Genomic DNA, 44632 nt, shown 5'->3' with positions numbered 1-44632 from the left:
CGGGAAGCGACCGCAACCACCTGGTCCCGTTGTCAGCCTGTCGGCGCGCAACCCGAAGCAACCCGCAGCCCACCTGAGGGAGGGCGGTCGGGCTGGGGGGGGTTTCGAGACAGGCGCCAGAGCGCCTTCCTCAACCACCGGCGGGCCAAGGTTTCGTACTTCCCAACCACCGGCGGGCCGGGAGGCGACCGCGCCCAGCGCCCACCCGCCCCGTTGGACAAATTCATGAATATGTCTCACGATGGCGGCGTGACCTATCAACCCGGTACCGCCGAGACGTGGCGGAGCCCATGGCAGATGTACGCCGATCTCCGCGACCACGACCCCGTCCACCACGTGTCGCGGCCGAGCCGCCCGGACGGTGACTACTACGTGCTCAGCCGGCACGCCGACGTGCTCGCGGCCGCTGTCGACACCGCGACGTTCTCCTCGGCGCAGGGGCTCACCGTCGAGTACGACGAGCTCGACACGATCGGCCTCGCCGACAACCGCCCGATGGTGATGCTGGACCCGCCCGACCACACCGCCTTCCGCAAGCTCGTCGCGCGGGGCTTCACGCCTCGCCAGGTGACGACCGTCGAGCCGCAGGTGCGGGCGTTCGTGGTCGACCGGCTCGAGCGGCTGCGCGACGCGGGTGAGGGCGACATCGTCGAGGCGCTCTTCAAGCCGCTGCCGAGCATGGTCGTCGCCCACTACCTCGGCGTGCCCGAGGACGGCCGTGAGCGGTTCGACGACTGGACCCACGCGATCGTGTCGGCGAGCTCGGCCGGAGAGATCGGCGCCGCCACCCAGGCGATCACGGAGATGATGGGCTACTTCGCCGAGCTCCTCGAGCGGCGCCGCACCGAGCCCGGCGACGACACCGTCTCGCAGCTCGTGGCGGCCGGCGTCGGTGACGACGACGCCGGGATCCTCTCGATCCTCGCCTACGTCTTCACGGTCGTCACCGGCGGCAACGACACCACCACGGGCATGCTCGGCGGCGCGGTCCAGCTGCTCGAGACCGACCGCGACCAACGCCGGCTCCTGGTCGACGACCCGACGCTCGTGAAGGACGCGATCGAGGAGTTCCTGCGGCTGACCTCGCCGGTGCAGGGCCTGGCCCGCACGGCCACCCGCGACGTCGAGATCGAGGGGGTCACCATCCCCGCCGGCCGTCGGGCGCTCCTGCTCTACGCCGCCGCCAACCGCGACCCGCGCCGCTACGGACCGGACGCCGAGGAGCTCGACGTACGCCGCAGGCCCGGCCAGATCCTGACCTTCGGCCAGGGCAGCCACCACTGCATCGGCGCCGCGGCCGCCCGGATGCAGGCGCGGGTCGCCCTCGAGGAGCTGCTCACCCGCTGCCCCGACTTCACGGTCGACCTCGACGCGGTCCAGTGGGCGCCGGGCTCCTACGTGCGGCGACCGACAACGGTGCCGTTCCGGGTGGCCGGATGACGCCCGAGCGGATCCTCGACGCCGCCGCCGCGCTCTTCGTCGAGCGCGGGGTCAACGCCGTGGGCATGGGCGAGATCGCCCGGGCGGCCGGGTGCTCGCGGGCCACCCTCTACCGCTACTTCGCCGACCGGCACGAGCTCCACGTCGCCTTCGTGCACCGCGAGACCCGGCGCATCGGTGCGTTGGTGGCCGCCGAGACCGACAACCTGCCGGACGCGGTGCTCGCCGCCGTCCGGCACGTCCGCGAAGCACCCGAGCTGCTCGCCTGGTTCGGCGCCGCCGACGCCGGCACCACCGCCGCGCTCGCCCAGTCGAGCGAGGTGATCGAGGCGCTCGGCCTGTCGGCCGCCGGTGACGACCTCGCCGCGCGCTGGCTGGTCCGGGTGATCGTCTCGCTGCTGATCGTGCCCGGTCGGGACGCGGCCGAGGAGCGCGCGATGGTCGAGACGTATGTCGTGCCGGGGCTGCCCGACCGGCGATAGGGCAGGGTGGGCCCATGTACTTCGTGGGCCTCGACCTGGCGTGGGGCAACCGGCAGCCCACCGGCATCGCGGTGCTCGACGACGCCGGTCGTCTCGTGCACATCTCCGCTGTGCGCACCGACGACGAGATCGCCGAGGCGCTGAGCCCCTACGTCGAGCGCGAGTGCCTGGTCGCCATCGACGCGCCCCTGGTGGTCAAGAACGCCACCGGCAACCGGCCCGCCGAGGCCGCGCTCAACAGGGACTTCGCCCGCTTCGACGCCGGCGCGCACCCCTCCAACACCGGCAAGCCCGAGCTCAAGGAGCCGCGCGGCGCGAAGCTCGCGGCCCGGCTCGGCCTGGACATGAACCCCCGCTCCGGCCGCGGCCGTCGGGCGATCGAGGTCTACCCCCACCCCGCGACGGTCGCGCTCTTCCGGCTCGGTCGCACGCTCAAGTACAAGAACAAGCCCGGCCGCTCCTTCGACCGGCTGCGCGGCGAGCTCCTCGTGCTGATGGGCCTGCTCGAGGGGCTGGCCGCGGCACCCACGCCGATGCTGCTCGACCACCCGACCTGGCGCGCGCTGGTGGCGCAGGTCGAGACCGCGACCCGCAAGAGCGAGCTCCGGGTGGTCGAGGACCAGGTCGACGCCGTCATCTGCGCGTACGTCGCGCTCTTCGCGACCCGCGAGCCCGACCACGTGACGACGTACGGCGACCTCGCGAACGGCTACATCGTCACGCCCACCCTCCCCGAGGGGCACGCACCCACCCCGCGCGAGCGTCGGCCGGCCCCCGACCCGGTGCGCACCGCGGTCGAGGAGTACGCCGCCCGCCAGCCCGCACTGGTCGAGGCCGGCGACCAGTACGTCGCCCTGATCACCTCGATCCTCGACGAGGCCGGGATCAACTACCTGACCGTCGGCGGCCGCACCAAGAGCGTCGCGTCGTTCGCGACCAAGGCCGCGCGGGCGGTCGACGGCGAGCTCGTCTACCCCGGCCCGCTGCGCGACATCACCGACCAGATCGGTGTCCGGGTCATCACCTACGTGCACAGCGACGTGTCCGCGGTCGCCGACCTGCTCGGCACCCAACTTCGGGTCATCGACGACCGCGACCTCGGCCAGGAGACCGCCAGCGAGGGACGGTTCGGCTACGCGAGCCGCCACCTGCTGGTCTCGTTCGAGAACGGCCAGCCGGCGTTCGAGTCGCTGCGGGGCCTCACCGCCCAGGTGCAGGTGCGCACGGTCCTCCAGCACGCGTGGGCGGAGTTCGAGCACGACATCCGCTACAAGGGCACCGTGCCCGAGGAGCACGCCCGCGACTTCGACCGGCGCTTCACGCTCGCGGCCGGGCTGCTCGAGCTCGCCGACCAGGAGTTCACCACGATCCGCGACCGGCTCCGCGGCGCCTCCGTCGACGACGAGGAGACCGACGACGACGCGATCACCCCGCGCGAGCTCGCGGCGTACCTCGCCGGCCAGTTCGACGACGCCGAGTGGTCGCGCGCCGACCACTACGCCTGGATCGCCGGGCTGCTGCCCGAGCTCGGCATCACCACGCTGGCCGAGCTCGGGGAGGTCCTCGCCCGCGTCGACGAGGACGCGCTGACCGCCCGGATGGACTACCGCTACCCGCCCGGCGCCGTACGCCGGCTCGACGACGCGCTGCTCGCCGCCTTCGGTGAGCGGTACGTCGAACTTCCGGGCAACGAGCACCGCCGCCCGCTGCTCCGGACGCGCCTGGAGAAGATGCGGGACCAGCCCGGCCCCCGCCCGTCGACCTAGGGGACGTCGAGCGCGGCCGGCACCTCGGGGTCGGCCTGACTCGCAGCCGGCGGCGTCACCCTGCGCGCAGCTTCTCCAGCAGCGGACCCGCCGCCTCGTCGAGGAAGCGCTGCTGGCCCTCGTCGCCGATCTGCACGATCGCGACGTCGGTGAAGCCGGCCTTCGCGAACTCGCCGACCGCCTCGACGATCTTGTCCAGGTCGGGCCCGCACGGGATCGAGTCCGCGACGTCCTCCGGCCGCACGAACTGCGTGGCCCCGGCGAAGCCGGCCGGCGTCGGCAGGTCGGCGTTCACGCTCCAGCCGCCGGCGAACCAGCGGAACTGCTCGTGCGCCTTCTTGATCGCGGTGTCCTCGTCGGGGTCCCAGCAGATCGGGATCTGGCCGATGGCCCGTGCCGTGCCCGGGATCTGCGGGGCGCCCTTCACGGCGTTCCACTTCTCGACGAGCGACGGGTCGGGCTCGACGCCGATCAGGTGGTCGCCGAGCGGTGCCAGCTCCTCGATCGCGCGGTCACCCGCGACCGCCAGGCCGATCTCCACACCCTCGTCCGGGACGTCCCAGACCCGGGCCGAGTCGACCTGGAAGTACTCGCCACGGTGGTCCACGAGCTCGCCGCTGTGCAGCGACCGGATGATCTCGACGGCCTCCCGCAGCATGGCCTGGCGGTCCTGGATCGCCGGCCAGCCCTCGCCGACGACGTGCTCGTTGAGGTTCTCGCCGCTGCCGAGCCCGAGGGTGAAGCGACCCTCGGCGAGGATCTGCAGCGTCGCGGCCTTCTGGGCCACGACGGCCGGGTGGTAGCGCATCGTCGGGCAGGTCACGTAGGTCATCAGCCCGACCCGCGACGTCGCCTGCGCCACCGCACCCAGCACGGTCCAGGCGTACGGCGCGTGGCCCTGCTCGGTCAGCCACGGGGAGTAGTGGTCGCTCATCACCTCGAAGTCGAAGCCGACCCGCTCGGCGGCGACGGCGTACGACACCAGCTCGCGGGGTCCGCTCTGCTCGGTCATCAGGGTGTAGCCGAAGTTCGTCATGCCCGGCCGGTACCCACTTGCCCGGTCGCTAACGTCGACGTATGACTCCCGCACAGCTCCTCATCGACGCCTTCGGACGCATCGAGCAGACGGGCCGCGCCGCCGTCGAGGACCTCGACGACGACCAGCTGGCGCACCGCGCGACGGCGGACGCGAACCCGATCGCCTGGCTGGTCTGGCACCTGGCCCGGGTGCAGGACGACCACGTCGCCGACGTGGCCGGTCTCGAGCAGGTGTGGACGGCCCAGGGGTACGCCGACCGCTTCGGCCTGCCCTTCGAGGACTCCGCCACCGGCTACGGGCAGACCTCCGAGGAGGTCGGCCAGGTGCGGGCGAGCGCCGACCTGCTCGCCGACTACCTCTCCGCCGTGACCGCCCAGACGGTGTCCTACCTGCAGACGGTCGCGGACGGCGACCTCGACCGGGTCGTCGACGAGCGCTGGGACCCGCCGGTCACCCTCGCCGTACGCCTCGTGAGCGTGGTCAGCGACGACCTGCAGCACGCGGGCCAGGCGGCCTACGGGCGGGGCCTGCTCGGCGCCTAGGAACGAGAGGCGGCCGACGGTACGACGCAGCTCGCGGTCACCGGAGCGCCCTCGCAGCACGGGCGGATGTGCCCGCAGCGGTCGCACCGCGAGTGCGACGTCTCCCAGCGCATCGTGCTGCCGCAGTTGTCGCACTCCATGGCGTCCATGGGCCGGATCCTGCCACGCAGCGGCTACGCCGAGGTGGAGGCTCGCTTCGCGTCGTCGAGCAGCGCGCGCAGGCCGGCGGCGTCGACCGCGGCGCCGTACGCCGGCTGGTCGCGGTCGAAGCGCCAGCCCTCGGCGAGGGCTCCGACGTCGACGACGTCGTACCCGATCTCGTCGGCGAGCCGGGCCACGGTCGCCTTGGCCGTCTCGTCGTCACCCGCCATCGGCAGCGCCCGGCGAGCGGGTGTGCCGGCCGGGACTCCCTGGGTGGCGAGGTGGCCGGCCTGGATGGCGTTGAAGAGCTTGACGACGTGCGACTCGGGCAGGTGCTCCTGCAGCACCTCGCTCGGGGTGGTCTGCCCGTCGTCGATCGCGGCGACGTGCCCGTCACGCTCGAAGTAGTAGTTGTTCGTGTCGATGACGACCTTGCCGGCCAGCGGGGTCACGGGGACCTGGTCGACGGCGAGGAACGGCACCGACACGACCACGACCTCCCCGGCCTCCGCCGCCTCGGCCGCGGTCGCGGCCCGGGCGTGGTCGCCGATCTCGGCGACCTCGTCCGCGAGCGTCTCCGGCCCGCGCGAGTTGCTGATGACGACGTCGTAGCCCGCGTCCGCGAAGAGTTTCGCGAGGGTCCCGCCGATGTTGCCGCTGCCGATGAAGCCGATGGTGGTCATGGAGGCCGAACGGCGCCGACGACCCGCTTGTTCCTGCCGGGCCAGCTCAGCGCCGACCGGCGAGGCGCTGCCGACCGCGGACGGCGGCAGGCTCATGGGTAGGTTTTCGCCGACTTCATCCTTGCGGCGAAAGGTCGGTTGTGAGAGTAGCGGCAGTGCAGATGGAGCCCGTGCTGGGCGACGTGGCGGAGAACCTGCGCCGGGCCGAGGTGCTCGCGGACGAGGCCGGGGCATCGGGGGCTGACTGGATCGTCCTGCCCGAGTTCTTCTCGACCGGGATGGGCTTCACCGAGCGCATGGCACAGGCGTCCCTGCCGGTGGAGGGGCCGGCGCTGGACCTGCTGCGGCGCCTCGCGCGGCGACACAGCGCCACGGTGGGCGGCTCCTTCATCTGTCGCGATGCCGACGGGCACAACCGCAACGCCTTCTTCCTCGTGGGACCTCGAGGCGACGTGCTGGGGCGGCACGACAAGGACCTCCCGACGATGTGGGAGAACTGCTTCTACGTCGGAGGTCACGACGACGGCGTGATCGAGGCCGGCGAGCTCACCGCGGGCGCCGCGGTCTGCTGGGAGTTCATGCGCACGCAGACGGCGCACCGGCTCCGCGGAAAGGTCGACCTGGTCGTCGGGGGCTCCGCCTGGTGGAGCATCCCGGCCTGGCGCCCGCGGTGGCTGACGCGGCGGATGGAGGAGGACAACGCGCGTACGGCGGCCGGTGTGGCGGCGGCGATGGCGCGGGTGGTCGGCGCCCCGGTCGTACACGCGGCCCACACGGGAGGCCTCGAGTGCGGTCTTCCGTGGAGCCCGCTGACCTACCGCGGCTGGCTCCAAGGTGGTGCCGTGATCTGTGACGCCGCGGGAGCCGTGGTGGCCCGCCGGGACCGCCGCGAGGGTCCGGGCGTGGTCGTGGCCGACATCGAGCCCGGTCGCCGGACGCCGGTCGACGACATCCCCGCAGGGTTCTGGTTCCACGACCGCGGGGCGCTGTCGTCGTTCACGTGGTTCTACCAGCGCCACCACGGGAAGCGCTGGTACCGGCGCCACACCCTGGGGCGGCCGCCTGCGCAGCTGGAGCGGGTGTGACCTGGGCCACCCCGGGTTGACCCGGCCTCGGTTTACAAACAGACTCCTTCTGTAAAGCGAACGGCGACCGGCGCCGCTGCGTGGAGGAGGAGCACCGATGACGGCACCGACCATCGCCCGCAACCCCGAGGCGACGCAGCCGGTCCTGGGTCTGCCGGACCCGGGCGAGACGGTGCCCCGGCTGGCCTGGCCGACCGTCCTGCTCTTCGTCGGCACGCTGGGTCTCTTCGCCTTCGAGGCCTGGGCCGTCCTCGCGGCGCAGTGGTCGCCGTGGCGGACCGTCCCGATCGGTGCCGCGGTCACCTTCTTGATGTTCTCGGTCCTGCACGAGGCCACCCACCACGCGATCAGCACCGACACCCGCCTCAACAACGCGTTCGGACACCTCGCGCAGCCGTTCGTCGCGGCGTACGCGACGTTCCCGCTCATGCAGTTCATCCACATCGAGCACCACCGCAACACCAACGAGCCCAAGGCCAGCGACCCGGACGCCTGGACCAGCGAGGGGCCGTGGTGGCAGCTGCCGTTCCGGTGGGCCACGATCGACGTCTGGTACGTGGCCTTCTACGTGCGGCGCCTGCGCGAGCGTCCGCGGGCCGAGGTCGTCGTCACGCTCGGCACGTTCCTGTCCGTCGCGGCCGTCTTCGGCGCGGTCGCCGCGACCGGACACCTGTACGAGCTGGTCGTCCTGTACCTCGTCCCGCAGCGGATCGGCCTCACGATCCTGGCGTGGTGGTTCGACTACCTGCCGCACCACGGGCTGACGGCGACCCAGCGCGAGGACAAGTACCGCGCCACCCGCGTGCGGGTGGGTGGTGAAGCGTGGCTGACGCCGCTGTTCGTCTACCAGAACTACCACCTGGTGCATCACCTGCACCCGAGCGTGCCGTTCTATCGCTACGTGCGTGCCTGGCGGCGCAACGAGACCGCCTACCTCGACCGCGACGCGGCGATCTCGACCTGGTTCGGCCGGTCGCTGACGGCGGAGGAGTACCGCACCTGGCGCCGCCTCACCGACCGGCTCTCCGGGCCCGCCCTCTCGGGCCGACGGGCGGCCTTCCATCCCCTGCGCGTCACGTCGGTGGAGCGCATGACGGAGGACAGCGTCGTCCTCTCCTTCGCGGTGCCCGAGGACCTGGCCCCGGACTACCGGTACACCGCCGGCCAGCACGTGACGCTCCGCGCGGTCATCGACGGCCAGGACGTGCGCCGCAGCTACTCCCTGTGTGCGCCTGCTACCACCGGCGAGCTGCGCGTGGCCGTCAAGCGGGTCGAGGGCGGAGTCTTCTCCAGCTATCTCAACGGCGAGCTGCGGTCCGGCGACATCCTGGACGTGATGACGCCGACCGGACGGTTCGGGATCCCGCTCGATGCGGGCGCGAAGCACGCTTACGTCGGCGTGGCCGCCGGCTCCGGCATCACGCCGCTCGTCTCCATCATCGCGACCGCTCTCGAGGTGGAGCAGGCGAGCACCTTCGACCTCGTCTACGGCAACCGGGCGGCGGCCAGCACGATGTTCCGGCGTGAGCTGGACGCCCTGGTGACCGAGTTCGACGGTCGGCTCCGGGTCCATCACGTCGTGTCGCGGGAGGACGCCGCGCTGACCGGACGCATCGACCGGGCGCTGGTCGCCCGGCTGGTGGGCGACCGGGTCGCGTCGGTGGACGCCTGGCTGCTGTGCGGGCCCCAGGCGATGGTCGAGGACGTCACCGACGGCCTCCTCCAGGCAGGCGTGGCCGAGGACCGGGTGCACTCCGAGCTCTTCCACACCGCGGCCGAGCCCGTCGAGGCTCACGACGGCGACCTGGCCAGCCTGGTCAGCCGGGTCAGCGTGGCGCTCGACGGCGCCGAGACGACCTTCGAGCTCGCCGCAGCGGGGGCGACCGTCCTCGACGCCGCGCTCGCGGCCGGCGTCGACGCGCCGTACGCGTGTGCCGGTGGCGCCTGCGGGACCTGTCGGGCCAAGGTCATGCTCGGCACGGCCGCGATGGACCAGAACCACGCCCTGGACGCCGCCGAGGTCGACGAGGGCTACGTGCTGACCTGCCAGGCGCACCCGACGAGCGAGGAGCTGCGCGTCGACTACGACGCCTGACCCGCGCGCCCCGCCGGGCTCTCATGGTTCGCGGACCCGCGCAGACCCGGCCGGTCGTGGCTTCCTCGTCGGCCATCGTGCTGCCGTGCCTAGTCTGGGGGAGTGCCCGACCCCGCCGAGATCGATGACCGGATCGACCGCGCGAGCGCGCGACCGTTCGGGCGGCGCTTCCACCTGCGCGGGCGCGAGCGGACCACGGCTGGGCTGCGCGGTCCGCAGACGATGCGGGCTCACGCCGCGGAGATCATCGCCGAGCGGCTGGCGCCGGCCGAGCCGCGCAACGACGGCCGGCAGACCCCCTACCGCAACCACCCGGTCTTCGTGGCCCAACACGCCACCGCGACCTGCTGCCGCAGCTGCCTGGAGACGTGGCACGGCATCGCGAAGGGGCACCTGCTCGACCGCGGCGAGCGGGCCTACGTGGTCGAGGTGATCGGGCGCTGGATCGACCGCGAGCTGGCGACCTCCATCGAGGGTCGGGACCCCGAGAGCTCCACCGCACGCCGACCGTGAAGGGCGCGGCGGACTCGCCTGCAACAGCGCGCGACGGCTGAGCACGGGCCGCACGTGATCGACAATGGTGCGGTGCGGATCCGGAGAGTGGGCGTGGCGGTGCGGTGCTGGTCGCTCCTGTGCGTGGCGACGCTGGTCGTGACCGGAGTGCCGGCGACGGCGGCGGAGCGGGCAGTTGACAGCCCCCGTACGTGGCACGTGGGACCGGACCGGCGACTGGCCACCCCGAGCGCGGCGGCGGCGGTGGCCCGCGACGGGGACACGGTGCTGATCGACCCTGGCACCTACGTCGGGGACGTCGCCACCTGGACCCAGGACGACCTCACCCTGCGGGGCGTCGGTGGGCGACCGCACCTCCAGGCGGACGGGAGCAGCGCCCAGGGGAAGGCGATCTGGGTGATCGCGGGTGATCGCACGACCGTCGACCGGCTCGAGTTCAGCGGCGCGACGGTGCCCGACCAGAACGGCGCCGGCATCCGCCAGGAGGGTGCCGGGCTGACGGTGACCAGGAGCTCGTTCCACGACAACCAGAACGGCATCCTCACCGGAGCCGATCCCGGAAGCGACATCGTGATCGCGCGCTCCCGGTTCTTCCGCAACGGCACCGGAGACGGTCAGACCCACAACCTCTACATCGGCGCCGTGCGCTCGCTGACCGTCACCGGCAGCTACCTGTGGGGGGCCGACACCGGCCACGAGCTCAAGTCCCGGGCCGCGACGAACACGATCACCGGCAACCGGATCACCGACGGCGACGCCACCGCCAGCTACTCCGTCGACCTGCCCAACGGGGGCAGGTCGCCGATCGCAGGCAACGTCATCATCCAGGGGCCGAACTCGGAGAACTCGGCCCTGGTCTCCTACGGCGCCGAGGGGTTCCCCGACGCCGGCTCCCGCGTGCTGTGGGTGGTCAACAACACCTTCGTCAACCGTCGTGCCACCGGCACCTTCGTCCAGCTCGCCGAGCGGAGCCGCGCCAACCTCCGGAACAACCTGCTGGTCGGTCCAGGGGTGGTGACCAACCTCGGCGCCGTCTCGGCGCAAGCCAACCGTCGGGTCGGGTCGAAGGGCTTCGCGGACCCGGCGGCCGACGACTTCAGCCTCCGAGCAACCTCTCCCGCGATCGATCGGGGCGTCCGAGTCCCCGAGCGGTGGCGGCCACGATGGGAGTACGCCCACCCGACCAACCGGATACGCCGACCGAGCGTCGGACGAGTTGACCTCGGGGCCTACGAGCGGCGTTCGCCCCGGGAAGCGCGGTTCGGGTACAGCGACGCCCTCGCCCGAGCGTGTCCCGTTCGCACGAGGACCCGCCCGCACGTCGGCATGGTGCACGTGATCTGCCAGCACATTTAGAGCAGCGCTTGTGGCTGCCTCCCCGCTCAGCCGCCTCCAGCGCAACCGTCGCTCGGATCTTCCCGCGAGACGACCGCGCAATCATCAGCAGCAGCGGGACTGGGGGTGCGCCTCGCGATGGTCTGCGCGGCGACGCTCGAACTCGCGTCGGCTCATCGGGTCGGCGCCCTGCTCGCGGCACACGGCGAGGTACTCGTCCCACTTGGCCTCGCCCGTGGCCTGCCGGAGGTACCAGCGCAGACCGCGTCCAGCACGGAGAACCGCGGCCCTCACTGCCGGTCACCGCTTCCCATGGCGCCGACCCTGTTGCGGCTGGCCTCCCACTCGCGGACCGCCTTCTTCTCCTCCTTGGTGGCGAAGAAGTCCGCGGGCGCGACGATGTCCGACGGCGTCGCCGGCACCTCGGTCGTGGGCAGACCGCCGGCGCGGATGGCCTTGACCCAGATGACGATCGCGTTGACGACGACGATGATCACCAGGATCGCGAAGATCGACTGCAGGGTGCCGTTGACCGTGGAGTTGGTGACGATGGTCCGCATCTGGTCCATGTCGGCCGCGGGGGCCAGGACCGTGTCGTTGTTGATCGCTGCTTGATAGACCGACCGCTGCTCGAAGTAGCCGATCTTCGGGTTGTCCGAGAACACCTTCTGGTAGCTCGCGGTCATGGTGGTGATGAGGTCCCACACCAGCCCGACCCCGGGCACCCACGCCCACTTCACCTTGCCGTGCTTGATCAGCAGGGTGACGCAGAGAGTGAGCGCGATCGCGGCGAGCAGCTGGTTGGCGATGCCGAACAACGGGAAGAGCTGGTTGATGCCGCCGAGCGGGTCGGTGACGCCGACGTACAGCATGTAGCCCCACAGGCCGACGACGATCGCGCTGGCGGACCAGGAGGCGGGCTTCCAGGAGAGGTCGGCGTACTTGGGCCAGACGTTGCCGATGGTGTCCTGCAGCATGAACCGGCCGACGCGGGTGCCGGCGTCGACGGCGGTGAGGATGAAGAGCGCCTCGAACATGATCGCGAAGTGGTACCAGAAGGCGGCCAGCCCGCCTCCGAAGGCCGTGGTGAAGATCGACGACATACCGAGGGCGAGGGTCGGTGCGCCCCCGGTTCGGGAGATCAGCGTCGCTTCGTCGACCGACTGGGCGGCGGCGGTCAGGGTGTCGGGGTTGATGTGGAAGCCGATCGTCTTCACGAACTCAGCAGCGGTTGCGGCCTCGCCGCCGGTGGCTCCCAGCGGGGAGTTGATCGCGAAGTAGAGGCCGGGGTCGATGACCGAGGCCGCGATGAGTGCGCTGATGGCCACGAAGGATTCCATCAGCATGCCGCCGTAGCCGATCATCCGGACGTGGCTCTCCTTGGCGACCATCTTCGGCGTGGTGCCGGAGGCGATCAGGGCGTGGAAGCCGGAGAGCGCGCCGCAGGCGATGGTGATGAAGACGAAGGGGAACAGCTTGCCGGCGAAGACCGGGCCGGTGCCGTCGATGGCGAAGTCCGTGACCGCCTCGTTCTGCAGGACCGGCGCGGCGACCAGCAGGCCGACGGCCAGCAGGACGATGACGCCGATCTTCATGAACGTCGACAGGTAGTCGCGGGGCGTGAGCAGCATCCACACGGGCAGGATCGAGGCCACGAACCCGTAGACCACGAGCCCGAGGGTGAGCTGCTCCGGCGAGAGGGTCAGAGCGCTCTCGAGGCCCATCTGCTCGACGTAGCCGCCGCCGATGATCGCGAGCAGCAGCAGCCCGACGCCGATCGCGGTCACCTCCGCCACCCGACCTGGTCGGAAGTGCCGCAGGTAGAAGCCCATGAACAGCGCGATCGGGATGGTGAGCCCGATCGAGAAGACGCCCCAGGGGGACTCGGCCAGCGCGTTGACCACGACCAGGGCCAGGACTGCGAGGATGATGATCATGATCGCGAAGACCGCGATCAGGGCTGCGATGCCACCGACCATGCCGATCTCCTCGCGCACCATCTGGCCCAGGCTCTTGCCGTCGCGGCGCATGGAGAAGAACAGCACCACCATGTCCTGGACGGCACCGGCGAAGATGACGCCGACAATGATCCAGATCGTGCCGGGCAGGTAGCCCATCTGCGCCGCCAGGACCGGTCCGACGAGCGGTCCGGCACCGGCGATGGCGGCGAAGTGGTGGCCGAAGAGCACCCGGCGGTCGGTGACGTCGAAGTCCTTGCCGTCCTGCAGTCGCTCCGCGGGGGTGGCCCGGGTGTCGTCGACCTGGAGCACGCGGTAGGCGATGAAGCGCGCGTAGAAGCGGTAGGCGATGGCGTACGACGACAGCGCGGCGAACAGGATCCACAGCGCGGAGACCTCTTCACCACGGGAGAGGGCCAGCACGCTCCAGCAGACGGCGCCGACAACGGCGACCACCCCCCAGATCGCCATCGATTTCGGACTCATCCGCGGCTTGCCGCCGGGGGTGCTGGTGCGTTCGGACATGGTCGTCGACATGCGGGCTCCTCGAGCGTCCTGCAGGCCCGGCAGGCCCTGCACTGGATCAGTATCCGCCCACAGCCACCTCACACCACCCCGATCCGCCTCCCACCCATGTCGACGAAACCGCGGATCCTCCCGCCTGGCGCACCGGGTCACCGGCACGCCGGCGGCGGCGAGCATCTCGGCGTACGCCTCCCCTTCGTCACGCAGGGGGTCGACGTGCCCTGGGCGATCATCGAGCTTCCGGACGGATCCTGCTCAGCATCGACGTCAGACTGGGCGGGACGACTGCCCCGACCTCACCAAGGGCTGGGTTCGAAGTCCTTCAGGAAGTGGCCGTACAGGTCCTCGCCCGCCTCGCCGCGCACGATCGGGTCGTAGACGCGGGCGGCGCCGTCGACCAGGTCGAGCGGGGCGTGCCAGCCCTCGGCGGCGATCCGCAGCTTCTCCTGGTGGGGGCGCTCGTCGGTGATCCAGCCGGTGTCGACGGCGTTCATCAAGATGCCGTCGGTCTCGAACATCTCGCCGGCGCTGGTGCGGGTCAGCATGTTCAGCGAGGCCTTGGCCATGTTGGTGTGCGGGTGGCCCGGGCCCTTGTAGGTCCGGGAGAACTGGCCCTCCATCGCCGACACGTTGACGACGTACGTGCGCCGGGCCGACGACGACCGCAGCGACGCGCGCAGGCGCGAGATCAGCAGGAACGGCGCGGTGGCGTTGCAGAGCTGCACCTCGAGCAGCTCGAGCGGGTCGACCTCGTCGACCGTCTGGGTCCACGAGTTCGTCGTCTGCAGGTCGGGGAGCAGCCCGCCGGCGTCGACCGCCGTGCCGGCGAGGTGCGCCTCGAGGCTGGCGTTGCCGGCCTTGAGGGCGAGCGCGGTGATCGAGGCCGGGGTGTGTGCGGGCGTCTCGTGGTGGGCGACCGCGTGCTGCTGGAGGGTGCCCGCGATCGCGGCCGGGTGGGCGTCGCTGATCCGGTCGAAGCTGACGATCTCCGGGAGCGCGATGCCGGTCGGCAGGGGAGCGAGCTCGGCGTCGACGAGCGGCGCGTAGGAGCCCGGCGAGCGGCGCACGGTCTGGCACGCGTTGTTGATGAGGATGTCGAGCGGACCGGCCGCGGCGACCTCGTCGGCGAGCGCAACCACCTGGGTGGGGTCGCGCAGGTCGATCCCGACGATCTTGAGCCGGTTGATCCAGTCGGCGCTGTCCTCCAGCGCCGTGAACCGTCGTACGGCGTCGTGCGGGAAGCGCGTCGTGATCGTGGTGTGCGCGCCGTCGCGGAGCAGCCGCAGCGCGATGTACATGCCGATCTTGGCGCGACCGCCGGTCAGCAGCGCGCGGCGTCCGGTGAGGTCGGTGCCCTGGTCGCGCTTCGCGTGCGACATGGCCGCGCAGCTGGGGCAGAGCCAGTGGTAGAACGCGTCGACGAGCGTGTAGTCATTCTTGCAGATGTAACAGCCGCGCGGGTTGATCAGCTCGCCTGCGAAGGCGCCCGGCGCGGTGGAGACCAGTGGGATGCCGAGGGTCTCGTCGTCGATGCGCATCGGCGAGCCGGTGGCCGTCGCCTCGGTCACCGCGCGGTCGGCGGCCAGCTCGGCCTGGCGCTTGCGGGTGCGCCGCTCGGCCTTGAGCGCCTTGTACATGTGCGACGCCGCGTGCTTGACGGCCGTGATGTCCGGGTGATCGCTCGGCAGCCGGTGCAGCTCGTTGAGCACCCGCACCGTGATCGCTAGGTCGTCGGGGTCGATGCCCTCGAGGAGCTCGGGATGGTCGTTCGGATGCACCGGGGGAGTCTAGGTCGCGGGCGGGGTTCAGACCGCTTCGGCGGCGGGCCTCTGGTTTCGAGACGCGTCGCTAGCCCGTCGCGCGCTCCGGTTTGAGCCGACGCTCCTCAACCTTCGCCGCTACTCCCTGCCCTCGCCAGCTCGGGCAGGGGCGGCTCCGATCCGGTAGCGCACGAAGGACGGTACGGCGATCGCCGCGACGACCGTCCCGATCACGACCAGGACACCGCCGCCCGCCGCCGCGGCCGCCGTGCCGACCATCGCCGCGGACGCCCCGTGCACGACGTCCGCGATCCGCGGGCCACCCGCCACCACCACGATGAAGATGCCCTGGAGCCGCCCGCGGACGGAGTCGTCGGCGGCGCTCTGGAGCATCGAGGTCCGGAAGGCCGCGGACGCCATGTCGGCCGCGCCGCCGATGACGAGCATCAGCAGGGCGGTCCACAGCATCGCGGTCCGCCAGTGGTCGGCGAGCCCGACCGCGAGGCCGAAGCCGGCCATCGCCCCGCCCCAGACCAGGATGCACGCGATGACGGCGCGGCCCTGCCGGTCGACGCGGGAGACCCAGCCGGAGAGGACGCCGCCGACCACGGCGCCCGCGGGGATCGCGGCGAAGAGCAGCGCGAAGACGATGCCGCCCTCGTCCGGCCCGCTGAAGGAGACGTGGGCGATCTCGGGGAACAGCGCGCGCGGCATGCCGAAGACCATCGCGATCAGGTCGACGACGAACGACATCATCAAGACCGGGTGGCCGCGCAGGTAGGCGAAGCCCTCGATGACCGAGCGCAGTCCGGGCGTGCCCTTCGCGGCGTCCTCGACGGCGAGGCTGGGCAGCCGGACCACGGCGCTCAGCGTCGCGAGCAGCGTGAACGTGTCGATCAGGTAGAGCCACTCGAAGCCGATCACGGGGATCAGCACACCCGCGACCAGCGGGCCACCGATGGCGCCGGCCGAGAAGATCGTCATGTTCAGCGAGTTCGCCGCCGGGAGCAGCTCAGGTCCCAGCAGCTTGGGCAGGATCGCGCTGCGGGTCGGCTGGTTGACCGCGAAGAACGCCTGCTGCACCGAGAAGAGGCCGAGCAGCAGCCACACGTTGGTGTTGCCCATCGCCGCCTGCAGCCAGAACAGCCCGCTGGTGACGATCAGCCCGAGGGTGGTGATCACCAGCATCGTGCGGCGGTCGAAGACGTCGGCCAACGCGCCGCCCCAGAGCCCGAACACGACCAGCGGCACCAGGCCGAAGAGCCCGGTCAGGCCGACGTACGCCGACGAGCCGGTGTCGGCGTAGATCTGGGCCGGGACCGCGACCACGGTCAGCTGCGCGCCGACGACGGTGATGATGTTCGCCAGCCACAGCCGGCGGAAGTGCTCGTTGCGCAGCGGTCGGGTGTCGGCCACCAGGGCCCCGACCCGTTGACTCAGCGTGCGCACGATCCCCGAACCTAACCCCGGCGGCGGATGTTCCCCCAGCCGGTAGCGTCGCGACATGACGCAGCCCACGGTCGAGTCCGTCTGGGACTACCCGCGCCCGCCCCGGGTCGAGCCGAGCGGCGAGCTGGTCGAGGTGGTGCTCGGGGGAGTGACGATCGCCAGCAGCACCACCTCGTGGCGGGTGCTCGAGACCAGCCACCCGCCGACGTACTACCTGCCGCGGTCGGCGTTCGTGCCCGGCGCGCTCCGGGACGCCGTCGGCTCCTCGTGGTGCGAGTGGAAGGGCCAGGCGTCGTACGTCGACCTGGTCGCCGGTGACGTCGTCGCCGCCCGCGCCGCGTGGTTCTACCCGACTCCGTCGGCCGGCTTCGAGGAGATCGCCGGGGCGATCGCGGTGATGCCGGGGCTGGTCGACCGCTGCACCGTCGACGGCGAGGTGGTCGAGCCGCAGGAGGGCGGCTTCTACGGCGGCTGCTGGATCACCAGCCGGGTGGTCGGTCCGTTCAAGGGCGCCCCCGGCACCCTCGGCTGGTGACCCGGCACGCGGACACGAGGTCGACGCTTGGGGTGGTTTCGAGGCTCAACCACCGGGTTGGTGGTTGAGGTGCGAAGGCCGCTGGGCCTGAGCCTCGAAACCACCGGCCGGCCGGGCGGGACCTTCTGGTGACCCCGGCACGCGGAGACGAGGTCGACGGTTGGGGTGGTTTCGAGGCTCAAGCACCGGGTTGGTGGTTGAGGTGCGAAAGGCCGCTAGGCCTGAGCCTCGAAACCACCGGCCGGCCGGGCGGGACCTTCTGGTGACCCCGGCACGCGGAGACGAGGTCGACAGCGGGGTGGTTTCGAGGCTCGTCGCTGGCGCTCCTCGCACCTCAACGACCGGCCCGGCGGGACCTGCTGGTGTCCCGGCACGCGGAGACGAGGTCGACAGCGGGGTGGTTTCGAGGCTCGTCGCTGGCGCTCCTCGCACCTCAACCACCGGATTGGTGGTTGAGGTGCGAAGGCCGCTAGGCCTGAGCCTCGAAACCACCGACCGGCCCGGCGGGACCTACTGGTGACCCGGCACGCGAACACGAGGTCGACACTGGGGTGGTTTCGAGGCTCAAGCACCGGGTTGGTGGTTGAGGTGCGAAGGCCGCTGGGCCTGAGCCTCGAAACCACCGGCCGGCCGGGCGGGACCTTCTGGTGACCCCGGCACGCGGAGACGAGGTCGACAGCGGGGTGGTTTCGAGGCTCGTCGCTGGCGCTCCTCGCACCTCAACCACCGGGTTGGTGGTTGAGGTGCGAAGGCCGCTGGGCCTGAGCCTCGAAACCACCGACCACCCGGGCGGGACCTACTCGATGCCGGCGGTCCGGTCGAGGAGCTGGAGGAGGTCGTGGGCGGCGAGCTCGACCTTCTTGTGCCGCCACTCGGCGGCCCGGTAGACGCAGGCGATCAGACCGGAGCGGTGCACCCGGCGGAAGTCGCCGTACCCGAACGCGTAGCGGGCCTTGGTCTCGTCGTTCGCGCCCTCGGTGAGCCCGAGGTGCCAGGCGGCGTACTCCGCCCACGAGTGCCGCTCGAGGTAGGCGTTCTGTGCCTCGGCGTCCGGTTGCGCGTCGCCCCAGTCGCTGTCGAGGACGTACTGCGACTTCTCGATCAGCGAGCGCGCGTGGGCGACGGCGTCGGGGTTGACCGCGTACGTCGCCATCGCGTCACTCCGGGCAGGACGTCTGGTCGGAGGTGCCGTCGATGAGCCGGTCGGCGAGCATGGCGCACCACTTGCCCGACGAGTTGCCGCCGTTCTCGTAGCCATCCGACTCGCCGGGGTGCTTCACCCACAGCGTCCCGTCGAAGGCGCCGTCGAAGACCAACTTGGGCGGCTTGCCCACCCGCGCCCAGGGCGGATTGATCACCTGGCCGTTGACCGGGTTGGCTGCGCCGTTGCGCGAGGTGTCGATGACGTAGTGCACGCCCGTCACGCCGAGCTTGCGCAGCTCGGTGACCATCGTCTGGGCGTAGGCCTTCTCGTCGGCGGTGGAGCGGAAGTTGGAGACGTTCGTGCTGAAGCCGCGGGCGAACTCGATGCCCGCCTGCTTGAGCTGCGCCGGGCGCTGCTCGTAGGGCCGCCAGTCGGAGTGCCCGGCGTCGATGTAGACCCAGGCGCCGGACTTGCTCAGCGTCTTGCTCGCGAACCGCAGCATGGCGAGCCAGCCCTCGGGCCGGTCGCACGGGACGTTGCTGCCGAAGAAGGGCAGCGCGTCCGGCTCGAGGATCACGAGCGCCTTCTGGTCGTCGAGGCCCTTGCCGACCTGGCGGATCCAGGCGCGGTACTGCTCGGCGTTCTGGAGCGCACCCGCGGACGAGTGCCCGCCGCAGTCCCGGCCGGGGATGCCGTAGATGGACAGCGTGGGGGTCTTCTTGGCCTTCAGCGCGCGGGACGTGTAGGCCCGCACGGCCTTGCGCACCGACGGGGTGCCGTAGGCCTCGGGGATGATCCAGAGCGCCTGGGCCTTGGAGCCGAAGGCCTTCTTGTAGACCGCCCCGTGCTTGGCTCCCGGCATCTTCGGGTCGACGAACAGCCCGCGGGACTTGCGGAGGTCCTTGGCGGCCGTCGAGACGGTGGCGGCATCCGCCCCGCCGTTCGTCCGGGCCCCGGACGCCTCGACGGGTGCGACCGCGAGACCTGACGCGACGAGCGCGGCCAGGGTCAGGAGAACCCGTGAGCGCATGCGGGATGTCCGAGGGAGCACCCGCTCAGGGTACGGGTTGGTCGTCCTCGCGGGGGCCGAAGATGCAGAGCTCGTCCAGCTGCTCGGGCGACAGGGGCAGCCCCCATGCCTGCATCTGGGTCCGCGAGCGGCGGGAGAAGAGGGCGCGGAACAGCTCGTACGGCTCGACGTCCTCGGGGGGCGCCGTGGACCCGAACTTCATCGGCGCGACCCCGTCGAGCACCGGTCGCCACATCGGCTCGGGCAGCTCGCCGAGGCCGAGCGCCTCGTGCAGGTCGGCGTGGTGGACCGCCATGTCCCAGACGATCGCCGGGCGCGGGTTGTCGACCGTCGAGGCGGCGATCGCGTCCTGGTGGGACCGCAGCTCGGCGGTGAGCTCGGCCACGGGGAGCTCTGCCCGCTCCGCGACGTGCCGGGCGGTCCACTCCGGAGCCGGCGCGCCGTCCATCCGGCCGGTGACCGCGTCGGAGCAGCCGCCGGCGAGGTGGGCCAGCACGTCGTGCACGGTCCAGGCCGGCGAGGCCGGCACGGTCGTGCGCAGCTGGTCGTCGGAGAGGCCGTCGGCCAGCGCCGACACGGCGGCCACGTGCTCGCGGTAGAGGTCGCCCCAGGTGGCCGCCGGCTCGGTCATGGCTCGCCTCTCCTCGCTCAGGCGCCCGGAGCGAAGAGGCAGAACGGGTGGCCGGCCGGGTCGAGCAGGACCCGGACGTCGTCCTGGGGCTGGTGGTCCGCGACGGTGGCGCCGAGCGCCTGGGCCCGGGCCACGCCGGTCTCGAGGTCGTCGACCGCGATGTCGAGGTGGGCCTGCATCTGCTGGTCGCCGGGCGTGGCCGGCCACGACGGCGGCACGTGCCCGTCCTCGCGCTGGAACGACAGGCCGGTCACGCCGCCCTGGGGCTTGAGCACCACCCACTCGGGCCGGTCGACCCGCACCTCCCAACCCAGCAGCTCGCGGTAGAAGGCGGCGAGCCCGCGCGGGTCCGACGTACCGAGCACGGTCGAGGAGAGGTGGAACGTCGGCGCGGACATGGGTTTCACAGTAGGCAGACAGAAATCCTTTGGGGAAGGGTGTCGTATCGGGGCAGTCTTCTTCGTGGTGTCGACGAACGGCTCGGACGGGGCCCACCCCAGGAGGAAATGCCATGAGCCAGTACCTGCTCGCCGTGAACCACACCCCCGCGGACGTCGCCGCGATGGACGCGCTGTCGCCCGAGGAGATGCAGGCGGTGTTCGACGCCACCGGCAAGGTCAACGACCGCATGCAGGCCGAGGGCGTGTGGGTGTTCGCCGGCGGCCTCATGACCCACGATGCGACCACCACCGTGGACAACACCGGCGCCGAGCCGATGATCACCGACGGTCCGTTCGCCGAGTCGAAGGAGTACCTCGGCGGCTTCTGGATCATCGACGTGCCCGACCTCGACGCCGCCCTGGCGTGGGCGGCCGAGGGCTCGAAGGCGTGCGCCAACCGGGTCGAGGTGCGCCCCTTCCAGGAGGAGCCGGGCGCGTGAGCGGTGCCCAGGAGGCAGTCGAGCGGATCTACCGCGAGGAGTACGGCCGGATCGTCGCCTCGCTGGTGCGTCGCTTCGGCGACATCGACGTCGCCGAGGAGGCGGCCGCCGAGGCGCTCTTGGTCGCCGTGGAGCGCTGGCCCGCGGACGGCGTGCCGCCCAACCCGGGCGGGTGGCTGACCACGACCGCCGCCAACCGGGGCATCGACAAGATCCGCCGCGAGTCACACCGGGACGCCAAGCACCAGGCCGCGCTGATGGTCGAGAACCCGGAAGGACACCAGCCCACCGGCATCGTCGAGGACGACCGGCTGCGGCTGATCTTCACCTGCTGCCACCCGGCGCTCGCCCCCGAGGCCCGGGTGGCGATGACGCTGCGGCTGCTCGGCGGCCTGACGGTCGCCGAGATCGCCCAGGCGTTCCTGGTCCCGGAGACCACGATGGCCCAGCGGATCACCCGCGCGAAGAGGAAGATCAAGGACGCCCACATCCCCTTCCGGGTGCCGGACGCCGCGGACCTCACCCAGCGACTGTCGGCGGTGCTCGCCGTGGTCTACCTGGTCTTCAACGAGGGCTACCTGGCGAGCTCGGGCGACGCGCCGATCCGCGAGGACCTCACGGCGGAGGCGATCCGGCTGGGCCGGCTCCTGCGTGCGCTGCTGCCCGACGACCCCGAGGTCGCCGGCCTGCTGGCGCTGATGCTGCTCACCGAGTCCCGCCGTACGACGCGGGTCGCCGGAGGCGAGCTGGTGCCCCTGCACGAGCAGGACCGCGGCGGCTGGGACCGCGCCCTGATCGCCGAGGGCCACGCCCTCGTCCGGGAGTCCCTCGCGCTGAACCGACCCGGGCACTACCAGCTGCTCGCCGCCGTCAACGCCGTGCACACCGACGCGCCGACCGCCTCCGACACCGACTGGGAGCAGGTCGCGACGCTGTACTCCCAGCTGTACGCCGTCGCGCCGAGCCCGGTGGTGGCCCTCAACCGCGCGATCGCCGTCGCCGAGCTCGACGGCGCCGAGGTGGCGCTCGCCGAGGTCGACCGGCTGCCGCTCACGACCTACCACGCCTGGCACGCCACCCGGGCCGACCTGCTCCGGCGGCTCGGCCGCAGCAGCGACGCGCGGGCGGCGTACGACGCGGCGATCGAGGCCACCGACAACGAGGCCGAGCGGGCGTATCTGCGCCGGCGTCGTGGCAGTCTGGCCCCATGACGGCCCCTCTCGCGCTGCCCTCGAACGACGACGCCCCGGCCTGGGTGGAGACCCGCACCCGGGACGGGCTGGCCGAGGCCCGGGTCCTGGTCGACCGGCTGCGCGACGATCCGCCGGCCGACGCGCTCGGGGTGCTCCGGCAGTGGGACGAGGTCGGTCGGGTGTTGAGCAACATCGCGAGCGTGGGGTCGCTGCTCGCCAACGTGCACCCGGACGAGGCGGTGCGCACGAGCTGCGAGCAGGCCGAGGTCGAGGTCGACCGGCTGGTGACCGAGCTGCGCCAGGACCGGGCGCTGTACGACGTCTTCGCCGGGCTCGACGCCGACGGCCTCGACCCGGTCGCGGCCCGGCTGCTGACCAAGACGCTCGAGGACTTCCGTCGCGCCGGTGTCGACCTCGACGACGCGACCCGTGCCCGGCTGACGGAGATCAACGAGCGGCTGACCGCGGTCGGGCAGGAGTTCAGCCGCACCATCCGCGACGACGTCCGGACCGTCCGGGTCACCCCGGACCGACTGGCCGGGCTGCCGCAGGACTGGCTCGACGCGCACCCGGCGGGCGACGACGGCCTGGTCACGGTCACCACCGACTACCCCGACGCGGTGCCGGTGCGGATGTTCGCCCACGACCCCGACGTCCGGCGCCAGGTCACCGTCGCCTTCCTCGAGCGCGGCTGGCCGCAGAACGAGTCGCTGCTCGGCGAGATGTTCGCGCTGCGGCACGAGCTCGCCAACCTGGTCGGCTACGCCGACTTCGCGTCGTACGACGCCGACGTGAAGATGATCGGCAAGGGACCGGCGATCCCCGAGTTCATCGACCGGATCGCGGAGGCGGCCGATGCGCCGATGCGCCGTGACCTCGAGTCGCTGCTCGCGCGCTACCGCCAGGACGTGCCCGACGCGACGGAGATCGACACCGCCGACTCCCTCTACTACGAGGAGCTGGTGCGCAAGGAGCAGCACGACGTCGACGCCCAGCTGGTGCGCACCTACTTCGACTTCACGAGGGTGCGCCAGGGGCTGCTCGACGTGACCGCGCGCCTCTTCGGGCTGCGCTACGAGCCGGTGCCGGACGCGACGGTCTGGCACGAGGACGTCACGGCGTACGACGTCTTCTCCGGCGACGAGACGCTGGGCCGGATCTACCTCGACCTGCACCCGCGCGACGGCAAGTACAAGCACGCCGCCCAGTTCACCGTCGCCGACGGGCTCGCCGGCCGGCAGCTCGCCGAGGGCGCGCTGGTCTGCAACTTCTCCCGCGGGCTGATGGAGCACGACCACGTCGTCACGCTGTTCCACGAGTTCGGGCACCTGGTCCACCACGTGCTCGCGGGCCGCGGCGAGTGGACCCGCTTCTCGGGGGTCGCCACCGAGTGGGACTTCGTGGAGGCGCCGAGCCAGATGCTCGAGGAGTGGGCGTGGGACGCCGACATCCTGCGCAGCTTCGCGACGAACGCCAACGGCGAGCCGATCCCCGCCGACCTGGTCGAGCGGATGCGCGCGGCCGACGACTTCGGCAAGGGCTACCAGGCGCGCACCCAGATGTTCTACGCGGCGATGTCCTACTGGTTCCACACCGACCGGCCCGCCGACCTCACCGCCGCGATGCGGGAGCTGCAGGCGCGCTACTCGCCGTTCGCCTACATCGAGGGCACGCACATGTTCGCGAGCTTCGGCCACCTCGGCGGCTACTCCTCGGCGTACTACACCTACATGTGGTCCTTGGTGATCGCGAAGGACCTCTTCAGCGCCTTCGACCCCGACGACCTCTTCGACGCCGAGGTCGCCGGCCGCTACCGCGACCGGGTGCTCGCGCCCGGCGGCTCGAAGGACGCCGCCGACCTGGTCGCCGACTTCCTCGGCCGGCCCTACACCTTCGACGCGTACGCCGCCTGGCTCGCTCGCTGACCTGACCTGACCACCGGGCCTGGGCGGCGCGCACCCGCGGCGTCCGCGACCTGCCGGGGAGGTACGGACCAGCGGCGCCGATCGGCCCGCGCCCGGCGCGTCGCACGGCGTCCTGGCCGGGGGGCGTGGCACCGTCTCGACCCGGCGCCGCGACGTCACTGATCGTCGTCGGTCGCCATCGGAGCGGCTCGCGGGGTCCGGCAGTGGTCCAGATCAGGTGGCTAGTCCGGAGTCGTAGACCACTGCGATAGACCAGTTTCTTGCTGTCAAGAGACCGACTTAGCCTGTGACATAACCGGGCTGGGGGGGCCGGAGGAACGTTCTCGGGGAGACGTGCTCACGCCCTATTTCCTGTCACGCAAGGAGGATCGTCGTCATGACGGTTCAAACCCGGTATCGCAGATTCATTGCGGTGGCCGCCGGAGCGCTCATCGCGCCGGCAGCCTTCGTTGCTGCGACCTCAGCGCCCGCGGACGCGGCCACGTCGCACAAGCACCAGGTCTACATCTACAAGATGGAGAAGGACCTCCGGCTCGCCGGCGTCGGCCCTGACGCCATCGGTGTCACGGGTCCCCAGTCCCTGAGCTGCAACTCGGGCGACACGGTGATCGACGGCATGTGGATGGTGAAGCACGTCGACCAGTTCAACCCGCCCCCGTCGGACCCCGACGACGACGGCTTCCCGACGACGACCACGCTCGGCGGGACCTACAACGACGAGCGCGACGTGTACGTCAAGGCGTCCTACCCCGACCTGAGCGTCGGGAACGGGAACCGGTGGCTGTACGACTTCGCGAACCGCGCCTACGGCGACGCTCAGCTGAAGCTCTACGTGACCTGCATCCGGGGCTTCACGGAGTCCACCAACTCTCACCAGCACCCGATCAACGTGACCAACTCGTTCACCGGCACCCCGGGGACGGGCCCGCAGGGATGGACCGGTCGCACCTACTGGGACTCGGCGGGCGTCTGGGACTGCGCGGCGAACGAGTACTTCGTGGCGCCGGGCTTCAACCTCGCCCCTGCGGGAGCGGTGGACCACCGGCTCGTGGCCAGCGTCCCGACGAACAACGGAGCTTCGTGGCGTTGGGAGTTCGCGGCCAACTCGCTTGCCTCGGTGGCCTTCTACGGCAAGTGCATCAGCAACCGGGTCGGTATCGCCGGTGGTCACAAGCACGGCCTCGCGATGAAGCACCTGCCGAGCTCGAACTTCAACCTGGGGCACCAGTACGGCATCGACATGGGCGACCCGAGCAACGTGCAGTTCACCTGTGACGAGGACGTGCCCAGCTACCACGGCTACAAGGCCGGCGTCGGTTGGTTCTACATGGCCGACTTCTGGGAGTACAACTGGTTCCTCGGCATGGAGCCGCGGCCCAAGACCCGCGTCTACCGCTTCTTCCACGACTGGCCGGTCGACGGTCAGGTCAAGGTCGGAGCGCTGTGCATCAACAGCCGGACGTCGAACCCGCTTGTCGGTCCCTGACGGCCGCGAGCTGAGAGACACCACCTGACCTGAGCCCGTCCCGGCAGCAGCCGGGGCGGGCTCGGTCTTTCCCGACGAAACTCCGACACCCCCAAACCCCCCGCCGGGCGGATCCGCGTCTGACAGGAGCGCCCGCCCGGCGAGGCCTATTTCCAGCCGCTCGACACGCACCCCGGGATGGGACTGGGGCCTCTCCACGCGCTGGATGCACCGCTGGGCGCTGCTGGCCGGCTGGCGGTCGGGATGCTCTACGGCACCTGGTCGGCGTACGGCGTCGCCTCGCCCGTCCAGGCGCACTTCGGCGGACCGCTGGTGGCGTTCCCGGGCACGGAGACGAAGGTCTACATCGCGCTGGTCGCGTTCCTGCTCAACCTGCTCGTCGCGGTCGTGCTGACCGTGGTGCTGCGTGCGCTGAAGGTCGACGAGGGTGTCGACCAGACCCGGCCGCAGGACTACCACGTCGACGCCGGCGACCCCGGCGTCGAGGCCGAGATCGACCCGCACGCGCCGATCCACGCCTGAGCCACCCGGGGACGGTCAGCGCCGACGCAGGTCGATCGGCTGGCCGTCCTGGGGGAACGGCAGCGAGTGGTTGTTGAGCGGGGCGACGTACGACGGGTCCACCGACCAGGTGAAGTCGCGCAGGACGTGGTGCAGGAAGGCCTTCACCTCGGCGCCGGCGAAGTGCATGCCGAGGCACTTGTGCACGCCGCCGCCGAAGGGCTCCCACGCGTAGCGGTGCGACTTGTCCTCGCGCCGGTCGGCGGCGAACCGCTCGGGGTCGAACGTGGCGGGGTCGGTCCAGTACTCCGGCATCAGGTGGCTGAACTGCGGCGCGACCACGACGTAGGTCCCCGCCGGCAGGCGGGTGCCGAGGACCACGGTGTCCTTCACGGTCTGGCGCAGCACGACCGGCACCGGTGCCCGCAGCCGCAGGCACTCCTTCATCACGAGGTCGAGCGACGCCAGGCTTTCGAGGTCCGCGAGCCCCGGGTCGCCCTCGAGCCGCGCGTCGAGCTCGGCGGACTCGGCGCGGCAGCGCTCCTGCCACTGCGGGTGCTGGCCGAGGTACTGCAGCATCGTCGAGAGCGTGTACGTCGAGGTGTCGTGCGCGGCCATCATCAAGAAGATCATGTGGTTGACGACGTCGTCGTCGCTGAACCGCTCGCCGTCGTCGGACTCGATGTGGCACAGCACCGACAGCAGGTCGTCGGTCGCGTCGGCCCGGCGCGACGGCAGGTAGCCGCGCACGAACTCCTCGAGCAGCCGGCGCCCCTTCATCCCGCGGCGCCAGCGGGTGAACGGCACGTCGTGGCGCACGATCGCCGCGGCGGCCTGGACGCACGCGATGAACGCCTTGTTGACGCGTGCCATCTCGTCGGGGGAGGTGTGCTCCGCACCGCCCATGAAGGTCTGGGTCGCGATGTCGAGGGTGAGCTGCTTGAGCGCCCAGTAGGCCTGGAACCCGTCGGCCGGCTGCCAGTCCTGCAGCCCGGCGGTGATCGCCGTGTGCATGCCCGTCGTGTAGGCCTCGAGCCGGTCGCGGGTGAACGCCTGCTGCATGATCCGCCGGTGCAGGTGGTGCTCCTCGAAGTCGAGGAACATCAGGCCACGGCCGAAGAACGGCCCGACCAGGTAGGTCCACGCCGGTCCGTTCGCGAAGGCCTTGTCGGCGTTGCGCAGCGCCACCTCGCAGGCGTCCGGGCCGAGCAGCATCGCCCACCGGTCGGTGCCGACCATGCTCATCGGCGAGACCGCGCCGTACGTGTCCCACTGCCTGTGGAAGAGCGCGACCGGGTCGCGCGCGTACTCGAGGCCGCGCCCGATGAAGGGGAGACCCGGGGGCGGCGGGGGCAGCTCCCGGACGGGAACGGTGGCGGTCACCCGCCCACTGTCATTCAGACAGGGTGTCCTGTCAATGTTGTGCGACCATGGGTCCATGGCGGTCAAGGCAGGTCGGTACGGCGGCCGGAGCGCGGCCGAGCGCCAGGCCGAACGGCGCGAGCGGCTGCTCGACGCGGCGCTGGCGGTCTGGGGACGGGAGGGCGGGCCACGGGTGACGATGACCCGCATCTGCGCCGAGGCCGGGCTGACCGAGCGCTACTTCTACCAGGAGTTCGCCAACCTCGACGCCGCCCTCGTCGCGGTGATGGACCGGGTCGCCGCCGAGATCGAGCACCGCGGTCGGGCCGCGCTCGAGGAGGTCGAGGCCGCCGGCGGTGACCCCGCCGCCCGGGTCCGGGCTGCGGTGGGGGCGTTCGTCGAGATCCTCACCGAGGACCCGCGCAAGGGCCGGGTCGCGATCGTCGAGTCCGCGGCGCTCGACGCCCTGGGCCCGCGGCGCAGCGAGCTGCTCCGCGTCTTCGCCCACCTCGCGGCCGAGGACGCGGCCGTGCTCTACGGCGAGCGGGCGCTCTCGGCACGCGAGGGGGAGATGGCCGGCCTCGTCTTCATCGGGGGCGTCGCCCAGCTCGTGACCGGCTGGCTGGACGGCTCCCTCGAGGCGACCCCCGACGAGATCGTCGACGCCGCCACGCACGCCTTCACCGCGATCGCCCACCGGTAGGGTCGAGCGCGTGACGACCGAGCCGACGACGCCCTCCTTCGACCTCGACCAGGACCACCTCGACCTGCAGGCCTGGGTGCACGACTTCGCCGCCGAGGTCATCCGCCCAGCGGCCTCCGAGTGGGACGAGAAGGAGGAGTTCCCCTGGCCGATCCTCGAGGAGGCCGCGAAGATCGGCCTCTACTCCGTCGACTTCATCGCCACCCAGGCGTTCGACGAGACGGGGCTGGGCTTCCCCATCACCATGGAGGAGCTCTTCTGGGGCGACGCCGGCATCGGGCTCTCGATCGTCGGCACCTCGCTGGCCGCGGCCGGCGTCCGCGCCAACGGCACCGACGAGCAGGTCGGCGAGTGGGTGCCGCAGATGTACGGCAGCCCCGGCGACCTCAAGCTCGGCGCCTTCTGCTCGTCGGAGCCCGACGCCGGCTCCGACGTCGGCGCGATGCGCACCCGGGCCGTGTACGACGAGGCCACCGACGAGTGGGTCATCAACGGCACGAAGACCTGGGCGACCAACGGCGGCATCGCCGACGTCCACGTCGTGACCGCGGTCGTCGACCCCGAGCTGCGCACCCGCGGCCAGGCCAGCTTCGTGGTGCCGCCCGGCACCAAGGGGCTCAGCCAGGGCCAGAAGTTCCACAAGCACGGCATCCGGGCCTCCCACACCGCCGAGGTCGTGCTCGACCAGGTGCGGGTGCCCGGCCGCTGCCTCCTGGGCGGCAAGGAGAAGCTCGACGCCCGCCTGGCCAAGGCCCGGGAGGGCACCCGGGCCGGCGGCAACGCCTCGATGGCGACCTTCGAGCGGACCCGCCCGGCCGTCGGCGCCCAGGCGATCGGCATCGCGCGCGCCGCCTACGAGGTGGCCCTCGACTACGCCAAGACGCGCGAGCAGTTCGGCAAGCCGATCATCGAGAACCAGGCGATCGCCTTCATGCTCGCCGACATGGCGGTCTCGATCGAGGCGTCCCGGCTGCTGGTGTGGCGCGCCGCGTGGATGGCGCGACAGGGCAAGCGGTTCGAGAAGGCCGAGGGCTCGATGTCGAAGCTGTTCGCCGGGGAGACCGCGGTGAAGGTGACCGAGCGGGCCATGCAGATCCTCGGTGGCAACGGCTTCACCCGGGAGTACCCCGTCGAGCGGATGGCCCGCGACGCGAAGATCTACACGATCTTCGAGGGCACCTCCGAGATCCAGCGGCTGGTCATCGCGCGGTCGATCTCGGGTTCGCCCATCCGGTGAGGTCCCGCTTCCGCGGACACATCGCCGGGGTCGGCAGCACCAGCGGGGTCCGGCTCGTCGTCGGCCGGTGGGCGGAGTCGCCGCTCGGCTCGTTCGCCGACGTGATGGTCGAGACCGCCGCCGGGCACCGGGTGCTGCTCGCGCCGAGCGACGACGTGGCCGAGTTCGTGCGCGCGACGTACACCTTCGACGAGGTGCGGATCGAGGACGTCACCGTCGACGGATGGCGGGTCCGCTCGCCGTCGCTGTCGGTGGACCTCGTCGTCGGCGGCCGTACGGCGCTCGGGCGGGTGCTGCGGCTGGTGCCGGGCCGGGTCGCCGAGAGCCCGGGCTGGTGCACGGTGACCGACCCGGTCGCCCGGGTGGTGCTGCGCGGGGTGCGCACCCGCGGTACGGCGGGCGGCGACCGCCGCGAGTGGTACGGCGCGACCGACCACCGCCGGGTCACCGCGATGACCGGGGCCTTCGACGGCGTCGACCTCGGAGGGCTCGCGCCGGTCACCCCCGCGCCCCGGTTCGGCTTCTCCTCGACACCGCCCCGGCCGTCGGTCACCACCGTCGTGACGACCGTGCGGACCTAGCCGGCCGCACCGGGCGGCAGCCGAGCGGGCCGCCCTCCCCCGGACGGTTGACCTACAGCCGGACGGCGCGGTTCAGCCAGGTCGAGGTGACCACCATGCCGACCTTCTCGTAGAGGCCGAGGGCGCCGGTGCGCGAGTCGGTCGCGAGACCCGACCGGGTGGCGCCGTGGGCGCGGGCGACCGCGAACGCGTCGACGAGCATCGCCTGGGCGATGCCCCGACCGCGGTGGTCGGCGCGTGTCGCGACCTTGTTCACGTACCCCTCGTCGCCGGCCAGGAAGGCCTGGGTCACGCCGACGACGGTGCCGGCCGGCTCGGTCACCACGCGCAGGTTCCAGGACTCGAAGCCCGGCCGCCGCACGACCGTCGCGACGAAGTCGTCGAGGGACACCCGCTCGCGCTCGGACCACTCGAGGAACGCGTCCTCGACGAGGGTCCAGCAGGCCGGATAGTCGTCCGGTGTCGCCTCGCGCAGCGCATAGCCGTCGGGCAGCGCGCGGGCCGGGATCTCGGCGCCCTCCGGGAGCTGGAGCTCCCAGCTCTCCCAGCGCACGGCGTAGCCGAGCGACGCGAGCAGCCGGTCGCCGGCGGAGCCCCGCGGGACCGGCATGCCGATCTCGGTGGCGCCGGCGGCCCGAGCCCGCGCCTGGAGCCAGCCGGCGAGGGCGGTGCCGATGCCGCGGCCGCGGTAGTCGGGGTGCACGGCCGCGTCGCTGCGCGAGCCGCCCATCAGCTCGGCGTAGGCGACCAGGGTGTCACCGTCGAGGACCCCGACGGTGCCGGCGCCGACGTCGTACGACGGACGCTGCCAGTCGGCGACGATGTCGGCCTCCTCGATGCTGATCGCCCCGACGTCGTGCTGCTCCTGGGCGGCCATGACCTGGTAGACCGCGCGGGCGTCGGCCATCACGAGCGGGCGGCTGGTGAGACCGGCCGGGAGCCGGAGCTGATCGTGCATGCGGCACATGACACCAGGAAATGCCGAACGGGGCCGCCCATTTCCGGGCGGCCCCGCTCGGGAGGCGCATGCTGGTCGAGACCAGCGGGGTGTGGATCAGGCGTTGCGGATCGCCGAGACGTCGAACTCGAGCTTGATCTTGTCGGAGACGAGCACGCCGCCGGTCTCGAGCGCGGCGTTCCAGGTGAGGTCCCAGTCCTTGCGGTTGATGGTGGTGCCACCCTCGAAGCCCACCCGCAGGTTGCCGAAGGGGTCCCGGGCCGAGCCGGTGTACTCGAAGTCGATGGTGACCGGCTTGGTCGTGCCCTTGATGGTGAGGTCGCCGGTGATCGCCCAGTTGTCGCCGTCGCGCTCGACCTTGGTCGAGGTGAAGGTGATCTCCTTGTTCTCGTCGGCGTTGAAGAAGTCCGCCGAACGCAGGTGGGCGTCGCGGTCGGCGACACCGGTGTCGATGCTGGCGGTCTGGATGGTCAGCGAGACCGTCGAGTTGGCGGGGTTCGCGGCGTCGATGTGGGCGGTGCCGGCGAAGTCGCTGAAGTGACCGCGGACGGTGGTGACCATGGCGTGGCGGGTGCTGAAGCCGAGACGCGTGTGCGTCGGGTCGAGCGTGTAGTCGCCGGAGATGTCCTCGACGGCGGCGGTGGGGGCGTCGAACTGCTCGGCGGACTTGCGGTTGAAGAAGTTCATGGCGTGGCTCCTCGTGGTTTGTGGTTGAACCTTTGACCACCGTAACCGGACCGCGGTCCGATTGATTCCCGTGAATGGGTGAACTTCTTGCCGAAATGCACGACGACCCGCCCCGTCGTCGGGGCGGGTCGTCGACGAGGGCTGGGGGTCAGGCGGCGTGCGTCGCGTGCACCGGAGCGTGGTCGTGCGGGGCCGCGGTCCAGCGGGCCTCGAGGTGGGTCCGACCCTGGAGGTCGGTGACCGACACCCAGGTCTGAGCGAGACCGGTGGTCATCTTCGAGTCGTTCATCGGACGCCTTTCGTTCATCTTCCGTTCACTCAGCGTAGCCGATACCCACTCGGACCGCCACCGAACCCCGCATCTGCGCAGATTCCCTCCACTCGAGGGTCAGGGTGCGGCGCGCCGCGGCAGTTTCGCTCCACCTGCGCCATCGAGAGATCGCGTGACCGTAGTCGCGGCAAACAGCCGTTCCTGCCCGATTCCGGGCAGGAAGTTGCAGTGTCGGGCGATCTGAGCGCACGATCCTCGTCGTGCCCCCTCCTCCGGACCCGGTCCTCGTCGACCGGATCGTGACCAGCACCGGCCTGACGGCCGCGGAGGCGGCCCGGGTGGTGGAGGACGTGATCGCCTTCCACGCCGAGCCCCTGGAGGAGTACGTCCGTCGTCGGCACGCCCACCTGAAGACCTACGGTGCGAAGAACCCCGAGATCTTCGCGCGCATCGCCGAGGAGCTGGCCGGCCGCGTGGTCGCCGCTCCGGAGCTCAGCGAGCGCCAGCTGCGGCGCCTCGTGTACGGCTGACGGTGGTGGAGGAAGGCGCTCCGCGCCTGTCTCGAGAACACCCCAGGGAAAGGACACCACCACCATGTGCGGAATCGTCGGCTACGTCGGCGCCCAGCAGGCGACGCCCGTCCTGCTCGAAGGGCTGACCCGGCTCGAGCACCGCGGCTACGACTCGGCCGGCCTGGCCGTGCTCGCCAGCAGCGGCATCAAGGTCGCCAAGCGGGCCGGCCGGGTGCGTGACCTCGCCGGGGGCCTGCCCAAGCGCTTCGCCGGCAAGGTCGGCATCGGCCACACCCGCTGGGCGACCCACGGCCCGGCCAACGATGTCAACGCGCACCCGCACACCGACGCCAAGGGGGACGTGGCGATCGTGCACAACGGGATCATCGACAACGCCGCGAGCCTGCGCCAGCGGCTCGCCGACGAGGGCGTCGACCTGGTGAGCGACACCGACTCCGAGGTGCTCGCCCACCTCGTCGGCCGCTCCGAGGCCGACACCCTCGAGGGCAAGGTGAGCGAGGCGTTGGCCGCGGTCGAGGGCACCTACGGGCTGGCGGTGCTGCACGCCGACTTCCCGGACCGGATCGTCGTCGCGCGCAACGGCAGCCCCCTGCTGATCGGCGTCGGGGAGAAGGAGATGTACGTCGCGTCCGACCTCGCCGCGATCGTCCGGCACACGACGACCGTCGCCCACCTCGACGACGGGGAGATCGCGACGGTGACCGCGAACGGCTTCACGACCTACCGCCTCGACCTCACCCGCACCGCGCGCGACGTGACGACCCTCGACATCGACCCGGGCTCGTACGAGGCCGGTGACCACGACTCCTTCATGCACAAGGAGATGCTCGAGCAGCCGGCCGCGGCCGAACGGGTGCTGCGTGGCCGCCTCGACGAGCGGTTCGGCACGGCCCACCTCGGTGGGCTGAACATGGACGCGCGCGAGACCCGGGCGATCCGCCGGGTGAAGATCCTCGGCTGCGGCTCGGCGTACTACGTCGGCCAGATGGGGGCCTCGCTGGTCGAGGAGCTCGCCCGGATCCCGGCCGACGCCGAGGCCGCGAGCGAGTTCCGCTACCGCAACCCGATCATCGAGCCGGACACCCTCTACGTCGCGGTCAGCCAGTCGGGCGAGACCATCGACACGCTGCTCGCCGTCCAGGAGATCCGCCGCAAGGGCGGCCGCGTGATCGGGCTGGTCAACGTGGTCGGCAGCGCGATCGCGCGCGAGTGCGACGGCGGCATCTACCTGCACGCCGGGCCCGAGGTCGCGGTGGCGTCGACCAAGGCGCTGACCAACATGTTCCTGGGCTTCGCGCTGCTCGCGCTCCAGCTCGGGCGGGTGCGGGACCTGTCGATCGCGGACGGCCGGCGCCTGATCGCCGGCCTGGACCGGCTGCCGGAGCTGATCGAGCAGGTGCTCGCGCAGGAGGACGCGCTCGCGGAGCTGGCCGGACGGCTCGCTGCGGCCGAGAGCCTCTTCTTCGTGGGTCGGGTGCGCGGCTTCCCGGTCGCGCGCGAGGGCGCGCAGAAGTTCAAGGAGATCTCCTACCGGCACGCCGAGGCCTACCAGACCTCCGAGCTCAAGCACGGCCCGTTGGCGCTGATCTCCGAGCAGGTGCCGACGATCGCCGTGGTGCCGTACGACGAGCTCACCGACCGCAACGTCGGTGCCCTGCACGAGATCGCGGCGCGCCGGGGGCCGCTCGTCGTCGTCACCCACGCGGACGTCGACCTCGGTGGTCTGGACGTGACCCGCATCGACGTACCCCGCAGCGAGCGCGAGCTCGACCCGATCCTGCTGACCATCCCCCTGCAGCTGCTGGCCTACCACGCAGCGCTGGAGCTGGGCCATGACATCGACAAGCCGCGCAACCTGGCCAAGTCCGTCACGGTCGAGTGATCCAGCGCACCGCGTCGTCGAATCTGGTGCTCAGGGGTATAAGCACTACCGTTGCCGGGTGAGCAACGACGAGACCGACGAGACGACCGCCCCCGAGGTGACGTTCGCCGACCTCGGGCTCGACGACAAGGTGCTGAAGGCGCTGGCCGACGTCGGCTACGAGACGCCTTCCCCGATCCAGGCCGCGACGATCCCGCCGCTGCTGGCCGGCCGCGACGTCGTCGGCCTCGCGCAGACCGGCACCGGCAAGACGGCGGCGTTCGCGCTGCCGATCCTCTCCCGCCTGGACCTGTCGCAGAAGTCCCCGCAGGCACTGGTGCTCGCGCCCACGCGCGAGCTCGCGCTGCAGGTCTGCGAGGCCTTCGAGAAGTACGCCGCCCACATCAAGGGCGTGCACGTGCTCCCCGTCTACGGCGGCCAGGGGTACGGCGTCCAGCTGAGCGCGCTGCGCCGCGGCGTCCACATCGTCGTCGGCACGCCCGGCCGGATCATGGACCACCTCGACAAGGGCACGCTCGACCTCTCGGAGCTGCGGTTCCTGGTGCTCGACGAGGCCGACGAGATGCTCAACATGGGCTTCGCCGACGACGTCGAGACGATCCTGGCCGACACCCCGGCCGACAAGAACGTCGCGCTCTTCTCGGCCACCATGCCCGCGCAGATCCGCCGGATCTCGAAGAAGTACCTCAACGACCCGGCCGAGATCACCGTCAAGAACAAGACGACGACGTCGGCCAACACCACCCAGCGCTACCTGATGGTGTCCTACCCCCAGAAGGTCGACGCCCTCACGCGCATCCTCGAGGTCGAGAACTTCGAGGGCATGATCGTCTTCGTCCGCACCAAGAACGAGACCGAGACCCTGGCCGAGAAGCTGCGGGCCCGCGGCTTCTCCGCGATGGCGATCAACGGCGACGTGCAGCAGACCCAGCGCGAGCGGACCGTCAACCAGCTGAAGTCGGGCAAGCTCGACATCCTGGTCGCCACCGACGTCGCCGCCCGCGGCCTCGACGTCGAGCGGATCAGCCACGTCGTCAACTACGACATCCCGACCGACACCGAGTCCTACGTGCACCGCATCGGTCGCACCGGCCGCGCCGGCCGCAAGGGCGACGCGATCTCGTTCGTGACGCCGCGCGAGCGCTACCTCCTCAAGCACATCGAGAAGGCCACCCGCCAGCCGCTCACGCTGATGCAGCTGCCGACCGCCGACGACGTGAACGCCACCCGGCTCTCCCGCTTCGACGACGCGATCACCGAGGCCCTGACGCAGACCGAGCGGATCGAGCGCTTCCGCGACATCGTCGCCCACTACGTGCGCGAGCACGACGTGCCCGAGGCCGACGTCGCCGCCGCGCTGGCCGTCGTCGCCCAGGGCGACACCCCGTTGCTGATCGACCCCGCCACCGAGGTGCGCCCGCCGCGCCACGAGCGTGAGTACGCCGACGACCGGGGGCCCAAGCAGCGCAAGGACTTCGGCTCCCGCCCCGAGCGCGGAGAGCGTCGTCCGCGCGGTCGCACCGACGTGCCGATGGCGACGTACCGCATCGCCGTGGGCAAGCGCCACAAGGTCGAGCCGCGCCAGATCGTGGGCGCCATCGCCAACGAGGGCGGTCTCTCCCGCCAGGACTTCGGCCACATCGACATCCGCGGTGACCACTCGCTGGTCGAGCTGCCCGCCGAGCTCCCGGGCGGGGCCTGGGACAAGCTCAAGGGCACCCGGATCTCCGGCAAGCTGATCGAGCTGGCTCCCGACGGTGGCGGCGCGCCCGCGCGCAAGCCCCGGCACAAGGAGCACTGAGCCTGGTCGCCCGCGTCGGGGGCGGCTGGTAGAACCGAGGTCATGCAGGCATCTCGGCTGGCCGCCGTCTCTGTCGCGTTCGTGCTCGCGCTCGCAGGCCTCAACGCCTGCGACGCCGCCGAGAAGAAGGTGACCGGTCCCGACCTCGACGACGCGGTCGACTCCCTGACAACGGCGCTCGTCTCCGGTGACTTCACCGACGTCGCCTTCGTCGACGAGGCGCCGGACGACGTCGCGGCTGAGTACGCCGAGGTCGTCGAGGGCCTGGGCGACGTCGAGCCCGTCGTCGAGGCGGACGCTGCCGACGAGACCGACGGGAAGGCGACCGCGACGATCCGCTGGACCTGGCCGATCGCGGGCGACGAGTGGACCTACACCACCGAGGCCGCGCTGACCGAGGCCGACGACGAGTGGCAGGTGGCGTGGTCGCGCGAGCTGGTGGAGCCCACGCTCGGCCCGGCCACCGTCCTCGACGTCACCCCGGTCGGTGGTGCCCGCGGGCCGATCCTGGGCGCGGGTGACACCCCGTTGGTGACCCTGCGACCGGTGGTCCGGTTCGGGATCGACCGGTCCCAGGTGCCCGCGCAGCGCGCCGGCGAGTCGGCGCGCCGACTCGCAGACCTGGTCGGCGTCGACGCGGCGCCGTACGTGAAGCAGGTGGAGGCCGCCGGCGACCGGGCGTTCGTCGAGGCGATCGTCTTCCGCAAGGACGACGTGCCGACCGCGGTCGGCGCCGGCTACCGGTCGATCAGGGGTGCGCTGGCCGTCCAGGACGACCTGCCGCTGGCGCCGACCCGCGAGTTCGCCGCGCCGATCCTCGGCACGGTCGGCCCGGTGACCGCCGAGATGATCGAGGACGACCCGGACAGGTACCGGATCGGCGACACGGCCGGCCTCTCCGGGCTCCAGGCGCGGTACGACGACCAGCTGCAGGGCATCGACGGCGCGGTGGTCGACGCCGTCGCGCCGGACGGTGCCGAGCGCGAGCTCTTCCGCGTCAACGCCCAGCAGGGCACGCCGTTGGAGCTGACCCTGGACGAGCGGCTCCAGTCGGCGGCCGAGCGCGAGCTGGCCGGCATCGGCCCGGCCAGCGCCCTGGTCGCGATCCGCCCGTCGACCGGGGCGATCGTGGCCGCGGCCAACGGGCCGGGCAACGACGGCTACAACATCGCGACCTACGGCCGGCTGGCGCCAGGGTCGACCTTCAAGAGCGTCAGCAGCCTGGCCCTGCTCCGCGCCGGCCTCACCCCCGACACCGTGGTGCCGTGCACGACGTCGGTCACCGTCGACGGCAAGCGCTTCGAGAACTACGACGACTACCCGAGCGGCGCGGTCGGCGACATCGCGCTGCGGACGGCGATCGCGAACTCGTGCAACACCGCGGTCATCTCCCAGGCGGGCAAGCTCAGCGACGGCGAGCTGGCCGGGGCCGCGGCGTCGCTCGGTGTCGGCATCGACCACGACCTCGGCTTCCCGGCGTACTTCGGCAGCGTCGAGCCGCCCGCGTCCGCGACCGAGGCGGCGGCCGACATGATCGGCCAGGGCACGGTGCTCGCGTCGCCGATGGCGATGGCCACCGCGATCGCCTCCATCCAGGCGGGCCACACCGTGGTCCCGCGCCTGGTCCGGTCGGTCGAGGTCTCCGTGCCCGACGAGGCCGAGCCGCTGTCCGGCTCGGAGGCCGCCGACCTGCGCTCGATGCTGCGCGGGGTGGTGACGTCCGGCAGCGGGGCCGGGCTGCTCGACGTACCCGGGCCCCCGGTGATCGCGAAGACTGGCACCGCGGAGTTCGAGAAGGGCGGCAGGACCCTCACCCACGCCTGGATGATCGCCGCCCAGGGCGACCTCGCCGTGGCGGTGTTCGTCGACCTGGGCTCGTCCGGCTCCGGCACTGCCGGCCCGATCCTGGAGGCGTTCCTGCGGGCCGCCCGGGCGTGACGACACGCCGGCGGGTTTCACCGGTTGCCCGGTGAAACCCGCACGACACGCCGAGGGGCCACGGCGTGTCGTGCGGGTTTGCCATGACAAGTACGGCGTCAGGCGCGCTCCAGCACGACGCGGGCGACGTCCTCGGGCATGGCCTCGTAGTGGGCGAAGCTGCGGGTGAAGACACCCGACCCGTGGGTCGAGGCGCGCAGGTCGACGGCGTAGCGGACCAGCTCGGTCTGCGGCACCTCGGCCAGCACCTGGGTGCGGTCGTCGCCCGCCTTGTCGGTGCCGAGCAGCCGGGCCCGGCGGGCCGACAGGTCGCTCATCACGCTGCCGACCAGCTCGTCGGGGACCACCACCGCCACGGTGTCGAACGGCTCGAGCATGGTGATCGTCGTGGCTGCGGCGGCCTCGCGCAGCGCGAGCGCGCCCGCGGTCTGGAACGCCATGTCCGACGAGTCGACGCTGTGGGCCTTCCCGTCGACCAGGGTGACCCGGAGGTCGACCATCGGGTGGCCGTGCCGGCAGCCGCGCTCCATCTGCGCGCGCACGCCCTTCTCGACGCTCGGGATGAACTGCCGCGGCACCGAGCCGCCGACGACCTGGTCCACGAACTCGAAGCCCGCGCCCTCCTCGAGCGGCTCGATCTCGAGGTGGCAGACGGCGTACTGCCCGTGCCCGCCGGACTGCTTCACGTGCCGGCCGAGGCCCTTCGCGCTGGCGGCGAACGTCTCCCGCAGCGGGACCACGAACGGCACCTGGTCGACGTGCACGGAGTACCGGTCGGTGAGCCGCTCGAGCGTGACCTCGGCGTGGGACTCGCCCATGCACCAGAGCACCAGCTGGTGGGTCTCGGGGTTGTTCTCGATCCGCAGGGACGGGTCCTCGGCACCGAGACGTGACAGCGCCTGCGAGAGCTTGTCCTCGTCCGCCTTGCTGTGCGCGACGATCGCGATCGGCAGCAGCGGCTCCGGCATCGACCACGGGCGCAGCACCCGCGGCTCCTCGACCGACGAGAGCGTGTCGCCGGTCTCGGCCCGGGTGAGCCGCCCGATCGCGCACAGGTCTCCCGCGACGACGCGGTCGGTCGGGGCCTGCGCCCGCCCGAAGGGGTGCGCGAGCGCGCCGATGCGCTCGTCCTCGTCGTGGTCCTGGTGCCCGGCCCCGGCGCCGAAGAAGGAGGTGAAGTGCCCCGAGACGTGCAGGGTCTGGTCGGGCACCAGCGTCCCCGAGAAGACCCGGACCAGGCTGAGACGTCCGACGTAGGGGTCGCTCGTCGTCTTCACGACCTCCGCGACGAGCGGACCGCCGGGGTCGCCCGTGATCGGCGCCGTCTCCGCACCGGAGGGCAGGAAGACGTCGGGCGACGGGTGCTCGACCGGGGAGGGGAAGCCGCGTACGGCGAGGTCCAGGAGCTCGGTGCAGCCGACCCCGGTCGTCGAGCACACCGGGACGACGGGGAAGAACGTCGCGCGCGCGACCGCCCGCTCGAGGTCGGCGACCAGCACGTCCTCGTCGATCTCCTCGCCCCCGACGTAGCGGTCCATCAGCGTCTCGTCCTCGGACTCCTCGATCACCGCCTCGATCAGGTCCCCGCGCAGGCCGGTGGCCTCGGCTTCGGCGCCCGGCGCGAGCAGCCCGGTCAGCCCGGTCACCTCGCTCCCGGAGCGGAGTGGCACGTAGAGGGGCAGCACCCGGTCGCCGAAGGCGGCTCGGGCCTGGCGCAGGACGCCGTCGTAGTCGGCGCGCGCCTGGTCGAGCTTCGCGACGACGACCGCGCGGGGCATGCCGACCGCCGCGCACTCGCGCCACAGCGCCCGGGTCGCGTCGTCGACGCCTTCGTTGGCGGCGACCACGAAGAGCGCGCAGTCGGCGGCCCGCAGCCCGGCGCGCAGCTCGCCCACGAAGTCGGCGTACCCGGGCGTGTCGACGAGGTTGACCTTCACGCCGGCATGCACCAGCGGCGCGACGGCGAGCGAGATGGTCCGGCCGTGGACGTGCTCGGACTCCTCGAAGTCGCACACGGTGGTGCCGTCGCGCACCGAGCCGGCGCGGGTGATCGCGCCCGAGGCGGCGAGCAGCGCCTCGGCCAGGGTGGTCTTGCCGGACCCGGCCGGTCCGACCAGCACCACGTTTCTGATCCGGTCCGGGCTGCTCGCCCCCAGATCGTGCGCCGATCCTCTCCGGGAGCCGCCTCTGTCCGCCATCGCCGTACCTCCTGCGCCGAGGCCACGAGGTCGGGCCTCGATCCGACCCAACTCCTCTTCGGCCCGGCTGACAAGACCTTGCGCGGTCTCTCGCGCAGCGCTCGGGCCGTCGAGGGTCCTGCGCCGTGGTGACCGACAGGCCCGGACAGCAAGCGCGAGGGTCTCGGCGATGCCGAGACCCTCGCGGCTTCGTGGGCGCGGTACCGGGGCGAGGGGGGCTCCGGTGCCTGCTCCACAGGGGGAACCCCTCGCTGCATGGGGTCAGCAAGGGGTTCGTGCCGACAGCAAGGTGCTCCCTCCGAAGTCGACACGCCAAGAATCCCACGAACCCGATGACCTGTCAGCGATTTGCCGGAAGGTCCGGGAGTGCAAGGCTGGCTCCATGAACGGACTCGATCTCCTCGGCCCCGGACAGCGGGGTCTCTTCATCGGTGGCACCTGGCGCGAGGCCGAGGGTGACGCCCGGCTCGACGTCATCGACCCGGCCGACGGCTCGGTGCTGACCGATGTCGCCGACGCCTCCCTGGCCGACGCCGTCGACGCCCTCGACGCCGCCGTCGACGCCCAGGCCTCCTGGGCGGCGACCCCGCCGCGAGAGCGCGGCGAGATCCTGCGGACGGCGTTCGGGCTGATCACCGACCGCGCCGACCAGTTCGCCCACCTGATGAGCCTCGAGATGGGCAAGACCGTCGCGGAGGCGCGCGGCGAGGTGGGGTACGGCGCGGAGTTCTTCCGCTGGTACTCCGAGGAGGCGGTCCGCATCCACGGCCGCTGGATGCAGGCGCCCGCCGGGGGCAGCCGGCTGCTCACCATCAAGAAGCCGGTCGGCCCCTGCCTCTTCATCACCCCGTGGAACTTCCCGCTCGCGATGGGCACCCGCAAGATCGGCCCGGCGATCGCCGCCGGCTGCACGATGGTCGTGAAGCCGGCCGGCCAGACCCCGCTGACGATGCTCGCGCTGGCCGGCCTCCTCGAGGAGGCCGGGCTGCCCGGTGGGGTGCTCAACGTCGTCACGACCAGCCACACCGGCGAGTTCAGCCAGACCCTCCAGTCCGACGACCGCCTGCGCAAGGTGAGCTTCACCGGCTCCACCGGTGTCGGCAAGGTGCTGGTGCGCCAGTCGGCCGACCAGCTCCAGCGGCTGAGCATGGAGCTGGGCGGCAACGCGCCGTTCCTGGTCTTCGAGGACGCCGACGTCGACGCGGCCGTCGAGGGCGCGATGGTCGCCAAGATGCGCAACATGGGCGAGGCGTGCACCGCTGCGAACCGGTTCCTGGTGCACACCTCGGTCGCTCAGGAGTTCGGCGAGAAGCTCGGCAAGCGGATGGCCGCGCTCACCGTCGGCCGCGGCCAGGACGCCGGCGTGGACGTCGGGCCGCTCATCGACGAGAAGGCGGTCGAGAGCGTCAGCCAGCTGGTCACCGACGCCATCCACGACGGCGCCACCGTGGTCACCGGGGGCACGGCGCCGGACGGGCCGGGCTACTTCTACCCGCCGACCGTGCTGCTCGACGTGCCCGCCGGCTCCTCGATCAACACCGAGGAGATCTTCGGCCCGGTCGCCCCGATCACGACCTTCGACTCGGAGGCCGACGCGATCCGGCAGGCCAACGACACCGAGTACGGGCTCGCGTCGTACGCCTACACCCGCGACCTGTCGCGCACCATCCGGCTGGCGGAGGGCCTGGAGTTCGGCATGGTCGGCATCAACACCGGCCTGATCTCCAACCCTGCGGCGCCGTTCGGTGGGGTGAAGCAGAGCGGCTTCGGCCGCGAGGGCGGCTTCGAGGGGATCGAGGAGTACCTCGAGACGACGTACGTCGCGCTGCCGGCGGGCTGAGTCTCAGGTCGCCGCGGGCTGGTCGTGCGCGAGCGCGACCAGCCACAGGTCCCAGCCCCGCATCAGCCGGTCGCGGCCGCGGACCGGCCTCTGGTCGGAGATCCAGTAGCCGAAGACGTCGCTGCCGGTCTCGGTCGGGTTGCGCAGCTGCATCCGGACCGGGAGACCGGCGACGTCGACGGCGGAGAGTGCCGTCGCGACCAGCCGCGCCACGTCGTCGCCGTACCGCTGGACGGTGAGCTGGTGCGGGTCCACCGGGGCGTCGGGGAACGCGATGTCGAGGTCGAGCAGCACGTGGTGGTCGCTGCGCTCCAGCCGCCAGGAGGGGGCCGGCGCGGGCAGCACGTCGGACGACACGGAGCGCTGGATGTCCTGGAAGAGCATCACGTCGGTGGACGAGACCTTCCCGGAGGCGATGAACGTGGTGTCGCCGTTGTGGAACGTCCAGGTCGTCTCGGGGTGCCCGTAGCGGAGCCGGCTCGCCTCGCTGACGTCGTGGGCGACCGCCGCCTCGGCGTTGACGTCGATCGACTCGTTGCCGGCCTCGAACGTGTAGGTGATGTCGCCGAGCACCACGTCGAGGACGGTGAGCCAGTTGGCCAGGACCTCCGCCTCGTCCTTGCTGCCGGCGAAGGTGTCGTCGACGACGAGCACGTCGCCCTCGGAGCTGACCGGCTCGAGGGAGAGGCGGAACGACGGGTAGTCGGCGTCGGTCGCCACCTCGTCGATGGCGGCGATCAGCGCGGTGAGCTCGCGCCGGGATCCGGCGCCGTCGTACGTCACGGAGATCGCCGCACCCCGTTCGGCCGTCGGGGTGGTGACGTCGGCCTCCGAGATCGCGTCGATCCGGCCCAGCTTGGTCTGGATGCTGTGGGCCTGGTCGACGGCGGCGGAGCAGCCGGCGACGACCGAGGCCGCCAGGGTCAGCGAGAGGAGGGCGGAGACATGCGTCACCGCCCTTCGCCCCCCGAAGGTCCTCATTCGAGAATGGTGACCCATCCGGGCGGTGCCCGGACGTGAAACGACGAGGATCACCCCCATGGACGTCTACGCCGACACGGTGCGCCAGTACCTCGAGTTCGCCGAGCACGCCGACGACTCGCCCTGCTTCGCCGAGTGGACGACCCGGGTGGCCGGGGACGCCGAGGTGCTCGCCTGGCTCGCCGAGCTGCCGGTGCCGAAGCGGCAGCCCAACCTGGTCCTCGCCGCGGCGCGCTGGCACGGCGTCGCCGCGCCCGGTCCGTACGACGCGTTCCGTGCGGCGCTGCTCGGCGACGACGGGACCATCCGGTCGACGATCCTCGAGCGAGCGACCCAGACCAACGAGGTCGGCCGGCTGGCCACGCTGGTGCCGGCCTTCGCCGCGCTGGCCGGCGAGCGGCCCGTGGCGCTGCTCGAGGTGGGCGCCAGCGCCGGGCTCTGCCTCTACCCCGACCGGTACTCCTACCGCTGGTCGACCGGGGACGGCGTCCGGACAGCCGGGGCGGGCCCGGGGCTGGCGTGCGACGTGCGCGGACCGGCGCCCCTGCCGTCGGCGCCCCCCGAGGTCGCGTGGCGGGGCGGCATCGACCTGCACCCGCTCGACGTCGCCGACGAGGACCAGATGGGCTGGCTCTCGACGCTCGTCTGGCCCGAGCACGACGACCGCCGGGCCCGGCTGCTGCGCGCGATCGACGTCGCCCGCCGCGACCCGCCGTACCTGCTGCAGGGCGACCTCGTCGAGCAGCTCCCGGCCCTGGTCGACGAGGCCGGGCGGCACGGCCCGGTCGTGGTGTTCCACAGCGCCGTGATCGCCTACCTGCCCGAGCAGCGGCGGGCGCGCTTCCACGACCTGATGACGGAGCTGGTCGCCGGCGGGCGATGCCACTGGGTGAGCAACGAGAGCCCGCGCGTGCTGCCCGCGGTCACCGCCACCGGTCCGGACGCGACCGACCACCGGGGCTTCGTGCTCGGCATCGACGGCCGGGCGGTCGGGTGGACGCACGGCCACGGCCGCTGGCTGCGCTGGCTGTGACCTGATGGTGGTCGAGGAAGGACGAAGTCCTGTCGCCCCCGGTGGTTGAGGAAGGCGCGCAGCGCCTGTCTCGAAACCCCCGCAGCCGACCCGCCTCCTTGCCCTCGGCCTGCGGTCCGCCTCGGCTGATTTACAGAGTGGTGTGGTCGCCGTCCGCTTCGGTTGAGGCGGCGATTTCCAGCCGTCGTCTGGCTTGCGGGTCCGCTGGGGTCGACCGTGGTGGTCACCGTCGAAAGATTTTACTTTCGAGATCGTCAGGACCCTGTGGACAACCGGGTTTTGGGGGTCTGACTGTCGGTGGCGGGTGCTTGATTGAACCATGGCAGCCACCACCGAACTCGACACCGCGACCGCGGTGCTGGTTGCCGCCCGCGAACGTCGAGCGGTCGCCGATCAGGCCGAGTCCGAGCAGTTCCAGCTGGCCGCCCAGTGGGCCGCCATGCACTCGGTCGACTCGATCGGTCCCGCCGCGGTGTGGGAGGGCGAGCT

At 71.7% G+C, this 44632-nt stretch carries 39 protein-coding genes; 23 read left to right on the top strand and 16 right to left on the bottom strand.

Going from position 1 to position 44632, the window contains the following annotated elements:
* The first annotated feature begins 249 nt into the window (after nt 1-249).
* The 3 genes from PD653B2_RS10425 to PD653B2_RS10415 are packed head-to-tail and all read left to right on the top strand — an operon-like array spanning nt 250 to nt 3688.
* Nucleotides 250-1440, top strand: coding sequence for a cytochrome P450 (locus PD653B2_RS10425; RefSeq protein ID WP_278247512.1), 1191 nt, complete (start codon nt 250-252; stop codon nt 1438-1440).
* Entirely contained in the window at nt 1437-1922 is a 486-nt protein-coding gene (locus tag PD653B2_RS10420; RefSeq protein WP_085872315.1) for a TetR/AcrR family transcriptional regulator, read from the top strand. Before PD653B2_RS10425 ends, PD653B2_RS10420 begins: the two co-directional genes overlap by 4 nt.
* Nucleotides 1923-1936: 14 nt before the next feature.
* Nucleotides 1937-3688 (top strand): DUF429 domain-containing protein, encoded by a 1752-nt coding sequence (locus PD653B2_RS10415; protein ID WP_085872309.1) that lies wholly within the window; start codon nt 1937-1939, stop codon nt 3686-3688.
* 55 nt (nt 3689-3743) lie between these two features.
* Here PD653B2_RS10415 and PD653B2_RS10410 read toward each other — a convergent pair whose 3' ends face one another.
* Nucleotides 3744-4724 carry an LLM class F420-dependent oxidoreductase gene (locus PD653B2_RS10410; RefSeq protein ID WP_085872308.1) on the bottom strand — a complete coding sequence of 327 codons (981 nt, stop codon included), beginning with the start codon at nt 4722-4724 and terminating at the stop codon, nt 3744-3746.
* 41 nt (nt 4725-4765) lie between these two features.
* Between PD653B2_RS10410 and PD653B2_RS10405 the strand changes: the two genes are divergently transcribed.
* Nucleotides 4766-5269 (top strand): mycothiol transferase, encoded by a 504-nt coding sequence (locus tag PD653B2_RS10405; RefSeq protein ID WP_085872307.1) that lies wholly within the window; start codon nt 4766-4768, stop codon nt 5267-5269.
* Nucleotides 5270-5442: 173 nt separating this feature from the next.
* Here the strand turns inward: PD653B2_RS10405 and PD653B2_RS10400 are convergent, their stop codons facing one another.
* Nucleotides 5443-6189: an NADPH-dependent F420 reductase gene (locus PD653B2_RS10400; RefSeq protein ID WP_207559513.1), complete on the bottom strand. Its 747-nt coding sequence runs from the start codon at nt 6187-6189 to the stop codon at nt 5443-5445.
* 59 nt (nt 6190-6248) lie between these two features.
* Here PD653B2_RS10400 and PD653B2_RS10395 point away from each other — a divergent pair, with 59 nt between their 5' ends.
* From PD653B2_RS10395 to PD653B2_RS10380, 4 genes are all read left to right on the top strand, one after another.
* A complete protein-coding gene (locus tag PD653B2_RS10395; RefSeq protein ID WP_278247513.1) occupies nt 6249-7178 on the top strand; it encodes a carbon-nitrogen hydrolase family protein in 930 nt (309 codons plus the stop codon).
* Between the two features lie 97 nt (nt 7179-7275).
* Nucleotides 7276-9273: a fatty acid desaturase gene (locus PD653B2_RS10390; protein WP_085872305.1), complete on the top strand. Its 1998-nt coding sequence runs from the start codon at nt 7276-7278 to the stop codon at nt 9271-9273.
* 102 nt (nt 9274-9375) lie between these two features.
* The gene (locus PD653B2_RS10385) at nt 9376-9786 is read left to right on the top strand and encodes a DUF4186 domain-containing protein (RefSeq protein ID WP_085872304.1); all 411 of its coding nucleotides are present in this window, start codon (nt 9376-9378) and stop codon (nt 9784-9786) included.
* 72 nt (nt 9787-9858) lie between these two features.
* Entirely contained in the window at nt 9859-11142 is a 1284-nt protein-coding gene (locus PD653B2_RS10380; protein WP_165763423.1) for a right-handed parallel beta-helix repeat-containing protein, read from the top strand.
* 84 nt (nt 11143-11226) lie between these two features.
* Here the strand turns inward: PD653B2_RS10380 and PD653B2_RS10375 are convergent, their stop codons facing one another.
* The 4 genes from PD653B2_RS10375 to PD653B2_RS10360 all read right to left on the bottom strand — a co-directional run bounded on the left by PD653B2_RS10375 (nt 11227) and on the right by PD653B2_RS10360 (nt 16813).
* Entirely contained in the window at nt 11227-11415 is a 189-nt protein-coding gene (locus PD653B2_RS10375; protein ID WP_085872302.1) for a YbdD/YjiX family protein, read from the bottom strand.
* Nucleotides 11412-13616 (bottom strand): carbon starvation CstA family protein, encoded by a 2205-nt coding sequence (locus tag PD653B2_RS10370; protein WP_242665237.1) that lies wholly within the window; start codon nt 13614-13616, stop codon nt 11412-11414. Before PD653B2_RS10370 ends, PD653B2_RS10375 begins: the two co-directional genes overlap by 4 nt.
* Before the next feature lie 284 nt (nt 13617-13900).
* Nucleotides 13901-15382: an SDR family NAD(P)-dependent oxidoreductase gene (locus PD653B2_RS10365; RefSeq protein WP_089503931.1), complete on the bottom strand. Its 1482-nt coding sequence runs from the start codon at nt 15380-15382 to the stop codon at nt 13901-13903.
* A gap of 120 nt (nt 15383-15502) precedes the next feature.
* Complete coding sequence (locus PD653B2_RS10360) at nt 15503-16813, bottom strand: MFS transporter (protein ID WP_242665236.1); 1311 nt, start codon at nt 16811-16813, stop codon at nt 15503-15505.
* 55 nt (nt 16814-16868) lie between these two features.
* Here PD653B2_RS10360 and PD653B2_RS10355 point away from each other — a divergent pair, with 55 nt between their 5' ends.
* Entirely contained in the window at nt 16869-17348 is a 480-nt protein-coding gene (locus tag PD653B2_RS10355) for a DUF427 domain-containing protein (protein ID WP_085872301.1), read from the top strand.
* 796 nt (nt 17349-18144) lie between these two features.
* Here PD653B2_RS10355 and PD653B2_RS10350 read toward each other — a convergent pair.
* Genes PD653B2_RS10350 through PD653B2_RS10335 form a run of 4 tightly spaced genes read right to left on the bottom strand, consistent with a single transcriptional unit; the run spans nt 18145 to nt 20551 of the window.
* The gene (locus tag PD653B2_RS10350) at nt 18145-18501 is read right to left on the bottom strand and encodes a hypothetical protein (RefSeq protein WP_085872300.1); all 357 of its coding nucleotides are present in this window, start codon (nt 18499-18501) and stop codon (nt 18145-18147) included.
* A 4-nt stretch (nt 18502-18505) separates the two neighbouring features.
* Nucleotides 18506-19522, bottom strand: coding sequence for a glycoside hydrolase family 6 protein (locus PD653B2_RS10345; RefSeq protein ID WP_085872299.1), 1017 nt, complete (start codon nt 19520-19522; stop codon nt 18506-18508).
* Between the two features lie 25 nt (nt 19523-19547).
* Nucleotides 19548-20153 (bottom strand): maleylpyruvate isomerase family mycothiol-dependent enzyme, encoded by a 606-nt coding sequence (locus PD653B2_RS10340; RefSeq protein ID WP_085872298.1) that lies wholly within the window; start codon nt 20151-20153, stop codon nt 19548-19550.
* A gap of 17 nt (nt 20154-20170) precedes the next feature.
* Nucleotides 20171-20551 carry a VOC family protein gene (locus PD653B2_RS10335; protein WP_085872297.1) on the bottom strand — a complete coding sequence of 127 codons (381 nt, stop codon included), beginning with the start codon at nt 20549-20551 and terminating at the stop codon, nt 20171-20173.
* Nucleotides 20552-20664: 113 nt separating this feature from the next.
* Between PD653B2_RS10335 and PD653B2_RS10330 the strand changes: the two genes are divergently transcribed.
* The 5 genes from PD653B2_RS10330 to PD653B2_RS10310 all read left to right on the top strand — a co-directional run bounded on the left by PD653B2_RS10330 (nt 20665) and on the right by PD653B2_RS10310 (nt 26159).
* Nucleotides 20665-21033 (top strand): YciI family protein, encoded by a 369-nt coding sequence (locus PD653B2_RS10330; RefSeq protein ID WP_085872296.1) that lies wholly within the window; start codon nt 20665-20667, stop codon nt 21031-21033.
* The gene (locus tag PD653B2_RS10325; protein ID WP_085872295.1) at nt 21030-22244 is read left to right on the top strand and encodes an RNA polymerase sigma factor; all 1215 of its coding nucleotides are present in this window, start codon (nt 21030-21032) and stop codon (nt 22242-22244) included. Before PD653B2_RS10330 ends, PD653B2_RS10325 begins: the two co-directional genes overlap by 4 nt.
* A complete protein-coding gene (locus tag PD653B2_RS10320) occupies nt 22241-24151 on the top strand; it encodes a M3 family metallopeptidase (RefSeq protein ID WP_085872294.1) in 1911 nt (636 codons plus the stop codon). The genes PD653B2_RS10325 and PD653B2_RS10320 overlap by 4 nt, the downstream gene beginning before the upstream one ends.
* 412 nt (nt 24152-24563) lie before the next feature.
* Complete coding sequence (locus PD653B2_RS10315) at nt 24564-25637, top strand: hypothetical protein (protein ID WP_085872293.1); 1074 nt, start codon at nt 24564-24566, stop codon at nt 25635-25637.
* 177 nt (nt 25638-25814) lie between these two features.
* Nucleotides 25815-26159, top strand: coding sequence for a hypothetical protein (locus PD653B2_RS10310; RefSeq protein WP_207559514.1), 345 nt, complete (start codon nt 25815-25817; stop codon nt 26157-26159).
* A gap of 15 nt (nt 26160-26174) precedes the next feature.
* Here the strand turns inward: PD653B2_RS10310 and PD653B2_RS10305 are convergent, their stop codons facing one another.
* Nucleotides 26175-27521 (bottom strand): cytochrome P450, encoded by a 1347-nt coding sequence (locus PD653B2_RS10305; RefSeq protein ID WP_242665235.1) that lies wholly within the window; start codon nt 27519-27521, stop codon nt 26175-26177.
* Nucleotides 27522-27576: 55 nt separating this feature from the next.
* On the opposite strand from PD653B2_RS10305, the gene PD653B2_RS10300 reads away from it, so the two are divergent.
* The 3 genes from PD653B2_RS10300 to PD653B2_RS10290 are packed head-to-tail and all read left to right on the top strand — an operon-like array spanning nt 27577 to nt 30021.
* Entirely contained in the window at nt 27577-28203 is a 627-nt protein-coding gene (locus tag PD653B2_RS10300) for a TetR/AcrR family transcriptional regulator (RefSeq protein WP_085872291.1), read from the top strand.
* 10 nt (nt 28204-28213) lie between these two features.
* A complete protein-coding gene (locus PD653B2_RS10295) occupies nt 28214-29440 on the top strand; it encodes an acyl-CoA dehydrogenase family protein (protein WP_085872290.1) in 1227 nt (408 codons plus the stop codon).
* Nucleotides 29437-30021 (top strand): hypothetical protein, encoded by a 585-nt coding sequence (locus PD653B2_RS10290; protein WP_085872289.1) that lies wholly within the window; start codon nt 29437-29439, stop codon nt 30019-30021. The genes PD653B2_RS10295 and PD653B2_RS10290 overlap by 4 nt, the downstream gene beginning before the upstream one ends.
* 52 nt (nt 30022-30073) lie before the next feature.
* Here the strand turns inward: PD653B2_RS10290 and PD653B2_RS10285 are convergent, their stop codons facing one another.
* The 3 genes from PD653B2_RS10285 to PD653B2_RS24905 all read right to left on the bottom strand — a co-directional run bounded on the left by PD653B2_RS10285 (nt 30074) and on the right by PD653B2_RS24905 (nt 31955).
* Nucleotides 30074-30979: a GNAT family N-acetyltransferase gene (locus PD653B2_RS10285; protein ID WP_089503930.1), complete on the bottom strand. Its 906-nt coding sequence runs from the start codon at nt 30977-30979 to the stop codon at nt 30074-30076.
* A 96-nt stretch (nt 30980-31075) separates the two neighbouring features.
* Nucleotides 31076-31666 carry a YceI family protein gene (locus PD653B2_RS10280; protein WP_085872287.1) on the bottom strand — a complete coding sequence of 197 codons (591 nt, stop codon included), beginning with the start codon at nt 31664-31666 and terminating at the stop codon, nt 31076-31078.
* Nucleotides 31667-31814: 148 nt separating this feature from the next.
* Nucleotides 31815-31955, bottom strand: a complete 141-nt coding sequence (locus PD653B2_RS24905; protein ID WP_165763422.1) for a hypothetical protein — start codon at nt 31953-31955, stop codon at nt 31815-31817.
* 242 nt (nt 31956-32197) lie between these two features.
* On the opposite strand from PD653B2_RS24905, the gene PD653B2_RS10275 reads away from it, so the two are divergent.
* The 4 genes from PD653B2_RS10275 to PD653B2_RS10260 all read left to right on the top strand — a co-directional run bounded on the left by PD653B2_RS10275 (nt 32198) and on the right by PD653B2_RS10260 (nt 38091).
* Nucleotides 32198-32467, top strand: a complete 270-nt coding sequence (locus tag PD653B2_RS10275) for a hypothetical protein (RefSeq protein ID WP_085872286.1) — start codon at nt 32198-32200, stop codon at nt 32465-32467.
* A 64-nt stretch (nt 32468-32531) separates the two neighbouring features.
* Nucleotides 32532-34352, top strand: a complete 1821-nt coding sequence (glmS, locus tag PD653B2_RS10270; RefSeq protein WP_085872285.1) for a glutamine--fructose-6-phosphate transaminase (isomerizing) — start codon at nt 32532-32534, stop codon at nt 34350-34352.
* Nucleotides 34353-34410: 58 nt separating this feature from the next.
* Nucleotides 34411-36153, top strand: a complete 1743-nt coding sequence (locus tag PD653B2_RS10265; RefSeq protein WP_085872284.1) for a DEAD/DEAH box helicase — start codon at nt 34411-34413, stop codon at nt 36151-36153.
* Nucleotides 36154-36195: 42 nt separating this feature from the next.
* A complete protein-coding gene (locus tag PD653B2_RS10260) occupies nt 36196-38091 on the top strand; it encodes a penicillin-binding transpeptidase domain-containing protein (RefSeq protein WP_085872283.1) in 1896 nt (631 codons plus the stop codon).
* Between the two features lie 98 nt (nt 38092-38189).
* On the opposite strand, the gene PD653B2_RS10255 is transcribed toward PD653B2_RS10260, so the two are convergent.
* Nucleotides 38190-40289: an elongation factor G-like protein EF-G2 gene (locus tag PD653B2_RS10255; RefSeq protein WP_085872282.1), complete on the bottom strand. Its 2100-nt coding sequence runs from the start codon at nt 40287-40289 to the stop codon at nt 38190-38192.
* Between the two features lie 382 nt (nt 40290-40671).
* Between PD653B2_RS10255 and PD653B2_RS10250 the strand changes: the two genes are divergently transcribed.
* A complete protein-coding gene (locus PD653B2_RS10250; RefSeq protein WP_085872281.1) occupies nt 40672-42129 on the top strand; it encodes an NAD-dependent succinate-semialdehyde dehydrogenase in 1458 nt (485 codons plus the stop codon).
* A gap of 3 nt (nt 42130-42132) precedes the next feature.
* Here PD653B2_RS10250 and PD653B2_RS10245 read toward each other — a convergent pair whose 3' ends face one another.
* Nucleotides 42133-43110, bottom strand: a complete 978-nt coding sequence (locus PD653B2_RS10245) for a hypothetical protein (protein WP_133059093.1) — start codon at nt 43108-43110, stop codon at nt 42133-42135.
* Between the two features lie 58 nt (nt 43111-43168).
* Between PD653B2_RS10245 and PD653B2_RS10240 the strand changes: the two genes are divergently transcribed.
* Nucleotides 43169-44143: a DUF2332 domain-containing protein gene (locus PD653B2_RS10240; protein ID WP_085872279.1), complete on the top strand. Its 975-nt coding sequence runs from the start codon at nt 43169-43171 to the stop codon at nt 44141-44143.
* Nucleotides 44144-44632 lie beyond the last annotated feature (489 nt).

Origin of the sequence: Nocardioides sp. PD653-B2 (assembly GCF_002117935.1) — a bacterium.
Classification (GTDB): domain Bacteria; phylum Actinomycetota; class Actinomycetes; order Propionibacteriales; family Nocardioidaceae; genus Nocardioides.
The sequence above is the reverse complement of the archived record's forward strand: the minus strand, read 5'-3'. Positions and strand labels throughout refer to the sequence as shown.

Coding starts and splice junctions, on each gene's coding strand:
- PD653B2_RS10280 (WP_085872287.1), bottom strand. CDS start 31,666: ATGAACTTCTTCAACCGCAAGTCCGCCGAGCAGTTCGACGCCCCCACC.
- PD653B2_RS10240 (WP_085872279.1), top strand. CDS start 43,169: ATGGACGTCTACGCCGACACGGTGCGCCAGTACCTCGAGTTCGCCGAG.
- PD653B2_RS10370 (WP_242665237.1), bottom strand. CDS start 13,616: ATGTCGACGACCATGTCCGAACGCACCAGCACCCCCGGCGGCAAGCCG.
- PD653B2_RS10285 (WP_089503930.1), bottom strand. CDS start 30,979: ATGCACGATCAGCTCCGGCTCCCGGCCGGTCTCACCAGCCGCCCGCTC.
- PD653B2_RS10405 (WP_085872307.1), top strand. CDS start 4,766: ATGACTCCCGCACAGCTCCTCATCGACGCCTTCGGACGCATCGAGCAG.
- PD653B2_RS10350 (WP_085872300.1), bottom strand. CDS start 18,501: ATGGCGACGTACGCGGTCAACCCCGACGCCGTCGCCCACGCGCGCTCG.
- PD653B2_RS10320 (WP_085872294.1), top strand. CDS start 22,241: ATGACGGCCCCTCTCGCGCTGCCCTCGAACGACGACGCCCCGGCCTGG.
- PD653B2_RS10310 (WP_207559514.1), top strand. CDS start 25,815: ATGGGACTGGGGCCTCTCCACGCGCTGGATGCACCGCTGGGCGCTGCT.
- PD653B2_RS10390 (WP_085872305.1), top strand. CDS start 7,276: ATGACGGCACCGACCATCGCCCGCAACCCCGAGGCGACGCAGCCGGTC.
- PD653B2_RS10255 (WP_085872282.1), bottom strand. CDS start 40,289: ATGGCGGACAGAGGCGGCTCCCGGAGAGGATCGGCGCACGATCTGGGG.
- PD653B2_RS10355 (WP_085872301.1), top strand. CDS start 16,869: ATGACGCAGCCCACGGTCGAGTCCGTCTGGGACTACCCGCGCCCGCCC.
- glmS (WP_085872285.1), top strand. CDS start 32,532: ATGTGCGGAATCGTCGGCTACGTCGGCGCCCAGCAGGCGACGCCCGTC.
- PD653B2_RS10330 (WP_085872296.1), top strand. CDS start 20,665: ATGAGCCAGTACCTGCTCGCCGTGAACCACACCCCCGCGGACGTCGCC.
- PD653B2_RS10260 (WP_085872283.1), top strand. CDS start 36,196: ATGCAGGCATCTCGGCTGGCCGCCGTCTCTGTCGCGTTCGTGCTCGCG.
- PD653B2_RS10420 (WP_085872315.1), top strand. CDS start 1,437: ATGACGCCCGAGCGGATCCTCGACGCCGCCGCCGCGCTCTTCGTCGAG.
- PD653B2_RS10410 (WP_085872308.1), bottom strand. CDS start 4,724: ATGACGAACTTCGGCTACACCCTGATGACCGAGCAGAGCGGACCCCGC.
- PD653B2_RS10340 (WP_085872298.1), bottom strand. CDS start 20,153: ATGACCGAGCCGGCGGCCACCTGGGGCGACCTCTACCGCGAGCACGTG.
- PD653B2_RS10415 (WP_085872309.1), top strand. CDS start 1,937: ATGTACTTCGTGGGCCTCGACCTGGCGTGGGGCAACCGGCAGCCCACC.
- PD653B2_RS10345 (WP_085872299.1), bottom strand. CDS start 19,522: ATGCGCTCACGGGTTCTCCTGACCCTGGCCGCGCTCGTCGCGTCAGGT.
- PD653B2_RS10250 (WP_085872281.1), top strand. CDS start 40,672: ATGAACGGACTCGATCTCCTCGGCCCCGGACAGCGGGGTCTCTTCATC.
- PD653B2_RS10245 (WP_133059093.1), bottom strand. CDS start 43,110: ATGAGGACCTTCGGGGGGCGAAGGGCGGTGACGCATGTCTCCGCCCTC.
- PD653B2_RS10335 (WP_085872297.1), bottom strand. CDS start 20,551: ATGTCCGCGCCGACGTTCCACCTCTCCTCGACCGTGCTCGGTACGTCG.
- PD653B2_RS10400 (WP_207559513.1), bottom strand. CDS start 6,189: ATGAGCCTGCCGCCGTCCGCGGTCGGCAGCGCCTCGCCGGTCGGCGCT.
- PD653B2_RS24905 (WP_165763422.1), bottom strand. CDS start 31,955: ATGAACGACTCGAAGATGACCACCGGTCTCGCTCAGACCTGGGTGTCG.
- PD653B2_RS10300 (WP_085872291.1), top strand. CDS start 27,577: ATGGCGGTCAAGGCAGGTCGGTACGGCGGCCGGAGCGCGGCCGAGCGC.